At 32.9% G+C, this 57,671-nt stretch carries 49 protein-coding genes, 1 tRNA gene and 2 pseudogenes (1 of these 52 running past the window's edge); 35 read left to right on the top strand and 17 right to left on the bottom strand.

The genetic code is table 11. The features are described from left to right. Window positions 1-125: 125 nt before the first annotated feature. Window positions 126-965 (bottom strand): AraC family transcriptional regulator, encoded by an 840-nt coding sequence (locus EAI80_RS01265; protein WP_238634333.1) that lies wholly within the window; start codon window positions 963-965, stop codon window positions 126-128. 98 nt (window positions 966-1,063) lie between these two features. Between EAI80_RS01265 and EAI80_RS01270 the strand changes: the two genes are divergently transcribed. From EAI80_RS01270 to EAI80_RS01285, 4 genes are all read left to right on the top strand, one after another. After that, on the top strand, window positions 1,064-2,329 hold the full coding sequence (locus EAI80_RS01270) for a glycoside hydrolase family 32 protein (RefSeq protein WP_129980641.1): 1,266 nt from the start codon (window positions 1,064-1,066) through the stop codon (window positions 2,327-2,329). 1 nt (window position 2,330) lies between these two features. Further along, complete coding sequence (locus EAI80_RS01275) at window positions 2,331-4,457, top strand: alpha-galactosidase (protein WP_129980642.1); 2,127 nt, start codon at window positions 2,331-2,333, stop codon at window positions 4,455-4,457. 114 nt (window positions 4,458-4,571) lie between these two features. Further along, a complete protein-coding gene (locus EAI80_RS01280) occupies window positions 4,572-6,431 on the top strand; it encodes a sucrose-specific PTS transporter subunit IIBC (RefSeq protein WP_129980643.1) in 1,860 nt (619 codons plus the stop codon). A 34-nt stretch (window positions 6,432-6,465) separates the two neighbouring features. Further along, window positions 6,466-7,209, top strand: coding sequence for a Cof-type HAD-IIB family hydrolase (locus tag EAI80_RS01285; protein WP_161220257.1), 744 nt, complete (start codon window positions 6,466-6,468; stop codon window positions 7,207-7,209). A 22-nt stretch (window positions 7,210-7,231) separates the two neighbouring features. On the opposite strand, the gene EAI80_RS01290 is transcribed toward EAI80_RS01285, so the two are convergent. Then, window positions 7,232-8,011, bottom strand: coding sequence for a Cof-type HAD-IIB family hydrolase (locus EAI80_RS01290; RefSeq protein ID WP_129980645.1), 780 nt, complete (start codon window positions 8,009-8,011; stop codon window positions 7,232-7,234). 54 nt (window positions 8,012-8,065) lie between these two features. Continuing rightward, the gene (locus EAI80_RS01295; RefSeq protein WP_129980646.1) at window positions 8,066-8,650 is read right to left on the bottom strand and encodes a histidine phosphatase family protein; all 585 of its coding nucleotides are present in this window, start codon (window positions 8,648-8,650) and stop codon (window positions 8,066-8,068) included. A gap of 81 nt (window positions 8,651-8,731) precedes the next feature. Between EAI80_RS01295 and EAI80_RS01300 the strand changes: the two genes are divergently transcribed. The 5 genes from EAI80_RS01300 to EAI80_RS01320 are packed head-to-tail and all read left to right on the top strand — an operon-like array spanning window position 8,732 to window position 12,307. After that, window positions 8,732-9,130 (top strand): MerR family transcriptional regulator, encoded by a 399-nt coding sequence (locus EAI80_RS01300; protein ID WP_129980647.1) that lies wholly within the window; start codon window positions 8,732-8,734, stop codon window positions 9,128-9,130. Window positions 9,131-9,138: 8 nt separating this feature from the next. Continuing rightward, window positions 9,139-9,402 carry a hypothetical protein gene (locus tag EAI80_RS01305; RefSeq protein WP_129980648.1) on the top strand — a complete coding sequence of 88 codons (264 nt, stop codon included), beginning with the start codon at window positions 9,139-9,141 and terminating at the stop codon, window positions 9,400-9,402. Beyond that, window positions 9,402-9,782, top strand: coding sequence for a GntR family transcriptional regulator (locus EAI80_RS01310; RefSeq protein ID WP_129980649.1), 381 nt, complete (start codon window positions 9,402-9,404; stop codon window positions 9,780-9,782). The genes EAI80_RS01305 and EAI80_RS01310 overlap by 1 nt, the downstream gene beginning before the upstream one ends. Beyond that, window positions 9,775-10,665 (top strand): ABC transporter ATP-binding protein, encoded by an 891-nt coding sequence (locus EAI80_RS01315; protein ID WP_129980650.1) that lies wholly within the window; start codon window positions 9,775-9,777, stop codon window positions 10,663-10,665. The genes EAI80_RS01310 and EAI80_RS01315 overlap by 8 nt, the downstream gene beginning before the upstream one ends. Continuing rightward, a complete protein-coding gene (locus EAI80_RS01320) occupies window positions 10,637-12,307 on the top strand; it encodes a hypothetical protein (protein WP_129980651.1) in 1,671 nt (556 codons plus the stop codon). The genes EAI80_RS01315 and EAI80_RS01320 overlap by 29 nt, the downstream gene beginning before the upstream one ends. 31 nt (window positions 12,308-12,338) lie before the next feature. Here the strand turns inward: EAI80_RS01320 and glgB are convergent, their stop codons facing one another. The 3 genes from glgB to EAI80_RS01335 form a co-directional block, all read right to left on the bottom strand. After that, a complete protein-coding gene (glgB, locus tag EAI80_RS01325; protein ID WP_129980652.1) occupies window positions 12,339-14,114 on the bottom strand; it encodes a 1,4-alpha-glucan branching protein GlgB in 1,776 nt (591 codons plus the stop codon). 128 nt (window positions 14,115-14,242) lie between these two features. Then, a complete protein-coding gene (locus EAI80_RS01330; RefSeq protein WP_129980653.1) occupies window positions 14,243-15,268 on the bottom strand; it encodes a dihydrodipicolinate reductase in 1,026 nt (341 codons plus the stop codon). 34 nt (window positions 15,269-15,302) lie between these two features. Further along, entirely contained in the window at window positions 15,303-16,160 is an 858-nt protein-coding gene (locus EAI80_RS01335; RefSeq protein ID WP_129980654.1) for a helix-turn-helix domain-containing protein, read from the bottom strand. Between the two features lie 87 nt (window positions 16,161-16,247). On the opposite strand from EAI80_RS01335, the gene EAI80_RS01340 reads away from it, so the two are divergent. Beyond that, window positions 16,248-17,114, top strand: a complete 867-nt coding sequence (locus tag EAI80_RS01340) for an alpha/beta hydrolase (RefSeq protein WP_129980655.1) — start codon at window positions 16,248-16,250, stop codon at window positions 17,112-17,114. A gap of 36 nt (window positions 17,115-17,150) precedes the next feature. Here the strand turns inward: EAI80_RS01340 and EAI80_RS01345 are convergent, their stop codons facing one another. The 6 genes from EAI80_RS01345 to EAI80_RS01365 form a co-directional block, all read right to left on the bottom strand. Continuing rightward, window positions 17,151-17,882 (bottom strand): SWIM zinc finger family protein, encoded by a 732-nt coding sequence (locus tag EAI80_RS01345; protein ID WP_129980656.1) that lies wholly within the window; start codon window positions 17,880-17,882, stop codon window positions 17,151-17,153. Between the two features lie 3 nt (window positions 17,883-17,885). Further along, the gene (locus EAI80_RS01350) at window positions 17,886-20,456 is read right to left on the bottom strand and encodes a DEAD/DEAH box helicase (RefSeq protein WP_129980657.1); all 2,571 of its coding nucleotides are present in this window, start codon (window positions 20,454-20,456) and stop codon (window positions 17,886-17,888) included. Between the two features lie 72 nt (window positions 20,457-20,528). Beyond that, window positions 20,529-22,007 (bottom strand): glutamate synthase subunit beta, encoded by a 1,479-nt coding sequence (locus EAI80_RS01355; protein WP_129980658.1) that lies wholly within the window; start codon window positions 22,005-22,007, stop codon window positions 20,529-20,531. Window positions 22,008-22,009: 2 nt separating this feature from the next. Beyond that, complete coding sequence (gene gltB, locus EAI80_RS01360) at window positions 22,010-26,521, bottom strand: glutamate synthase large subunit (protein ID WP_129980659.1); 4,512 nt, start codon at window positions 26,519-26,521, stop codon at window positions 22,010-22,012. Window positions 26,522-26,683: 162 nt separating this feature from the next. Further along, complete coding sequence (locus EAI80_RS13925) at window positions 26,684-26,818, bottom strand: hypothetical protein (protein WP_255452541.1); 135 nt, start codon at window positions 26,816-26,818, stop codon at window positions 26,684-26,686. A 292-nt stretch (window positions 26,819-27,110) separates the two neighbouring features. Next, window positions 27,111-27,806, bottom strand: coding sequence for a GntR family transcriptional regulator (locus tag EAI80_RS01365; protein WP_129980660.1), 696 nt, complete (start codon window positions 27,804-27,806; stop codon window positions 27,111-27,113). Window positions 27,807-27,914: 108 nt separating this feature from the next. Between EAI80_RS01365 and EAI80_RS01375 the strand changes: the two are divergent. Beyond that, a pseudogene (locus EAI80_RS01375) lies at window positions 27,915-28,712 on the top strand (HAD family hydrolase). Window positions 28,713-28,727: 15 nt separating this feature from the next. Further along, window positions 28,728-29,594 carry an NAD(P)-dependent oxidoreductase gene (locus EAI80_RS01380; RefSeq protein ID WP_129980663.1) on the top strand — a complete coding sequence of 289 codons (867 nt, stop codon included), beginning with the start codon at window positions 28,728-28,730 and terminating at the stop codon, window positions 29,592-29,594. On the opposite strand, the gene EAI80_RS01385 is transcribed toward EAI80_RS01380, so the two are convergent. Beyond that, entirely contained in the window at window positions 29,591-30,688 is a 1,098-nt protein-coding gene (locus tag EAI80_RS01385) for an alanyl-tRNA editing protein (RefSeq protein ID WP_129980664.1), read from the bottom strand. The genes EAI80_RS01380 and EAI80_RS01385 overlap by 4 nt on opposite strands. 142 nt (window positions 30,689-30,830) lie before the next feature. Here EAI80_RS01385 and EAI80_RS01390 point away from each other — a divergent pair, with 142 nt between their 5' ends. From EAI80_RS01390 to mscL, 15 genes and pseudogenes are all read left to right on the top strand, one after another. Continuing rightward, window positions 30,831-32,177 (top strand): MATE family efflux transporter, encoded by a 1,347-nt coding sequence (locus EAI80_RS01390; protein ID WP_238634335.1) that lies wholly within the window; start codon window positions 30,831-30,833, stop codon window positions 32,175-32,177. Between the two features lie 109 nt (window positions 32,178-32,286). Continuing rightward, window positions 32,287-32,565, top strand: a complete 279-nt coding sequence (locus tag EAI80_RS01395; RefSeq protein WP_006506773.1) for an autorepressor SdpR family transcription factor — start codon at window positions 32,287-32,289, stop codon at window positions 32,563-32,565. Further along, entirely contained in the window at window positions 32,552-33,178 is a 627-nt protein-coding gene (locus EAI80_RS01400; protein WP_238634337.1) for an SdpI family protein, read from the top strand. Before EAI80_RS01395 ends, EAI80_RS01400 begins: the two co-directional genes overlap by 14 nt. 349 nt (window positions 33,179-33,527) lie before the next feature. Next, entirely contained in the window at window positions 33,528-36,260 is a 2,733-nt protein-coding gene (locus tag EAI80_RS01405; RefSeq protein ID WP_129980666.1) for a type I restriction-modification system subunit M, read from the top strand. Between the two features lies 1 nt (window position 36,261). Next, window positions 36,262-37,455, top strand: coding sequence for a restriction endonuclease subunit S (locus EAI80_RS01410; protein WP_129980667.1), 1,194 nt, complete (start codon window positions 36,262-36,264; stop codon window positions 37,453-37,455). A 184-nt stretch (window positions 37,456-37,639) separates the two neighbouring features. After that, window positions 37,640-38,308: a restriction endonuclease subunit S gene (locus tag EAI80_RS01415; protein WP_129980668.1), complete on the top strand. Its 669-nt coding sequence runs from the start codon at window positions 37,640-37,642 to the stop codon at window positions 38,306-38,308. Then, on the top strand, window positions 38,298-41,444 hold the full coding sequence (locus EAI80_RS01420; RefSeq protein ID WP_129980669.1) for an HsdR family type I site-specific deoxyribonuclease: 3,147 nt from the start codon (window positions 38,298-38,300) through the stop codon (window positions 41,442-41,444). Before EAI80_RS01415 ends, EAI80_RS01420 begins: the two co-directional genes overlap by 11 nt. Before the next feature lie 53 nt (window positions 41,445-41,497). Then, window positions 41,498-42,004, top strand: a pseudogene (locus tag EAI80_RS01425) (restriction endonuclease subunit S); the annotation flags it as partial. 251 nt (window positions 42,005-42,255) lie between these two features. Beyond that, window positions 42,256-43,734, top strand: a complete 1,479-nt coding sequence (locus EAI80_RS13710; protein ID WP_275055328.1) for a tyrosine-type recombinase/integrase — start codon at window positions 42,256-42,258, stop codon at window positions 43,732-43,734. 424 nt (window positions 43,735-44,158) lie between these two features. After that, window positions 44,159-44,731, top strand: a complete 573-nt coding sequence (locus tag EAI80_RS13250) for a hypothetical protein (RefSeq protein WP_153188258.1) — start codon at window positions 44,159-44,161, stop codon at window positions 44,729-44,731. A gap of 161 nt (window positions 44,732-44,892) precedes the next feature. Continuing rightward, a complete protein-coding gene (locus EAI80_RS01440; protein WP_129980673.1) occupies window positions 44,893-45,546 on the top strand; it encodes an HAD family phosphatase in 654 nt (217 codons plus the stop codon). 64 nt (window positions 45,547-45,610) lie between these two features. Next, entirely contained in the window at window positions 45,611-46,573 is a 963-nt protein-coding gene (locus EAI80_RS01445) for an SseB family protein (RefSeq protein ID WP_129980674.1), read from the top strand. 13 nt (window positions 46,574-46,586) lie between these two features. Further along, window positions 46,587-47,552: an SseB family protein gene (locus tag EAI80_RS01450; protein WP_161220259.1), complete on the top strand. Its 966-nt coding sequence runs from the start codon at window positions 46,587-46,589 to the stop codon at window positions 47,550-47,552. A gap of 4 nt (window positions 47,553-47,556) precedes the next feature. After that, the gene (locus tag EAI80_RS01455; protein ID WP_129980676.1) at window positions 47,557-48,537 is read left to right on the top strand and encodes an SseB family protein; all 981 of its coding nucleotides are present in this window, start codon (window positions 47,557-47,559) and stop codon (window positions 48,535-48,537) included. Window positions 48,538-48,560: 23 nt separating this feature from the next. Beyond that, a complete protein-coding gene (gene mscL, locus EAI80_RS01460; protein ID WP_022424543.1) occupies window positions 48,561-48,956 on the top strand; it encodes a large conductance mechanosensitive channel protein MscL in 396 nt (131 codons plus the stop codon). A 12-nt stretch (window positions 48,957-48,968) separates the two neighbouring features. On the opposite strand, the gene EAI80_RS01465 is transcribed toward mscL, so the two are convergent. After that, window positions 48,969-49,166, bottom strand: a complete 198-nt coding sequence (locus EAI80_RS01465; RefSeq protein WP_129980677.1) for a hypothetical protein — start codon at window positions 49,164-49,166, stop codon at window positions 48,969-48,971. 94 nt (window positions 49,167-49,260) lie between these two features. Here EAI80_RS01465 and EAI80_RS01470 point away from each other — a divergent pair, with 94 nt between their 5' ends. The 3 genes from EAI80_RS01470 (at window position 49,261) to EAI80_RS01480 (ending at window position 51,311) form a co-directional block, all read left to right on the top strand. Next, a complete protein-coding gene (locus EAI80_RS01470) occupies window positions 49,261-49,875 on the top strand; it encodes a hypothetical protein (RefSeq protein WP_129980678.1) in 615 nt (204 codons plus the stop codon). A gap of 316 nt (window positions 49,876-50,191) precedes the next feature. Then, a tRNA-Thr gene (locus tag EAI80_RS01475) sits at window positions 50,192-50,267 on the top strand. 291 nt (window positions 50,268-50,558) lie between these two features. After that, the gene (locus EAI80_RS01480) at window positions 50,559-51,311 is read left to right on the top strand and encodes a ChbG/HpnK family deacetylase (RefSeq protein WP_129980679.1); all 753 of its coding nucleotides are present in this window, start codon (window positions 50,559-50,561) and stop codon (window positions 51,309-51,311) included. Between the two features lie 23 nt (window positions 51,312-51,334). Here EAI80_RS01480 and EAI80_RS01485 read toward each other — a convergent pair whose 3' ends face one another. Further along, window positions 51,335-52,591: an L-serine ammonia-lyase, iron-sulfur-dependent, subunit alpha gene (locus EAI80_RS01485; protein ID WP_129980680.1), complete on the bottom strand. Its 1,257-nt coding sequence runs from the start codon at window positions 52,589-52,591 to the stop codon at window positions 51,335-51,337. 38 nt (window positions 52,592-52,629) lie between these two features. Continuing rightward, window positions 52,630-53,826, bottom strand: a complete 1,197-nt coding sequence (locus EAI80_RS01490) for an O-antigen ligase family protein (RefSeq protein WP_129980681.1) — start codon at window positions 53,824-53,826, stop codon at window positions 52,630-52,632. A gap of 101 nt (window positions 53,827-53,927) precedes the next feature. Between EAI80_RS01490 and EAI80_RS01495 the strand changes: the two genes are divergently transcribed. Continuing rightward, on the top strand, window positions 53,928-54,344 hold the full coding sequence (locus tag EAI80_RS01495) for a hypothetical protein (RefSeq protein WP_022424551.1): 417 nt from the start codon (window positions 53,928-53,930) through the stop codon (window positions 54,342-54,344). A gap of 20 nt (window positions 54,345-54,364) precedes the next feature. Here the strand turns inward: EAI80_RS01495 and EAI80_RS01500 are convergent, their stop codons facing one another. Next, on the bottom strand, window positions 54,365-55,231 hold the full coding sequence (locus EAI80_RS01500) for a LysR family transcriptional regulator (RefSeq protein ID WP_161220260.1): 867 nt from the start codon (window positions 55,229-55,231) through the stop codon (window positions 54,365-54,367). A gap of 102 nt (window positions 55,232-55,333) precedes the next feature. Between EAI80_RS01500 and EAI80_RS01505 the strand changes: the two genes are divergently transcribed. The 4 genes from EAI80_RS01505 to EAI80_RS01525 all read left to right on the top strand — a co-directional run. Then, the gene (locus tag EAI80_RS01505) at window positions 55,334-56,023 is read left to right on the top strand and encodes a carboxymuconolactone decarboxylase family protein (protein WP_238634340.1); all 690 of its coding nucleotides are present in this window, start codon (window positions 55,334-55,336) and stop codon (window positions 56,021-56,023) included. A gap of 2 nt (window positions 56,024-56,025) precedes the next feature. Next, window positions 56,026-56,442 carry a cupin domain-containing protein gene (locus tag EAI80_RS01510; RefSeq protein WP_129980684.1) on the top strand — a complete coding sequence of 139 codons (417 nt, stop codon included), beginning with the start codon at window positions 56,026-56,028 and terminating at the stop codon, window positions 56,440-56,442. Between the two features lie 213 nt (window positions 56,443-56,655). Then, entirely contained in the window at window positions 56,656-56,907 is a 252-nt protein-coding gene (locus EAI80_RS01515; protein ID WP_202976584.1) for a hypothetical protein, read from the top strand. 349 nt (window positions 56,908-57,256) lie between these two features. Beyond that, window positions 57,257-57,671, top strand: partial view of a flavodoxin gene (locus EAI80_RS01525; RefSeq protein WP_129980685.1) — the 5' portion only. The gene runs 233 nt beyond the window's last position; 415 of the gene's 648 nt are visible here — the first part of the coding sequence; the start codon lies at window positions 57,257-57,259; its stop codon lies off the right edge, out of view.

Consider the following 57,671-nt stretch of genomic DNA (forward strand, 5'->3'; position numbering starts at 1 on the left):
GTAGCGCATATGTCTGATATGCCGTATAATCTTGTTGGTGTATCATTGCAAACTAAATATACCACAAAAGACGGACCTCGGTCCGTCTTTTGCTTTTTATGAAACTATAATGAGTTATTTACCCGTTACAGCCTCTTTTCATTTGTTTGTTTACGATATTGTGTGGGTGAACAATGATAAGTCTTACTAAACTTTTTAGAAAAGGCCAGAGCATCAATAAAGCCCACACTGGCTGCAATTGTAGATACAGGGAGATTTGTACTCTGTAACAAGCCTGCAGCCTTTTTTAATTTAATTGAAAGCAGATATTGTTTAGGTGAAATATCAAATTTCTGATGAAATAATCGTGTCATATAATTTGCATGAATACCAAACTTATCCGCAATCTCACTCATTTTAAGGTTATATTGATAATTCAAATCCAAATAAAGACGAATTTCTTCGGCAAGTGAATACTTCACATTATTATTGAAATGGATATTTAACTCTTCATACAACATTGCGAAAATATGAAGAAGTATACTATTTGACTCAAAATATTCAGCATCTGTATTAAAGGATAAATCTAATAGACGTTCAATCTGTTTATAATATTGATTCACATCAACATTATGAATAATATATTGATCATGTGTATCTTTTGTAAGGGAGTAAAAATATTGTTCCGAATTAATACCTAAGAAATTAACCCATCCATATTTCCATGGATGGTTTTTATCTGCTTGATAGGTAGCCACCTTATTGGCAGGAATGAGGAAAATATCTCCTGCCTTGACATCAACGGAATGTTCATTAATAGTCAGTTGTCCTTTTCCAGAGAAGACAAAATGCATCACATAATAAGATCTTACAATAGGTCCATAGGTATATTCACTTTTACATTGTTCTATTCCAGCACTGTATAAAGACAAATCCGTATTGGCTTTATAGGTTTTGCTGTGAATACGTTCTTTATATTCTTTCATATGATCCCCTAAGTTAGTTTTTTCCATATATTCGTTATGTATTTCTATTCTTATTATATTCTTGACGTTGTTTAATGTAAATAAAGTGAGGATTATGTATGAAAAATAGAAAACAAGCATATCATATAGAAACAGAAAAAGGGTTAATCAATGACCCAAATGGGCTTTCCTATTTTAAAGGAAAGTATTATGTCTTTTTCCAATGGAATTCTAATGCGACAGACCACTCATATAAAGTATGGGGAAAAACAACCTCTCAAGACCTTATACATTGGAGTGAGCCAGTAATCGCATTACAAGCTTCTGAATCTTATGACAAGGATGGGACGTATTCAGGAAGTGCAGTCAGTGATGGTGAGACACTATCTCTTTATTATACGGGAAATGTGAAAGTAAATGGTGTCAGATATCCTGAACAATGTCTTGCACAGTCTGAGGATGGTATACATTTTAAGAAATATGGTTCTGTACTCTCTCTTCCTGATGATTATACAGGTCATTTTAGAGATCCTAAAGTGACTAAGGAGGATGTCTGGAAAATGATTATTGGAGGACAGAATAAGAAGACTGGAAGAGGAGATATTATTCAATATACATCAATAGATGGAACCTCTTTTAAGTTTAATAAGATCATTGGAATATCTAAACAATATGAAATGATAGAATGTCCTGACTTATTTACACTTGATGCTCATGAAGTATTAATTTATGGTCTGCAGTCAAGAAATAATGATACAGATGAATGTCTTGATGCGCATGCTGTGTATTTAATAGATACATTGAGTGATTTAGATAAAGGACTGCATATGGATGAAGGGTATGATTTTTATGCACCACAAACATTTGTGGATGACCAAGGAAGACGTATTATGCTTGCCTGGATGTCACGTTTTAGTGATGCGCAGGAAGTAGAATTCGCTAAGGATGGACATATTCATTGTTTAACAATGCCTCGTGAATTATTTGTAAAAAAAGGAAAACTGATACAGTCACCTGTAAGGGAGATGTATGAATTATGCCATGAAATTCCTTATACGAATCATATGAAAATACAAAGACAGGCGATGATAGAAATCAGTCCTTTGAAACATATGTCTTTTTCAATCAATAAGGAATTAAGCATTCACTTTGATGAAGGAATACGTATTGAACGCTATGATTGGGCAGAACAGAAATATCAAAAGAAATCATGGCCTATAAAAATCAATCATATGGAAATATGGCTGGATACATCAAGTGTAGAAATATTTGCGAATAACGGAGAGTTTGTTTATTCTGCACGTCTTGACCCACAGGCTGAAGACTTGCTTCTTGCAAGTAGTAAAGAATCACAAAACATCAACGTATACAGATTGGAGATTTAAAATGATTACAATAAATAATAGTATAATTCATCTTAGAAATACACATATTAGTTATATATTAGAAGTATTAGATCAAAAGTACATTTTACAAAGATATATAGGTAAACCACTTCGTCATTATCATAAAAGTCCAATGACTTACTACAAACGTAGCTATAATACTGAACATGATGTCAGTATTGAAAATGCATCTTTTGATGATCTTCCTTTTCTCTATCCACAATTAGGTCATGGAGATTATCGCATACCTGCCATTGAAGTAGAAGCACACCATCAACGTTATTGTGAATTATTGTTGAAGGAAGTGCATGTGCTAGATGAAAAGAAGACTCTTCCAGGTTTACCTTCACTTAAAAGTCATGGTAGAAGTGAGACACTAGAAGTAGTCTATGAAGATAAGCCTATCGGCTTAGAAGTGAGTCAATATATCACTATTTATGAGGATTTAGGCGTTCTTTCATTTTCAGCTTCTTTTAGAAGCTGTAAAGAAGATCTTATTCTTTATAATACACAATCTGTTTCTTTAGAACTTCCATCACAGGATTACCAAGTGATGACAATGTATGGCTTACATGCAAAAGAAGGCAATATTCAGCTATCTGCACTTAATACAGGTATATTTCAAATAGAAAGTACAAGAGGCAGCAGTAGTCCACAAATGCATCCATTTGCGGCATTATTATCAGGTTCTGATATATATGCAATGCATTTAATTTATAGTGGAAATTTTTGTTGCAAGATACAAAAGGATTCATTTGGAAAAGTTCGTATGCAGATGGGTTTACATCCTTCTATGAATAATTGGCACTTACATAAAGGAGAAGAATTCTATACACCTGAAGTTGTCGTGAATTATAGTAGTACAGGTTTAGAAGGGATGAGAATGAATTTCCATGAGCTCTATCGTCATCACTTATTACCACAATCACAGGAATTACCTCCTGTATTATTAAATACCTGGGAAGCAATGTATTATGATGTGTCTTTAGAAAAGATTGAAGAACAAGCCAAACGTGCGAGTGAACTAGGTATTGAATTACTTGTGTTAGATGATGGCTGGTTTAGAAAAGAAAATAATAGTCATAATTCTATGGGAGACTGGAAATGTAATACAAGTAAACTTCCAGGTGGTATACAAAAAGCGGCTGAACTTGTTAAATCATATGGTTTGAAGTTTGGCTTATGGTTTGAACCAGAAGCAATTAGTAAAAACAGTGATTTATATATACATCATCCAGATTATGCATTATCAGTAGATGGATATGAACCTACTTTAGGTCGTCATGAATATCTTCTTGATCTATCCAGAGAGGATGTCCAGAATTATTTAATTCACATGCTTGATTCTTATCTTTCTACAGGATTAATTGATTATATCAAATGGGATATGAATAGACCGATGAGTGATGTATGTTCTCACATCTCTCAGTATAGTACAGAAGTGGCTCATAGATATATGCTTGGTCTTTATCATGTGCTTGATGTGATTACATCTCGTTATCCTGATGTTCTTTTTGAAGGATGTTCAAGTGGAGGTGCACGTTTTGATCCAGGTATCTTATGTTATATGCAGCAGAACTGGGCCAGTGATAACACGGATGCACTTGATCGTAGTGTGATTCAAGATAGTTTTAGTCTGCTTTATCCACAATCAGTGATAGGTGCACATATAAGTGCTGTTCCTAATCACCAGACAGGACGTATTACATCCTTAGAGACACGTTATGATATCGCAAAATTATTTAACTTAGGTTATGAACTTGATCTTACAAAGTGTACAGATGATGAATTAGATGATATTAAGAAGCAGATTCAGGAATATAAAACGGTAAGAAAAGAAACACTTAACGGTGAATTACATGCCCTTGAATGTGATGAAAATCATTTAGGCTGGGAAGTAGTCAGTCTTGATAGAAAGACTGTTTATGTTGTCATAATGACTCGTTTTTATAATCCTCTGACTGCCCAGAAGTACTTTAAGTTAACATACTTAGATGAAGATTCTGATTATTTAGAATGTCATACACAAGAAATCTATGGTGGAGATGAACTGCAGCATATGGGCTTATGTGTACCTTTAGAACATGGTGATTTTAAAACTTACACATTTATATTAAAAAAAGTATAAATGGTTAGAAAAAACCATATTTATATTATGTTATTCCATTCAATTAATGCGCTTTACGAGGTATAAATATAATCAGTAAAGCGCTTAACAAATTAAAAATGAAAGGTTAGAAAAATGAACGATAAAGAACTTGCATTAAAGATTATTGAATTAACTGGTTCAAAAGAAAACATTAGTTCAGTAAGACATTGCGCAACAAGATTGCGTTTAGTAGTAAAAAACAAAGATAAAATCAATGTAAAAGCAATTGAATCTTTAGATAAGGTAAAAGGATCATTCTTCAATTCAGGACAGTATCAGATTATTTTAGGGACAGGTTTAGTAAATCGTGTCTATGATGAAGTAATCAAGGTCACTGGAGAAGAAGGTAACAACGATGAAAAAATAGTATATGGAAATAAATTCCAAAGAGCTATTAGAACATTCTCTGATGTCTTTGTGCCAATTATTCCTGTACTTGTCGCAACAGGTTTATTCATGGGTCTAAGAGGCTTATTGACTCAAGAAGCTATCTTGCATCTTTTTGGTTTAACAACTAAGAGTGTTCCTACAAACTTACTTACATTTACACAGGTATTAACGGATACCGCATTCGCATTCCTTCCTGCACTTGTATGCTGGTCAACATTTAAGAACTTTGGTGGCAGTCCTGTAATTGGAATTGTATTAGGTTTAATGCTTGTAAGTCCTAGTCTTCCAAGTGCATATGATGTTGGTTCTGGTGCTGCAAAACCATTGATGTTCTTCAATTTCTTAAAGGTATCTGGTTATCAGGGTTCTGTATTACCTGCCTTTGTGACAGGTATTCTTGGTGCTAATATGGAGAAATGGTTAAGAAAACGTATTCCAGATGCATTAGATCTTATTCTTACTCCATTCCTTACATTACTTATTGGTATGACAGTTGCATTATTTGCGATTGGTCCAGCTCTTCATTCAGTTGAAACAGGTGTATTATTTGTAGTTGAAAAATTATTGCAGTTACCTTTAGGTATTGGTGGTTTATTATACGGGAGTTTTGGACAGTTACTTGGTATCTTTGGTATTCATCATATCTTAAACTTCTTAGAAATCAGTATGTTAGCCAATGATGGCTGGAACTATTTAAATCCAATTGGTACTTGTGGAAACATTGCACAGGCAGGTGCTGTATTAGCTATCGCAATTAAAGTCCATGATCAGAAAATGAAACAGGTTGCTTATCCATCTGCTTTATCTGCTGCATTAGGTATTACTGAACCTGCAGTATTTGGTGTCAACCTTCGTTTAGTAAAAACATTTATCGCTGCAATGATTGGTGGAGGTGTTGGTGGATTCCTTGCTTCTATCTTCCATCTTAAAGCAACAGGTATGGGTATTACAGGTATTCCAGGTACATTACTTTACTTAAATGAACAGTTACCATTCTATATTCTTGTTAACTTAGTCGCATTTGCGGTTGCTTTCTCTATTACATGGTTATTCTGTGTTCCTAAGGCAGAAAAAGTTGTAGAACCAAAAGAAGAAAAAGAAGTTTCTAGCGAATCTTTATTTGCGATTGCATCAGGAGATGCGATTGAAATGAGTGAAATTAAAGATCCTATGTTTGCAGAAGGTATTATGGGACCATGTGCAGCTATTGAACCAGCTGATGGTAAGATTTATGCTCCTGCAGATGGTACAATCAGCTTTATCAGTGAATCAGAACATGCAATTGGAATCATCACAAATGTAGGTGCAGAAATTCTTCTACATTTAGGTATTGATACAGTTAAAATTACCGATGAAAAAGTATTTGATACAAAAATCACAATGGGACAGAAAGTCAAAAAGGGTGATCTTCTCACTGTAATGGACTTAGATGGAGTAGAAAGACATCAGTGCCAGAAAACAGTTATTACGATTGTTACTAACTATAACAGCTATACTGATATTGCTCAGGTGAAAACAGGTTCAATTACGCCTGATGATATTATTATGGAGTTATCACTTTAGTCAGTTCTTTGAACTGACTTTTTTGGAGAATAATATGAAAACAATTGTCAGCGATCTAGATGGCACATTACTTAATAGTTATGGAGAAGTAGATTCCTTTACTAAAGAAGTATTGAATACATCACCTATTTATAGAATTATTGCGACAGGACGTAGTTACAAGACAGCTTCTCCTTTGTTGAAGGGAGTAGATATAGATTATTATGTATTATTGAATGGTGCGGAATGTCGAAATAGTCAGGGTGATATTCTTTATAAAGAAAATATCGATTTAAAGATTGTACATACTATTATGAATGGCTTATTAGAACGTCATATAGATTTTGAAATTAATACGGAAGAAGGAGATTATTCTACTGATACTGTATTTTGTGATACAACAGCACAACTCACTAAGCAACATCTTCAAGATTATAAAGAAATAAGAAAGATATTTATATTTGTGCATGATGAACAGAAAATTAATCAAATCAAACACTGGCTTGATCAAATAGAAGGAATTAATGTCACTTCATCATCCTGGTGGAATATTGAAGTTACATCAATGAATGCGAATAAAGCACTTATGGTAAAAAGAGTGATAGAAATACTTCATACTTCTGATGATGTTTATGTATTTGGTGATGGTTATAATGATATGAGTCTTTTTAAAGACTATAAGCATACACGAGCTATGAGTAATGGTGTGAATGCACTGAAACAGATAGCAGAAAAAGTGATTGATAGTAATGATAATCATGGTGTTGCGAAAGAAATAATTGATTTGGTTAAGGATTAGAAAAAGCAGGCGGTGCCTGCTTTTAAATTATTTCAAAATATTTTAATGCATTATATAAACCATCTTCATCGATATCATCTGTGACATAGTCTGCAGCTTTCTTAACATCATCTTCTGCATTACCCATGGCAACAGAAATCTTTGTATATTCAAACATATCAATATCATTCTTGCCATCACCAAAAGACATTGTTTCACTTTGATCAATAGAATAATACTTTAATACTTCATGAATACCATTCTGTTTACCACCCGTCGCAGGAATGATATCCACTGCCTGAGGGTTCCATTGTGTTTCTTTACAATGAGGCATAAGTTCCTTAATTTCTTTTAATCTTTCATCATTTGTATCATAAGGAATGACCTGATAAATAGAATGTGTATAACCTCTATGAATATCTCCTAATTCTGGTAGTGGTGTAGAAATAGCTTTCTGTACTTTTTCTACTACTTCGTTATTAAAGTTGATATACATGAGTTCATCTTCTACAAATATGCAAGGCATATGGTTTGTATCTACATAATTGATGATGTTGTTGATGTCTGTTTGTTCAATAGGAAGTCCATAAATCATTCCTTCTTTATTGAAACAATACTGTCCATTTAAAGTGACACAGGCATCAAACTCTAAATCCTGTATAGGAAGATCCCTCATCTCACTTAAATGTCTACCTGTCGCAACAAATGTAAGTATACCTTTTTCTTTTAATAGTCTTAATGCTTCTTTAGTAGATTCTGGAACACTATACGTAGTATGTGAAAGTAATGTTCCATCTATATCAAAGAAAATTGCTTTTATCATAATTCATCCTCCTGTCTTATTTATCATACTAAAAAAAGTTCCAAAAAGGAACTCTTACATGAAACTACTAAAATCATGATTAATGATTTCTTTACAAGAGAAGATTCCATCTTCATACGTACATATAAAGATAGCACAGTTCTTAATACCCTTCTTATAGTGAGCTACATTATATTCTTCAAAGTTTTTAATAAAGTTGGCACAAGCAGCTCCATGAGATACAACAAGGACATTATCACCTTTTGTATTTTCCATGATTTCTGTAATTGTCTTTACAACTCTTTTCTGTACTTCATCCTGTGATTCTCCACCATAAGTTTTAAAGTAATCTAAATAAGGAAATGGTGGATTAAGACATTCATCTTTTCCTTCAAAGACACCAAAGTTCATTTCTTTTAATCCCTTTAAACGTGTATAAGGCATATTGTGATGTGTCACTATTTCAAGTGTATCACTTGCTCTTTCACTTGTGCTGCAATAAGCATCATCAATCTGAATATGATTGTCATCAAACCATTTTGCAGCCACTTCTGCCTGCTTAATTCCAATTTCTGTAAGAGGTGCATCACACCATCCCTGAATCTTATGCTGTAAATTAAATAAAGTCTGTCCATGACGCATTAAATAAAGTGTTTTCATTGTAATTCCTCCTTTATATTTGTACAATAAAATTATAAAACATGGGAGTTACTACCGTGCAAGAAAAAAGGAGTATTTTTTATGTATACAATGAAAGAAGTTTGTCAGATTGTTGGATGGAGCTATGAAACGTTAAAATATTATTGTAAAGAAGGGTTAATCCCTAACGTAAAGAGAGATAAGAATAACTATCGTGTCTTTGATGAGAATAATATTGAATGGATCAAAGGCTTACAATGTTTAAAGAAATGTGGTATGAGTTTAAAGGATATGCGCATGTATCTTGATTATTGTATGCAGGGGCCTGCTTCTATTCCTGAACGTGTAGATATGCTTAATGAAACAAAAGAAGATCTAGAAAGAAGACTATCAGAAATACAAGAATCTTTAGACTATATTGAACAGAAAAAAGAACTCTATAGAGATATGCAGGAAGGTAAGAAGCCTTATGTAAGTTATGTATATCATGTAGAGAATTAGGTGATACTATGATAGGTAGAGTAGATTTTAATATGATTATAGATTTGAATCATTTATTGAAGAAAGAAGGGTATGATTATTCTGTTCATTCTATTGGTGGATGTGCAAGTTGTGGTCTTAATTTGAGATGTGAGGGAGAAGAAAGTGATTTAGAAGATGTGATGAAGGTTATAAATGACTTTCTTAAGAAGAAGTGGTTAAAGGCTGTCCCTAGTTTAGAAGATCCCTATACTCTTGGTATCATCTCTACATTTCATAAGGAGGTCAAGTGATGTTTCAGTTAAACTATCAAAGTCATAAATCTCTCTATGAACAGATTGTAGATAATATTAAAGAACAGATTATGACAGGTGTATTAAAAGAAAATACCCAATTACCAACAGTAAGAGAACTCTCTCAACTATTAACTATTAATCCTCATATAGTTCAAAAAGCATTTCAGACATTGGACCAGGAAGGCTATATCTATACAATTGCGAATAAAGGTACTTTTGTATCATCAAGAAAACATGTAAAGATAGATGAACAGAAAGTCGATGATATGATTCAGGTGATTGTAGAAGGTTATAAAGAATTAATCCACATGGGTATGACTCAAGATGAAATACATAATAAGATTTTAGAATATATGAAAGGGAACCCTCATGATTAAAGTAAAAGATTTATATAAAGTGATTGATGGAGAGGTTGTCCTTGATCATCTCAATATGCAGGTAGAAGAAGGGTCTATCTATGGTTTGATGGGTCCTAATGGAGCAGGTAAAACAACACTCATTAGACATCTGGTGGGTGTTTTAAAACAGAATGCTGGAAAGATCTTTATAGAATCACAGCCTGTTTATGAAAATATAGAAATAAAAAGAAAGATAGGCTATATATCTGATGAGATGTATTTCATAGAAACAAGCTTAGAAAGAAATGCGAAAGTCTATAAAGACCTCTATCCATCATGGAATCAAGAAAGATTTGAAGAACTCTACAAAACATTTAAATTAAATCCTACAAAGAAGATACAGATATTCTCTAAAGGAATGAGAAAACAAGCATCATTTTGTTTAATTATGTCTACAATGCCTAAATATCTTATTTTAGATGAACCTATAGATGGATTAGATCCAATCGCAAGAAAATTAGTCTGGAAATATATTATTGATGATGTTGCCCAAAGGGATCTAACAGTTCTTATTTCTTCTCACAACTTAAAAGAATTAGAAGGGATAGTGGATCATGTAGGTATATTGTATAAAGGTAAGATTATGAAGGAATTTGATTTAGAATATATTCAAACGCATATTCATAAAATACAGGTTTCATTTGGAGATAAAGAAGTTCATTTAGATGATTTAAATATTGCGTATCAGGAGGAAAGAGGTTCAGTAAAAATATTGATTATTGAAGACTCTCTTTCTAATATTAGAAAGGTTATAGGAGATCAATCTCCTCTTATCTTTGATATACTTCCTTTAAGTCTGGAAGAACTCTTTATATATGAAGTAGGAGGAGAAGATGATGATATCCAAAAACTCATATTTTAATAAAACCTTCTTTAAAAACCTTATGAAACGTTTCTGGATCATTGGTTTAGGGATGATGGTATCCTATGTTTTATTATATCTTTATCCTATCTACCAGGGTGCAAGTTCAGAGGGGTATCAATACTATGCAGCATATCTCAAGGGATCTTATTTTATAGGTAATCTTATTATCTCTGCTATTGCGATACTTACAAGTGTGGCTTTACTCTATTTCTATCATAACCGTACAGCCTCTACAATTATTCATTCTATGCCTATTAAAAGATCAGAACTCTATTGGACATCTTTTATTGCGGGAATGATTTTAATGTTTATACCTCTTATTCTTACAACAGGGATACTTATATTCTATGGTAAAACAATTCCTTTATATTATAGAGAACTTTCAATCAACCGTTGTCTGAGCTGGTTTTTGATTCAAAGTGCAATCATATTCTTTGCATATGGCATTACACAATTCTGTGGTATTATCACGGGTAATCTCTATACGCATTGTATATTAGGAGTATTTTTTAATAGTTTACCTTGGCTTAGTTCACAGTTTTTTACTATTCTTAAATCAGCCTTTACTTATGGTGTAGAAGAGCCTTCTGTCGCTTTTGAGAACTATTCTACTGCCTTCAATTATGTATTAAATCTAGAAAAATGGCTCACATTGCGTACTCTTGCTTATTTGATTATTTATATTGCGATAGGCATCAGTTTGGTCTTTATTGCCTACTTCATTTATAAACGTGTTAAATTAGAATACATCGGTTCTTCTGTGGTTTTTGACCGTTTAAAAGATATAGTTGTCATTATAGGGACTCTTGTACTCTCTTCATTTGTGACATTCTTATTTATATCCAATGAAACATCTATTCATACAATGCGTATCACTTTTGTGATTATAGGTATCATTGATTCATTTATAGGTTACTATATTTCAAGAATGATTGCAGATATGACACTTTATGTCTTTAATAAGAAGAACTTTAAGAAGTTTATCATCTATCTTGTGGTCTTCTCACTCATGTGCGTCTTCTTTGTATTTGATATCACAGATGAAGAAAATAAGATTCCAAAAACAGGTACTGTATCTTATGTGACATTCAGTTCTGATTATTCAGGTAATCAGGATGTTAGATTGAATGATTCTGATTCTATTGATATTATTCATGATATACATAAAGATATCTTAAAAGCACCACATAATTCTAATGATTCTTCTCATTATTTCAGCATTACTTATCATCTCGTAGATGGTAAAACACTCACACGTTCCTACAACATATCACAGGACTGCTTCGATAAATATGTGAAGGATGATATGAAGTCTCTTTATACAAATGTCTCTTATATGAACCAGATCTTTAGAAATATGCATTGGGTAGAAGTATCTGTTATGAACTATACAGATGATACAATGGACGATACAGTCTATTTAAAAGAAGATGACGTTAGAGGTTTGAAATATGCTTTAAGAAAGGACTATGAAACTCTTTCGATGGATACTATTTCAGACGCAATTAATAACTATAAATATAGTATTGAAGTCATTAATGATGCAGATTATGTACTTACTTTCTATATTAATAAGGATTTTGAGAATACAGTGACATACTTTAAAAAGAGAGGTTATTATAGAAAGATATTTAAGTGAAAAGACGTATCACCAAATAGGTGATACGCTTTTACTTTACAATATAGAATTGTGCACTATAGGCAGGTAATGTCATTTCTATTTCATTTTTTATATGAATTTCTTTATCTAGATTATGTGATTTACCACTATATAATTCATTATCTGAATTTAATAGAAGATTCAATGTTTCAGGTTGATCTACTTTATAAGTATATGTCTTATCTACATTATGGAAGTTAAAGAAAGCGACTATTGTTTCTTGATCACTCATACGTTTAAAGACATAAATACAATCCTGTTCCTGATGACAATCTACCCATTTAAATCCTTTTTCACTAAAGTCATACTGTGATAAAGAAGGATGTGTCAAATAGATGTTATTTAATTCTCTCATGAAATGAAGGAAAGAATCATGTATAGGATACTTCAATAAGAACCAGTCTGGTTCCTTTGTTTCATCCCATTCTCTAAACATCGCAATCTCATTACCCATGAAGTTAAGTTTCTTACCAGGATGCGCAAACATATACATATAAAGTGCTTTGACCTGTGCAAACTTCTCTTCATACTCACCATACATCTTATCAATAATAGTCTTCTTACCATGTACCACTTCATCATGTGAGAATGGAAGAATAAAATGTTCATTATAGAAATACATCATAGAGAATGTAAGCTTATGATAGAAAGAAGGTCTTTCTTCTGGAGTCTTCATAAAGTAATCTAATGTATCATTCATCCAACCTAAATCCCATTTATAATCAAAACCTAAACCACCTTGGTCAACAGGACGTGTTACACCTTGATAAGAAGATGAATCTTCGGCGAAAAGAAGAGTATGAGGCACTCTCTGTTTAAGTCCTTTATTAAAGTTCTGAACAAAGCGAATCGCTTCTCTATTCTCTCCACGACCACTATTACCCTGCCAGTAAATAAGATTACCAACTGCATCTAGTCTTAAGCCATCAATATGATATTCCTTTAACCAGTAATAAGCAGAAGAATTCAAGAATGAACATACATCACCACGAGAATGCTGGAAATTACATGTACCCCATTCACTCTTACCTACTGCATCATTAGGATAATTATAAAGAGGTGTACCATCATAGTTATTCAAACCAAATCCATCAATCGCAAAATGAACAGGTACAAAATCAAGAATAACCGCAATATTATTTTCATGACACTTCTCTACAAAATATCTTAAATCATCAGGCGTACCATAACGAGATGTAGGCGCAAAATAACCAGTAGGCTGATAACCCCAGCTTAAATCATTAGGATATTCATTTAAAGGCATGATTTCTAAGAAGTTATAATGATTCTCTTTTAAATAAGGAATAATTAAATCAGCCATTTCACGATATGTATACCAGTCATCTGCTTTTTCACCTGGTTTCTTCCAAGAACCAAAATGCATTTCATACACATTAATAGGCATATCTTCACTAAATCTTTGATTCATCCAAGCATCATCATGGAATGTATACTGATTCATATCAAAAATAATAGATGCATTATTAGGACGTACTTCACTTGTATACATATAAGGATCACAGTGATCTACAAAAGACCCATTATTATAAATACGATACTTATACATCTGTCCCGCTTTCGCATTTGATATAGTCGCTTCAAAGAACTGCCAATTTCCACAACGGTTCATAGGTGTTTCCTGCCAGTCATTAAATTCGCCAATAACTGCCACATGAGATGCTGCTGGCGCATATGTTCTAAAAGTTACGCCATTCATATGAACAAAAGCACCTAGATACTTATAAGTCTCAAATTCCTGCCCATTATAAAAATTATTAAAATCCATATGTTACCCTCCAATTTCTCTACTTTAATCATAAGATAATTAGAAGAAAATTTCATCTGACATTTTAAACGATTTGTTTGGAATTACACATGTAAAAACCCTCCACTTAAGGGAGGGTTTGGTGATGATTATAAGTGATAATCCATAGGATATGTTAAGTATTCTAATGTATCTAACTGATCAACAGTGACAACACCAGCTGGTGCTCTAAGTAAACTAGGAATTCTATTTACTATAGTAGCACATGTATGTTCTACTGTAGCTGGTTTAACTACATGGAATTCAGTATCTGGTTCGCCAGTAATCTTCCAATCACACATATCACCATCATCAGGACCATAGACCTTACCAATGCACTGTGTTTCAATAATAGGCCCCTGGAATGTTTCTGTAGTAACGACTGCAGCCATACCAATACAATTTCCTTTTGGAATTGTTTCACCCATTGTTTCAGAATACAAATCAGTATCATGGAAATAAGGCACACATTTTTGTGTCTGTGACTTAATAGTCCATCCCATACGAGATGCGAGAGCTTCATTTGAGTTCCATACATAAGATGGTTCAATTTCTTCAGGATGGGCAATTGTTGCTTCAAACTCTTCAGGTGTTAAACCTACACCATGTGCTTTCGCAAGGGCTAAACCATATTCTTCTACATTATAGCTAACTGCCCCTTCAATCTTAGTAATAGTATGACAAGAACCAGCTACTAAACCAACCATGTTCACCCAGAATGTATCTTCCATACCACTACCTACAAATGTACATCCTGTTTCTTTCGCAAGAACATCTAACTTATTCATTCTTACTGGATCAGTTGTCCATGCATCTGTTGCTTCTTCACATGTAGTGATGACATTAATACCTCTACTTAAGCATTTTTCAAAATGATCAAAACAATCACTCACAAGTGAGAATAATGTCACAACTGCAACATCAGCATCACAATTATCCAATACTTCATCGGCATCACTACTGATCTTTACACCAGTCTTAATACCTAGTTCTGCATAATCACCTACATCCATGCCCACAATTGCAGGATTATTATCAATGGCTCCGACAATCTGCGCACCTTTCTCATACAAATAACGTAAGATGTATTTACTCATCTTACCACAACCATACTGTACAACTTTAATCTTTTCCATATGAAATACCTCCTAACTAAAGGATAAACCCTCATCAATGATGAGGGTCAACCTTTTTATAGGCAATTGGGACTTGTAATCTTAGATACATAGAACGTTCATTATCTTTAAAGAATGTGAGTTCTATTAATACTTCACATATATAATCACCAATCACTTCATAATTATTTTCCATACAATACTTTAGTAATCTTCCTGCATACTCTTTCTCATTATTAAAATCATCCATATAGATACAAGCATACATACCACTTTCTAATGTCTGTACAGATTCCTTTTTTGGAAAGTGTTCATCTACAAAAATAAATATATCATGAGTAATAAACTCTTGTTTCAGGAATCTCTTTCTTTTAAGAAAAGTTCCCACATTACAATAATAGACTTGGGGAAGATGTTCTTCTAATAATTGATCTTTGAATTCTTTAAGTATTACCTCATACCCATCCTGATCATAATCATAGAAGTTCTTATTCACTCGTTTGGCATAGATGTGACGTTCATCAATATACTCAGTTGTCAAAGTGCCAGGTGTAGGGGATTTACGGTATCTTTCAAGAGAATAGATTGTACGTTTGATTGCATCTCTTTTGCGTAAAATATCATCCATCTCTTTCTCTATAGAACGCTGTTTCTTAATCAGTATTGCTTCTATAAGAGTAGGATCTTCTTTATCCAACAATTCCTTGATTTCCTTCAAGTTCATTCCTAACTCTTTCATATACCCTATTAGATCAAGTCTTGCATTCTGCTTCATATCATAATAACGATAGCCTGTATCTTCATCAATATAGATAGGTGTCAATAATCCCCATTTATCATATAAACGGAGCGTATTAATACTCACATGATTAATTTTAGCCATCTTCCCAATAGAAATTAAACCTTCATGCATACAATCACCTCCTTCTATAATTCTACCATTTTTAGAAGACTAACTTGTAAGAAAAATGTTAGAATGGGGAAAAGAGGGGGTTAAGGTATGTCTATACTTACTGATACAATTAGAAAACAGTTCAAAGAAGGGGATGATATCAGAGATGAAGATTTGACTACGCCTGATACAGTTCAACGATTTGATAATATTCTTTATGGTGATGATCCAGAATGGAATACAATGGATCTCTATATTCCTAAAGAAGAAAAAGAAAAACTTCCTATTATTATTAGTTTCCATGGTGGAGGCTGGGTATATGGAGATAAGGAAAGATATCAATATTATTGCATGAGCCTTGCAGAAAGAGGTTTTGCGGTTATTAACTTTACTTATCGTCTCGCACCAGAATTCAAACATCCTGCACCTCTTGAAGATATGAATCAAGTTGTTCATTGGATCATGAATCATGCAAAGGATTATTTTTTAGATACAGAACATATATATGGTGTAGGAGATTCTGCAGGAGCGCATTTACTAGTCCTCTATACATCTATTCTTACAAATAAGGAATATGCTTCTACCTATGACTTTAAAGTACCAGAAGGCTTTCAATTTAATGCGCTCGCATTAAATTGTGGTGCTTATAACATCACGCTTGAAACAGAATTGACAGGAGAACTTATGAAAGAATATCTACCAAATGGAGGAACAGAAGAAGAATTTAAAGCAATCAATCCAAAACAATATATTACTTCAGACTTCCCTCCATGCTTTGTGATGACAGCAGAAGGGGACTTCTTAGTAGAAGATGCGCTCACAATGAGTCAAGTACTGACTCATCATAATGTCCCTCATATATATAAATATTATGTAGGGGACAAACCTCTCAATCATGTCTTCCATTGTAATATAAAACTCAAGGAAGCAACACAATGTAATGATGAGGAATGTCAATTCTTCAGGAAATATTAAAAGGTTATTCGTCATCCGAATAACCTTTTTGAGTGTTTACTTTAATCCAAACAATGTTTCAATACATGAATCATCCATAACTCTATCTGTCACAGGCATATCTGCATGTTTTAATAAAGAGTCTACATGGTCTTTAATTGTCACATCTACAAGTTTATTGACATCAATACCTCTGAGTTCAAAAAACAAGAACGGATTCTCATCTAATTTAGCACCTATACCATAAAGTACTGCAGCGACATGTTTACACATAATAGCCCAGTCAGGACAGCTGCAATTAAAACTAATTTCTCTTTGAGAAGGAAACAAACCATGCTTTGATAAGAATAGATCTTTTAAGTCTTCGGGAAACTCTCCATTGAGAAGCTGCTGGAGATTCTGAATCTGTGAACTGCATTGATCTATAATCTCTTCACATACATCTTCTTTAAGCGGGCTGATATTAATTTCTACCTTATAAGGTGTTCTTCGTGTACCTTGTACACGTGCTTTTACTTTACCTTTCACAATCTGTAAATCAATAACAGCACCTGTTTTCACATATCTTTTTCCACGTGCGAGACGGCTGGAATAATCGGCATATTGTTCGATATTCTGACACCAGGCAATACCCCACCAGCTCTTTGCGATTTGTCTACCTTCAATCACTATTGGGTGCATTTCTTTCCCTTTACTTTTCGCATTATTCACACTTTGTTGGGCTTTTCTCTGTAGTTCTCCCACACTGATCTGTGAATATTGCATACTTGTTTTCCAATATCTTCCCATACGCTACACATCCAATCTGAATAAATCCAATAATTCTTTTGTATCCATTTCAGTAATCCATTTTTCCTGTCCGGTCGCAAGTATAGATTCAGCAAGTTCCTGTTTTGATTCAATGATCTGATTAATCTTTTCCTCAATTGTCCCATTTGAAACAAGCTTATGCACAAAGACTTCTTTTGTCTGTCCAATACGATATGCTCTATCACTTGCCTGATTTTCTACAGCTGGATTCCACCAGCGGTCAAAATGAATCACATGATTTGCGGCAGTAAGATTAAGTCCTGTACCAGCCGCTTTAAGTGATAACACAATATAAGGGACATACTCATCTTCATTATTGAATTTTTCTACAATCTCTGTACGTTTCTTGGCAGGAATACCACCATGAATAATATATCCCTTCTTATGGAATATAGATTCTAGATAATCTGATAATGGTTCACACATTTCCTTATATTGCGTAAATACCAATACTCTTTCTCTCTTCTCATAGATTGTTTCACATAACTTCTTCAACATCGCATACTTACCACTATCTTTTGGATTGAAGTTGGTATCATGAATAAATTGATCAGGATGATTACAAATCTGTTTAAGTCTTGTAAGTAAACCTAATACAACACCTCTACGTTCCATTCCTTCTGATTCTAGTATTAAATCTTCTGCCTTTTCTACTTCCTTACGATATAAGACAATCTGTCTCTTAGAGAGATCTACATGTTCAGTAATTTCCATCTTGTCAGGTAAATCAGAAATAATAGATTTATCTGTTTTTAAACGCCTCAAAATAAAAGGGGAAACCATCATCTTTAATTTAGTTATATATTCAGGATGGGCTTGTACTTTCTTTGTATAGTTCTTAAAATCTGTAGCACTTCCTAATAATCCTTTATTTAAGAAATCAAATAAAGACCATAAATTAGATAAATCATTTTCAATTGGAGTCCCTGTCATCGCAATACGCATTTTGCTAGGAATCTTCTTAATAGCCTTTGTCTGTTTTGTAGCGGGATTCTTTATAGCCTGTGCTTCATCTAAAATCAAACAATCCCATACACGTTCCTGTAGATATTCATTGCGAAGAGCCATTCCATATGTTGTAATAGTCGCAAAACAATCTTCATCTAAAATATTCGTTTTACCATGAAGTATATGATATGTCATACGAGGCGCAAATTTATCTATTTCCTTTGACCAGTTACCAAGCAAGGATGCAGGCACAATCAATAACACATGGCTCTCTTTATTATTCTCATACATCTTCTCTAAGAAAGAAATAACCTGTATTGTCTTACCTAATCCCATATCATCTGCAAGACAGGCACCAAAACCCAAATCATTCATTTGATTCAGCCAATTATAACCATTCTTCTGATAAGGACGAAGTGTGGCCTTTAAATACTTAGGCTTAGCCTTATTTCTAATCTTTGATGGGTTCTTTAACTGTCCTAAAGTCTCTCTTAACCACTTACCATTAGATATCTGTACACCTAAATCCACATCTACATTATCTTCATCAGATATATATGTCTTTGTGAGAGCTTCTTTTAAAGTGATTGTACCATCATATTTTTCCATCTGTTCAAGAAGCTGTTGGAGTTTATTATGATTGATTTCTACCCACTGACCCTTTAACCAGCCAAGACCTTCTTCCATCTTTAATAATTCGCTGATTTCTTTTTTAGACAATGCATGTCCATTTACTATGAGTGAAGGCTGTGCTGATAAAATAGATTCAAAACCTAATAGAGAAGGCTTCTTTTCCCCGATATTCACATTGATCTTAACTGAAGAATACTTCTTCTTCCACCAGTTTGGTACTCTACACTTAATACCAGATGCTTCAATATCCGGAACACTTTTAAGTAAAGTATAAGCTTCTTGACTTGTTAATCGGATAGGATGAAACAAATCACCTGTTTCCATGAATTTCGCAATTAAACCTATTTTCTGTGCAACATCATTGAGACATGATAATAGATCTAATAATTGTTTCTGATCATTCTTGTATTCAATAAGTGCATGTTTTAAAGGCATATGTACTATTCTATTTTCTACATCTTTTGTTGCATATGTGGCAAGAAATGCGAAAGGAAACTCAGTATCTTCCTCATTCTCTACTAAATGAAAATAAATTCTTTTTGCAGCCTTTAAATCCTGAGACTTTTCTTGAAGATACATTTGTGCTGTACCTTTATAGGATGTCATATCCTTTTTAAATTGTTCATTTAAATGTTTAATATTATTTTTTATCCATCTCTCATTGATATATTCTGTACCAATCGCAAATGGAATCATAGACATAAGATAATCTAAATCATCATCAGATAATTCTATGATTGTCTCTTCTCTTGCAACTTCTAATTCAGGACTACGGCTTAATACTTCAATAAACTTCTGTGATAGTTGATATAAATAAAAAGCACTTGGAGTCAGTCCTTTCAAATTATTTTTGAAACCTAACTCATAAAGAGCTGCATACTTATTCTCTTTAAACAATTCAGCCCATGCTGAATCTTTCGCTTCATCAATATGAAAACTATTTTTAGTAAATATGAAATTGAGTTGATCCATAAAATGTACCTCCTGTATTTATTCTAACATACAAAAAGAGGTTGCAACAATTACTGTTGCAACCTCGATATTTTATAACCCTGTATATCCCATTAAATCAAAGTCTACCTGCTTAGCAACGTCACGGCCTTCTCTAATAGCCCATACGACTAAAGACTGACCTCTACGGACATCACCTGCACTATATAACTTACTAATATTAGTATGATGATCATTTTCATCACATTTTACAGTATTTCTTGCATCTAATTCTACACCAAATGCATTAATAACTGGTTTTTGTGCCCCGATAAATCCTGCTGCAATAAGCACTAGATCACAAGGTACTGTCTTTTCACTACCAGGTACCTGTTCAAATGAACGACAACCATCTTTCACTACAGTCTGTAACTTTACAATCACAGCCTGTTTTACATTACCCTTACTATCAAGAATAAATTCTTTTACTGTACTATTATAAACACGAGGATCTTCACCAAATACCGCAATGTTTTCTTCCTGTCCATAATCAGTCTTCTTGACTAAAGGCCATTCTGGCCATGGGTTAGAATCCGCTCTAACAAGTGGTGGTTCAGACATCATTTCTAGCTGTAATACAGACTTTGCACCATGTCTAATTGCTGTACCAACACAGTCGTTTCCTGTATCACCACCACCGATGACCAATACATTCTTACCTTTCGCATTAGGATACTGTCCATCCTTGAATTCACTATTTAATAATGACTTAGTCACCTGAGTTAAATAGTCTACAGCGAATAGAATATTATTACCTTCTCTACCAGGTACATTAATATCTCTAGGTTCCTTAGCACCTACTGCAAGAATAACTGCATCGTATTTATTTAATAATTCTTTTGCCTGTTTCTTAGTTGTAATGTCTTTATTCGTAAAGAACTTTACACCTTCCGCAGTCATCTTATAAATACGACGATCAATGATATTCTTCTCAATCTTCATATTAGGAATACCATACATTAATAGTCCACCTAGACGATCTTCTCTTTCATATACATCACAATTATAACCACGTTGATTAAGTGTATCTGCAGCAGCTAAACCAGCAGGACCTGAACCAATAACCGCAATCTTTTTACCTACACGCTTTATTGGTGGTTTTGGTTCTTCTAATAGATGTTCATAAGCATATTCAATAATCGCATGTTCATTCTCTTTTACTGATACAGCTTCACCATCTAAAGAACATGTACAAGCTTTTTCACATAATGCAGGACATACTCTAGAAGTGAATTCTGGGAAGTTATTAGTCTTCTTTAAACGTTTATGAGCCTGTTCATACTTACCTTTAAATACTAAATCATTCCATTCAGGAATTAAATTATTTAAAGGACAGCCAGAAAACATACCTTTAATCTTCTGGCCGTACTGACAAAACGGAATACCACAGTCCATACATCTTGCACCCTGTTTCTGCTGTTCTTTAGTAGATAAAGGGATATGGAATTCATCGAAGTTCTTAATACGTTCGGTAGGAGGAACCTCATAAGATGTCTCACGTGCATAATCTAAAAATCCAGTTTTCTTACCCATGACTATTTTCCTCCTTTCATAGCTGCATTAAATGCTTCTACCTTAGCCTGATCTTCATCTAGACCCTGTGACTGATAATAAGCAATCAGATCCATCATCTTCTTATAATCATGTGGAATGATCTTCTTAAACTTACCAATATATGTCTTGAAATCATCTAAGAACATCTTGGCTTTCTCTGAACCAGTACACTTATAATGATTTTCAATTAATTCTCTTACTGTCTTAATATCATATGGCTTGTTGACTTCAGAATATTCTACAAGTGCACCATTTAGTTTTTCATATAAATCATTATTTGGATCATAGATATACGCAATACCACCACTCATACCAGCAGCAACATTTCTACCTGTTTCACCTAAAATAACAACTAAACCACCTGTCATATATTCTAATGCATGGTCACCGACACCTTCTACAACAGCCTTAGCACCGGAGTTTCTTACACAGAAACGTTCACCAGCAACACCATTGATATAAGCTTCACCACTTGTTGCACCATATAAAGCAACGTTACCAATAATAATATTGTCTTCAGCTTTGAATGTAGCTTCATGAGGTGTCTTCACAATAATCTTACCACCAGATAAACCTTTACCTAAGTAGTCATTAGAATCACCTGTTAACTCAAGAGTTAATCCCTTAGGAATAAAGGCACCAAAGCTCTGACCACCTGCACCAAATGCATGTACTGTAATAAAGTCATCTTCTACAAAATTACCTAAAGCCTTAGTGATATGAGAACCAAGAATAGTACCAAATGAACGGTCTGTATTAGACACTTCTACAGAAACTTCTGTCTTCTTATGAGACTGAGATGCCTGTTCTAATGCCTTTAATAATACCTTTGTATCAAGTACTTCATTTAATTTGAAGTCATATACATGAGCTGGATTAAAGCAGTTATGTGCATCGTTTGCATATGTGCTATCTAAGATCTTAGATAAGTCTATATGATACTGATCTGCAATATCCTTCTTCTTTAATAAGTCAGTATGACCAACCATTTCATCGATTGTTTTAAATCCTAGCTGAGCCATGTATTCACGCATTTCTTCAGCAACAAACTTCATGAAGTTTACTACATATTCAGGTTTACCTGTAAATCTCTTACGTAAGATAGGGTTCTGAGTTGCAACACCTACAGGACATGTATCTAAGTTACATACACGCATCATAACGCATCCCATAGTAATAAGTGGTGCTGTCGCAAAACCATATTCTTCTGCACCAAGTAAACATGCAATCGCAAGATCTCTACCAGTTAATAATTTACCATCTGTTTCGATTACGACACGATCTCTTAAATCATTCATGATTAATGTCTGATGTGCTTCCGCAAGACCTAATTCCCAAGGAAGACCTGCACTATAAACTGAGTTTCTAGGTGCTGCACCAGTACCACCATCATAACCAGAAATAAGAATAACCTGAGCACCCGCTTTCGCAACACCTGAGGCAATAGTACCAACACCTGCTTCAGATACTAACTTAACACTAATACGTGCTTCTTCATTCGCATTCTTTAAGTCATAGATTAACTGAGCTAAGTCTTCAATTGAATAAATATCATGATGAGGTGGTGGTGAAATAAGTGATACACCTGGAGTACTATGACGAGTCTTCGCAATCCAAGGATAAACCTTACCTGCTGGTAAGTGTCCACCTTCACCAGGTTTTGCACCCTGAGCCATCTTGATCTGAATTTCACTAGCAGAACATAAGTATTCACTTGTGACACCAAAACGACCACTTGCTACCTGTTTAATAGCTGAACATGTTGAATCACCATTAGGGCGAGTGACAAAACGTTCTGCATCTTCTCCACCTTCACCTGAGTTACTCTTACCATGTAATCTATTCATTGCGATAGCCATTGTTTCATGCGCTTCTTTTGAAATAGAACCATAACTCATAGCACCTGTCTTAAAACGTTTCACAATGTTTTCTACAGGTTCCACCTCTTCTAGAGGAATAGGTTTTCTCTTACTGAAGTCGAAGTCTAATAAACCACGTAAGTTAATACCTTCTTCTTCCTGACCAATAGTTTCAGAGAATTCCTTAAATAACTTATAATCACCTAAACGTGTGGCCTGCTGTAATAAGTGAATTGTCTTAGGGTTATAAAGATGGTTTTCTTTATGACTTCTTTCTTTATGGAATCCTCCAGAATCAAGTGTAGGATTTACATCATATCCAAGAGGATCAAAAGCCTGATTATGTAATGCATTTATATCAGCTTCAATATCCTTTAAAGTAATACCTTCAACTCTACTTACTGTATGAGGGAAGTATGTATCAATAACTTCTTTAGAAATACCAATGGCTTCAAAGTTCTGAGAACCACGATAAGACTGTAAAGTAGAAATACCCATCTTAGAAGCAATCTTAACAATACCAGAAAGTACAGCATGATTATAATCTTCTACTGCAGCATAGTAATCCTTTTCTAATAAACCATCTTCTACAGCCTGATGAATTGTATCCTGAACAAGATAGGCATTAATAGCACTTGCACCATAACCAAGTAATGTCGCAAAATGATGTACTTCTCTTGTTTCACCAGATTCAATAATTAAAGCCATCTTCATTCTCTTCTTAGTACATACTAAATAAGAGTTAACACTTGCGACTGCAAGTAATGCTGGAATAGCACAATGGTTATCATCTACACCACGGTCTGAAAGAATAATAATGTTTGCACCACGATGATATGCTTTATCTACTTCAATAAAGAGATGATCTAAAGCTTTCTTAAGAGATGTATTCTTATAATAAAGTGTAGAAATAGTTTCACTTTCAAAATCATCTGTATGAAGATGTTTTAACTTAAGAATATCTGTGTTTGTAAGAATAGGATTATGAATATGTAATAAACGACAGTTATCAGGTGAATCATTTAAGATATTTCCTTCAGTACCAATATCTAATGAAGTAGATGTGACAATCTCTTCACGAATAGAATCGATAGGAGGGTTAGTGACCTGGGCAAATAACTGTTTAAAGTAATTAAAGAGTGGCTGATGCATAGTGCTCATTGCCGCAAGAGGGGCATCATTACCCATAGCGATAATAGGTTCATTACCATTAGTAGCCATTGGAATAATATAGTCTTTAATATCTTCATACTTATAACCAAAAGCAGTCTGTAATGTTTCTAGCTTTTCATCACTAATGACTTCTACTCTTTCATTAGGAATCTTTAAATCCTTTAAGTATGTGAGATGTGAATCAAGCCATTCACCATAAGGTTCCTTTTGTGCATAATAGTCCTTTAATTCGTCATCATTAATAAGAACGCCCTTCTTAGTATCTACAAGAAGCATCTTACCAGGACGTAAACGATCCTTAACCACAATATCTTCTGTAGGAACATCTAAAGAACCTACTTCAGAAGACAAGATTAAATAAGAGTCTTTAGTAATATAGTAGCGAGAAGGTCTTAAACCATTTCTATCAAGTACAGCACCCATTAATTCACCATCAGAGAATAAAATAGAAGCTGGACCATCCCAAGGTTCCATGACTGTAGCGTTATAAGCATAGAAATCTTTCTTCTTTTTAGACATAGAAGGATTGTTTTCCCATGGTTCTGGAATACACATCATAACAGCACGAGGAAGTTCCATACCACTCATAACTAAGAATTCTAATGTGTTATCTAACATTGCAGAATCTGAACCATTTACATCTACAACAGGGAATACCTTTTCTGTATCTAATACATCACATTTCATGTTTTCTTCACGAGAAAGCATGTTGTTCGCATTACCTCTAATTGTATTAATTTCACCATTGTGGACAATAAAGCGGTTTGGATGTGCTCTTTGCCATGATGGATTTGTATTAGTAGAGAAACGAGAATGTACTAATGCAATCGCACTCTTATAATCTTCATCCTGTAAATCACTAAAGAAACTTCTTAACTGTCCTACAAGGAACATACCTTTATATACAATAGTACGGCTAGATAATGAACATACATAAGTATTTTCATTACTCTGTTCAAAAATTCTTCTTGCTTGATAAAGAAGACGATCAAAAGGAAGACCTGCTTCACAATCATCAGGTTTCTTTACAAAGCCCTGCATAATATAAGGCATTGCATCAATCGCTTTAGTACCTAATACCTCTTTATGTGTTTCTACCTTTCTCCATCCAAGGAAAGTCATACCTTCCTTAGTAATAATCTTTTCAAACATAGTCATTGCTTGATGTCTTTCTAGTTCATTCATAGGGAAGAAGAACTGACCTACACCATAATGACCTTCCTTAGGTAACTGGAAATCCTTTACACTCTTCTTAAAGAATGTATAAGGAATCTGTGTGAGGATACCAACACCATCACCTGTTTCTCCCTTTGCATCCTTACCTGCTCTATGCTCTAACTGTTCTACAATCTTTAACGCATTTGATACTGTCATATGCGTTTTTACACCTTTGATATTAACAACTGCACCAATACCACAGTTATCATGTTCAAAAGATGAATCATATAAACCTTTGTTCATGCACACACCTCCTATATAAGTGAAACTATATTACAAAATATTTTTATCATTGTAAAGAAAAATTGTTAATAAAGTTGTAAAATATTTTTAAATTTATGAATATACGAAAAATAACATAATATACCTTCATTAAAGCGAAATAGCATAATAAAAAGAAAGCCTTTACGGCTTTCTTTTGATAATTTCTTCTTGGATATGCTTAATACGATGATACATACCTGGATGATCATAAGAGGTATATTCAATGAAGTCTGCAGGATACAAATCTATATCATGATAATGATAAAAATCAATCATTTCATATTAAAAACTTTCTTTATTCATTGCTGAAATTAAAAAATATATAAAAATCATTGGTATTAATATTGAAATGCAAGCGCATACGTACTATAATACCCATAGAATCTAGAACGCAAATAAATGACTGCTTAAAATTGCAGAAGGACAAATATTATAAAACCATTTCTCAATTAATGCCTATCAACTTATTGTCATTCCTAAATACTGCGAATATATAATCCGGATTGTTCCTCACTGCATGTTGCCTCTAGATAAGAAAAAAAAGAACCCTGCGAGGTTTTTTTTTTTCTTAGTCTACATTAGATGCATAGAAATTAGTTGTCTTATAGTTATACACAATACGTGATACATTAAATAACTGTCCATTAGAAAGATGTACATAATCTTCTACTTCTAATGCTGGACTACCTTCTTCTAATCCTAGAATAGAAGCTTCCTGTGCACTTAACTGTTTAACATGGAAATACTTATCTGCAAAACCAATACTTAACTTTAAATCATTCTTAATATAACTATAGATTGACTGACTTGCAATACGACGATCAAGTGAAGGAACAAGATCCTTATTATAGTAAGTATATTCAATAGCCATTGGAACACCATCCATCTTTCTTACTCTTTCAATATAATAGATAGGTGTAGTGAGTTCACATTGCATACGTTTTGATAGTTCTTCTCCAGCCATCATAATATGGAATCCCTTGACATCAGTAGTAATCTTATGACGTGGGGCATTCTCAGTAATACCACAAGAACCATTCATCCATAAAGAATCATCATCTCTTGTATGACGTACAAATACACCACTTCCCTGAATAGAGAATAGAGTACCTTGTTTCTTTAAAGTACGGATCGCATTTCTAATTGTATTTCTGCTTACTTGATACTGTTCAATTAACTGATCTTCTGTTGGTAGCTTATCAGTATATTCATTTTTTTCAATTTTGTGGATAATATCTTCCACTACTTCTTGATATTTAGACATTTTTTCATCACCGCCCACATATTAACATAACCTAACTTTTTGGTCTAGTGCGAAAATAGTGATATAATGCATTTTGAGGTGAAAAGTATGAATTTTACACAAATTAAGATGATTATTTGTGATATGGACGGTACTTTGTTGGATAATCAGAAGAATTTACCTCCATATTTTAATCAAATATATAAGGAATTGTATGATAGAAATATCATTTTTGCGATTTCATCCGGAAGACAGATGGGAGAAGTGAGAAAGTATTTTAAAGGAAATAAAACTATCTACCTTATGGCTGAAAATGGTGGCTATATATAACATGACGGAGATACGTTATTTGCAGACTATATGAACCAGGAAGATGTATGTAAGCTTACAAACTATGTGAATAAGCTTAAAGGCACGGCTCCTATGTTAAGTGGTAAGAAGGCTATGTATGCATTCAATAAAGATAAGGAACTTATAAGTAAGCATACAAGTCACTTTAATATTACTTATGTAGATACAATAGAAGATATTGATGATGATATATTTAAAATTACAGTCTGTGACCCTATGGATCCAGTGAAGAATTGTTTGGAAGGTCCTTTGTCTCGTATTAAAGGTTTTGAAGTGAAGCCATCAGGAGACTGTTGGATTGATATTAATAAGAAGGGACAATCTAAAGCAGATAGTGTTGTCTTCTTACAAAAGACATTAAGTATATCAGAAGAAGAAACAATGGTATTTGGGGATGCTGATAATGATCTATCGATGTTCACACATGCTTATTATAGTTTTGCGATGAAGAATGCAGATCACTTTATACAAAGTAAAGCACGTTTTGTGACTCAAGAAGATAATGATCATGATGGGGTCATGAAGACAATACAGAAGATGATTGAAAATGAAGATGGATTATTGATTAATATATAGAGGAGGAGATATAAAATGAAAAAGATTGGATTTATTGGTTTAGGTATTATGGGGTTGCCTATGGCAGGTCATTTAATGGATGCAGGTTATGAAATGCATATTTATGCAAGACATCCAGAAAAGGTGACATCTTTAGTAGAAAAGGGTGCGACACTTCATTCTACTATTCATGATTGCGTGAAAGATGTAGATGCAGTCATGACTATTGTAGGTTTTCCACAGGATGTAGAAGAAGTTTATTTTAATAACAACAACATTCTAGATTCAGTAAAGGAAGGTACATATCTTATTGATATGACAACTACATCACCTACACTTGATCAAAGAATATATGAAGAAGGTAAAAAGAGAAATCTCCATGTATTAGATGCACCAGTCACTGGTGGAGATACAGGCGCAAAGAATGCGACTCTTTCTATTCTTGTAGGAGGAGACAAAGAAGATTATGAAGCATGTCTTCCTTTATTTGAAGCTATGGGTACTAATATTAATTATCAGGGTCCTAGTGGTTCAGGACAGCATGCAAAGATGGCCAATCAGATCATGATTGCAGGGGCATTATCTGGTGTATGTGAAGCACTCACATATGCATCTAGTAAAGGTTTGGATTTAGATGTTTTATTAAAGTCTGTGTCTACCGGTGCGGCAGGAAGTCATCAGTTAGATGCTTTTGGACCTAAGATTTTAAAGGCTGATTATCAACCAGGATTCTTTATGAAACACTTTATTAAAGATATGAAACTTGCTGATGAAGAAGCCAAAGAATCAGACATTACACTTAATGTATTAGAAACAGTATTAAGAAACTATCAGGAATTAGAAAAAGAAGGCTATGGTGACTTAGGTACACAAGCTTTAATGAAGTATTATAAAAAGCCCTAAGAGAGGGCTTTAAGCAATTCAGTCTTAGAAGCAGGGGTAAATCCCTGGATCATCTCTTTTGATCCTCCACCTTTGCTTTTAAGGCTTTTTAATTGTGTTAATATATCTAATGCATTTGATGTAGAACCTATGACATAACGATAACCTTTCTCATCATTTCCTACAAATACACCACCTGTACTATAAACATGGACGAGGTGATTAGTCACTTCTCTTTGATTTATAGGTAAACAGTCTTCTACAAATAAATAAGCATGATCACATAAAGAAATCATATGTTCTTTCTCTAGTTGTGCATATTTGACTTCTAAAGCTGTTTTTTCTTCATACATCTTATTGACTTGTTTTACAAGTGTTTGATTGTTGGAAGAGAAAAGATGATAAAGTGATTCAAGATGATCAAAATCATCCTTAAAACGATGATAAGCACGTTCACCAAATAAGAATATAAAACGTGTTCCTCGAGTTGTATGAATTACTTTGATGATCTTGAATACGCCTAATTCACCTGTTCTTTTTACATGGGGTGCACAACATGCACATATATCATAATCTTTGATCTCTACAATACGTACTTTACCTTCAATCTCTTTCTTAGAACGATAAGAGATGCTCTCTAAATCATCAGGATAGAAACAATGAATCTCTTTATTCTCATAGATAGCTTGATTCACTTTCTCTTCTATTAAATCAATATCCTTGATATCACCATCATATTCTACTTGTCCTTCTTCACTATTTAGATGGAAACTCACATTATCATAACCATATAAACTATGCACAATACCAGAAAGAAGATGTTCTCCCGTATGATTCTGCATAAAAGAATAACGTCTCTTCCAGTCAATATGACCTTCTATTGTATCTCCTACCTGTAAGTGATGCTTCTTTACATAGTGGATAATCACATCATTCTTAATCTGTACATCCTTAACAGGAATATCATTAATAGTCCCTAGATCACATTCCTGACCACCTTCCTCAGGAAAGAAAAGTGTCTGGTCAAGAATGATTTCATTCTTATTTACTTCTACTACTGTTGCCTTGAAATCTGTACTATAAGGCATTTCATCATATAATTTTATTGTTTTCATATATATCACCTTTATTATTCTAACATAAACACTTGACCGAGAGGTACTACCGAGTGTTAAAGTGTTTTCATAATTTGTGAGTTATGAATTATAAATATTAATTTGTGTTAGAATAACACAGAAAAAGAAGGGAGAAATTATAGTGGATAAAAAGAAAACATCAGTCAATATGCTGGAGGGTTCAATATTTAAGAGTTTAGTTATCTTTATGATTCCAATTCTTATATCAAACATCTTCCAACAATTCTATAACACAATGGATACTGCCATTGTAGGAAATACTTTAGGAATGACATCACTTTCTGCCATTGGTTCATGTGCAGCGGTCTATGACTTATTAGTAGGTTTTGCGTTAGGTATTGGGAATGGGTTATCTATTGTCACTGCAAGAAGCTATGGTTCAGGAGATGAAGAACTCTTAAAGAAATCAGTTGCAGCTAGTTTTGTGATTGGTATTATATCTTCTATTGTGATTACTATTATTGCCTCTGTTGGAATCAAACCATTACTTATTGCAATCAATGTATCACCGGACTTACTAAATGAAGCTTACAGCTATATTATTGTGATTGTACAATTCTTAGTCGTTATGTTTGCCTATAATCTATGTGCAGGGTTATTACGTGCTATAGGGAATAGTTTAATGCCTTTAGTGTTCTTAATCATATCATCAGTATTAAATATCGGTTTAGACTTATTCTTTATCACACAGCTTCATATGGGTGTTAGAGGAGCAGCAGTTGCGACAGTTATTGCTCAGGGTGTATCAGTCGTATTCTGTTTGATTTATATCTTTAAGAATGTCCCATTACTCGTACCAGAAAAGAGACATTTTAAATTTGATGCAGCTCTTTACAAAGAACTATTAGGACAGGGATATTCTATGGCTGTTATGAGTGCGATCGTTAATGCCGGTTCAGTTATCTTGCAGTCAGGTATCAATGGTTTAGGAAGCAAACAAATCATTGCAGGTCATACGGCTGCAAGAAAACTTTATATGTTCTTTAATATGCCATTTACTGCCATGGCTCAAGCAGCAAGTACATTTGTATCTCAAAACAAAGGCGCAGAAAATGTATCACGCATTCGCAAAGGTATGAAACAGATGTATATCTATGATATTGTTGTGGCCGCAATCGCAACCGTTATTCTATTATTAAGTGCCCCTACACTTGTAACATGGATTTCTGGTACAACAGACAAGACAGTCCTATACAATGGTTCACTTTATTTACGTATCGTAGCTCCTAACTATGCAGTATTAGGTATATTAATGCAGACAAGATTTGCTTTGCAAGGTATTGGACAGAAGATGTTACCACTTGTATCTAGTATTATTGAATTAGTCGGTAAGATTATCTTCGTATTCGCACTTATTCCAGTCTTTAAATATATGGCTGTCATCTTCTGTGAACCAGTCATCTGGGTCGTTATGACAATCTATCTATTAATCGTATTCTGGAGAGATCCATTCATTAAAGAGGCTTAGGCCTCTTTTCTTGCAATACCTATTTAGAAATATTTCTAAATAGGTATTGCATTTCTTGGTATTTATTGTATAATCTATTTAGAAAGTTATCTAAATAGGTGGTGAACATATGTTTGAGAAAACATTTAAAGCACTCAGTGCACCAGTAAGAAGAGATATTCTTAACTTATTAAAGAAAGGAAGGATGTCTGCAGGAGATATCGCTGCACAATTTGATATGACACAGGCCACTGTCTCATATCATTTATCGATATTAAAATCTGCAGACTTAGTAAGAGAAGAAAAAGATAAGAATTATATTTATTACGAAATTAATGCGACTGTGTTTGAAGAAATGTTGTTGTATTTTAAGTCTTTTTTAGGAGGAAATGATGATGTTGAAGAATAAATGGTTTAAGTTTAGTTTGGTATTATTTCTGTTGCCACTTGTATGTATATTAGTGACTTATAATAAGTTACCTGCACAAGTTGCAACACACTTTGATTTTCATGGTACACCTGATGGGTATATGAATAAGTTCTTAGGTTTATATGGTGTGTGGGCGTTTATGTTATTGCTTCATATATTCTGTACCTTCATGACATTTAAGGATCCTAAAAAGAGTAATATACCAGAAGTAGGATTAAGAATCATATTAATGATCTGCCCAGTTATATGTTTGATGGTCACTCTACTTATTATTACATATAGTCTAGGCTATCGTTTTGATATGACATTTATTATGAATATATTAATAGGCTTCATCTTTATTATTTTAGGTAATTACTTACCTAAAATAATAAGAAACTATACTATAGGTATTCGTACTTCATGGGCATTAAATAGTGATGAGAACTGGTCACGTACACATAGATTTTCTGGTTATGTGTTTGTATTGAGTGGAATGTTGTATATTATTTTTAGTATGTTAGGTTATATGTTTATTGGTTTAGGTATTATACTTATATCTAGTTTATTATGTTTTGGATATAGCTATAGTTTATACAGAAAGGGGATTTAGTGGTATACCACTAAATCTCTTTTTTTAATAGCATTTTCTAAAACTGCAAATTGGTGCATAAAATACAAAAGTAGTGTATAGTAATGGATGGGTAAGGGAATAGCTCATACCAAAATCCGATTTCCTTACCATGATCACCGTAGGTGATCTTTTTTTTATGCCTTGAACTAGTAAATCAAACAAAAAAATGAAATTATTTTTAATGACGTATAAAAATAGGAGTTGTCAAGAGCTTAAAAAAGTATGTGTTTATTAATGAAGTGTATAATAAAAAATATAAAGGTGAATAAACCAGAATGTAATTGTGATATGATATTAATGTTAGATAGAAAAAGGAAGGTTGTCAGAAATGAATAAACAGGAGTTAGCAAACAAAATATGGAAAACCGCAAATGATATGCGTTCCACAATTGAGGCGAATGAGTATAAAGACTTTATTTTAGGTTTTATCTTTTATAAGTATTTGTCTCATCAGGAAGTAAAGTTCTTAAGAGATAATGACTTTACTGATGACGATATTAAAGGACTAACAGAAGAAGATACTGAAACAGTTGAATTTATTCAGAAAAACATTGGTTATTTTATTGATTATAATAACTTGTTTTCAACATGGATTGGAAAGAAGAAAGACTTTGATATTTCAAATGTAAGAGATGCTTTGAATGCATTTGATAGATTGATTTTTAAATCTCACAAGAAAGTATTTAATAACATCTTTAGAACATTGCAGGAAGGTTTAAGTAAATTAGGTAAAGATTCTAAAAGTCAGACAAGTACTGCAAGTAGCTTGATTCAAACAATTAATGAAATCCCAATGGATGAAAAACAGGACTATGATGTTTTAGGCTTTATTTATGAATATTTAATTGAGAAGTTTGCATCTAATGCTGGTAAAAAAGCAGGAGAATTCTATACTCCACATGAAGTTTCTCTATTGATGTCTGAAATTATTGCAGACTATTTAGGTGATAGAGAAGGTATTAAGATTTATGACCCTACAAGTGGTTCTGGATCATTATTAATTAATATCGGTCACAGCGTAGCAAAGAGAATGAACAACAGCGACAATATTAAGTATTATGCTCAGGAACTTAAAGAAAATACTTATAACTTAACTCGTATGAATTTAGTTATGAGAGGTATAAAACCAGATAATATTGTGACTAGAAATGCAGATACTTTAGAAGAAGATTGGCCTTATTTTGATGAAACTAATCCTGATGCAACATATGACCCTTTATATGTAGATGCTGTTGTATCTAATCCACCATACAGCCAGAACTGGAACCCTACTGATAAAGCAAATGATGCACGTTATAATCGTTATGGAGTAGCACCTAAAGGAAAAGCCGATTACGCATTCTTGCTTCATGATTTATTCCATGTAAAGCCTGATGGTATTATGAGCATTGTATTACCTCATGGTGTCTTATTCCGTGGTGGTGAAGAAGGTGAAATCAGAAAGAACCTTATTGAATATAATAATATTGATACTATCATTGGTTTACCAGCAAATATCTTTTATGGCACAGGTATTCCTACTATTGTCATGGTTCTTAAACAGAAAAAGGATAATGATGATGTACTTATTATTGATGCTTCTAAGGGATTTATGAAGGAAGGTAAGAATAATAAGTTACGTGCATGCGACATTAAAAAGATTGTAGATACAGTCAGAGAAAGAAGAAGCATTCATAAATATTCAAAAGTTGTTTCTAGAGAAGAAATTAGAAACAATGACTATAACTTAAATATTCCTAGATATGTTGATTCTTCTGAAGAAGCAGAACATTGGGATATTTATGCTTCTATGTATGGAGGAATTCCTAAAGAAGAAATAAATGCATTAAAAGAGTATTGGGATGTTTTCCCTAATCTTAAAGAAGCTTTATTCAAAGAAACTAATAGTAAGTATGTTGAACTAAAAGTAGATGATATTAAAGAATCAGTTAAACAAAATAGTGATGTAAAAGAATTTGAAGAACAATTTAAGAATGCATTTGATTCTTTTGGTGGTTTCTTAAAACAGAACTTAATTGTGGATATTAATAATGTCCAGATAACTAAGGAAGAAGAAATTATTACTGAAGATGTGTTTAATAGATTAGTTAATGTACCTCTTATTGATAAATATAAGGCTTATCAGTTAATTGATGAAGAATGGCATGAAGTATCTACAGATTTAGAAATGATTCAGACAGAAGGCGTTTCTTGTATTACAAAGGTAGATCCTAATATGGTTGTAAAAAACAAGAAAGAAGTACAGGAAGGATGGGTAGGTCATATTATTCCTTTTGACCTTGTTCAAAATACTTTGTTAAAAGAAGACAAAGATGCTTTAACTCATACTAATAATTTGATTTCTGAATATGATTCACAGTTAAGTGATTTAGTTGAAGGTATTTCAGAAGATGATAAGGAAGAAGAACTATTCAATGAAGCAGGAGATGCTTTTGTACCTAAAGAATTAGATAAAAAAGTTAAAGAGATTCAGGAACAGATTACTTCACCAGAAATTGAAGCATTACAGCATTACCTAGAACTATCTAAGAAAGCTGATAAAGAATCCTTTGTTTACAACAATCCTCAAGTAGCTTGGAATAAGATGGATGGAAACAATGGTTCTTATAGCAAGAGTGTAGTGAATAACTATATTAAGACTTTAAGAGAAGAACATACATTTGATGAAGATAGTTATGAATATATCTTATGTAAAGCAAGTAGTATTCTAGAAAAACAGAAGTCATTAAAGTCTCAGGTAAAGAAAGATGCTGAAGCATTGGAAAAGAAAACAAAGAAAACTATTGAAGGACTTTCTAAAGAACACGTAGACTACCTTCTAACAAAGAAATGGATAGATAGTCTTATTGATAATCTATTTAAGTTACCTGTTGAAATAGTTGATGAACTTATTAAGAGTGTTGAAGCATTACAGAAGAAGTATGAGACTACTTATTTTGATATAGAGAAAGAAATTAAGGAAACTGAAGCTAGTTTATGTAGTATGATCGATGATCTAGTAGGTGATGAATATGATATGAAAGGACTTAGTGAGTTAAAATCACTACTTTCAGGTGAATAGTATGGAAAAGAGTAGAAAACCTAAGATCAGATTTAAGGGATATAATGATGATTGGGAACAGCGTAAGTTGGGAGACATAATGAATATCGCTTCCGTAAAACGTATTCACCAGTCAGATTGGACAGACAGCGGGATTAGGTTCTTAAGGGCAAGAGATATTGTATCAGCGTCAAAAAACGAAGAGCCTGACGATTACCTGTATATTTCAAAAGAAAAGTATGATGAATACAGTTTGACATCAGGGAAGGTTGCTATTGGAGACTTACTTGTAACAGGTGTAGGAACAATCGGAGTGCCCTATTTAATAAGGAATTCAGAGCCTATGTACTTCAAAGATGGCAATATTATATGGTTTCAAAACGGCACTAAAATTGATGGAGATTTCTTTCTTTACTCTTTCTCTGGAAAGGCAATTCAAGACTTTATTAACGAGTCAGCGGGCATTGGAACAGTAGGAACATACACTATTGAAAGCGGTAAAAAGACACCTATTTCCTTGCCTAAAATGAAAGAGCAACAGAAAATTGGTGCTTGTTTCCACAATATTGACAACCTTATCACCCTTCATCAGCGAAAGCTTGAGAAGTTGATGAATGTTAAGAAATCTATGCTTGAAAAAATGTTTCCTAAACAAGGTAGTGTTGTTCCAGAAATTCGTTTTTGTGGATTTACAGATGCTTGGGAACAGCGTAAGGTTCAAGATGTTGCTGATCGCTTTGATAATCTGCGTATCCCTGTTGCAGCAAATCTCCGAGTTCACGGAACAACACCGTATTATGGTGCCAACGGAATTCAGGATTATGTGGACGGATTTACGCACGATGGAGAATTTGTCCTTGTTGCAGAAGATGGGGCGAATGACTTAAAAAACTACCCTGTAAAATGTGTAAATGGGCGTGTTTGGGTCAATAATCACGCTCATGTCCTTCAAGGAAAGGCGAGAATAGCTGATAATAGTTTTCTTGCCTTTGCCATAAGTCAATCAGATATTGAATCACTTTTGGTTGGTGGTGGTCGTGCAAAGTTAAACGCAGAAAACCTAATGAGCATTGAGTTTAGGCTACCTTGTTTGCAAGAACAGTATCAAATCGGCGAGTATTTGTCACAGCTCGACAATCTTATCACCCTTCATCAGCGAAAACTGGAAAAGTTGAAAAACATAAAGAAATCAATGTTAGAAAAAATGTTTATATAGAGTAAATTATTTTCATGAATATATAGTTTCTGCATAAGATGTCTATTTATATCAGCGAAACAAGTGATTAAAGTGATATTAGATAATAATGAATGTTTTTTAAGTGTAAATGTTTAATATTACTATTGTTGAATTTGTATCAAAATTTTGTTTGTGAATTTTTGAGGGATGTTGGTACGCAAATATGCTCAGTAATTATACAAAGTCAATGCAAAAAACACTTAAAAATGAGTTGTTTATACAGAAATCGGATTTAACTTGGGAACAGCGTAAGCTTGGTGATTGTATCTTTGAATTGAAAAGTGGTTTATCTAGAATGTTGTCTGAAGAAGATATTGGAATGCCTGTTGTTAGAGCAAACAATATTGAAAATGATAAGTTGGACATGAGTAATAATGTTAAATATTGGTATGTTAACGACCCACAAGGAGTAGACACCTTAAATTACACTATTTCAAAAAACGATATTTTAATCAATTTCATTAATAGTGAAAACAAAATGGGGACCGCTGCTATTGTTGAAAAAATGCCGAATAGACCAACTATTTATACTACTAACATATTAAAAATGAAATTAAATGATAAATGCTATAATTATTATTTTTTAGCTTATACACATACCAAAGATTATAAAGAGTATATTAAGGGCATAAGTAAAATCGCCGTCAATCAAGCAAGTTTTACAACTGTGGATTTTAAAAATTACTGTATAAATATTCCAAGTGTTAATGAGCAAAGTGCTATTGGAGAATGTTTTCGAAAGATAGATGAACTTATCACCCTTCATCAGCGTGTAAAATCACTAAAAATAGACATTATAACTAAGAAAGGAGTGTTAAATAATGGTATTTAATAAAGAATTAGACTTTGAAAAAGCATTAATCAAAGTCTTATGTACAAAAGGATGGGAACAGGAAATCATACAGAATCCCACAGAAGAAGATTTAATAAAGAATTGGGCAAATATTCTATTTGAAAACAATAGAAATATTAATAGATTGGGAGACTATCCTTTAACTAGAACTGAAATGAATCAGATTATTGATCAGATCATTAATTTAAGAACTCCTTTACAGTTAAACAGCTTCATTAACGGTAAAACTGTCGCAATCAAGAGAGATAATCCAGATGACAAGCAGCATTATGGTAAGGAAGTAAGCCTTAAGATTTATGATCGTGATGAAATTGCTGCTGGTCAAAGTAGATATCAGATAGTGGAACAACCTATATTAAAAACTAAGTCTAAACTAGTAAATGATAGAAGAGGCGATTTGATGCTTCTTATTAACGGCATGCCAGTTATTCATATCGAATTAAAAAAGAGTGGTATACCAATTAGTGAAGCTGAAGAACAAATACGTAAATATGCCTATGAAGGTGTCTATACAGGAATTTATTCTTTGGTGCAGATATTTGTGGCTATGAATCCAGAAGAATCAGTATATTATGCCAATCCTGGACCAGATGGAAGATTTAATGAAAATTATTATTTCCATTGGGCAGACTTTAATAATGAACCTATTAATAACTGGAAGGATGTCGCTTCTACATTATTATCTATTCCTATGGCTCATCAGTTAATTGGTTTTTATACGGTTGCAGATAGCTCGGATGGTGTTCTAAAAGTAATGAGAAGTTATCAGTATTATGCAGCTAGTGCGATTTCAGATAAAGTTTCAAAAACAAAATGGAACGAAGGAAATCAAAGAGGAGGTTTTATCTGGCATACAACAGGTTCAGGTAAAACTATGACTAGTTTTAAGTCTGCAGAATTGATTGCAAATTCTAAAGATGCAGATAAAGTTATATTCTTAACAGACAGATTAGAACTAGGTACTCAGTCTTTAAAGGAATATAAAGGATTTGCTGATTGTGAAGACTATGTACAGGCTACCGAAAATACAAGAGTACTCATTTCTAAATTAACGAGTGAAGATCCTAAAGATACTCTTATAGTTACTTCTATTCAAAAGATGAGTAACATTAAGCATGAAGAAGACGGATTGAATGAAAGAGATATTCAGAAAATAAGTTTAAAACGATTAGTATTTATTGTAGATGAAGCACATCGTTCTACTTTTGGTGAAATGTTATTTACTATTAAAACTACATTCCCTAAGGCATTGTTCTTTGGATTTACTGGAACACCTATCCAAAAAGAAAACCAAAAGAAAAACAATACTACAGCTAGGGTATTTGGTAATGAATTACATAGATATAGTATTGCAGATGGTATAAGAGATAAGAATGTGCTAGGTTTTGATCCATATATGGTTAAAACATATAAAGATGGTGATATCAGAAAAGCAGTCGCTTTAGAACAAGCAAAGGCTAAAACTGAAGAAGAGGTATTTACTGATCCAAAGAAAGAAAAAAAGTACTATGAATACATGGATTCATCAAAAATACCGATGGCAGGACATGAAGAATCAGGAAAGTATAAAAAGGGAATAGAAGACTATGTTTCTACTTCACAATATACTACAGAAGAACATCAAAGAGCAGTTGTTTCAGATGTTATAGAACATTGGAATACATACAGTCATAATTCAAAGTTTCATGCTATCTTTGCTACTTCAAGTATTACAGAAGCAATTAAATATTATCAGTTGTTTAAAGAGATGAAACCTTCATTACGTGTAACTTGTTTGTTTGATCCTAACATTGATAATAAAGGTGGTTTTGAATATAAAGAAGAAGGACTAAAAGAAATCCTTGATGATTATTATAAACTTTATGGTTCGAAATATGATATGGCTAAACATGCAGAATTTAAAAAGGATGTAGCTTTTAGACTAGCACATAAAGAATATCATAAAGGTATTGAAAGAACTCCAGAAAAACAATTAGATTTACTAATTGTAGTTGATCAGATGTTAACTGGCTTTGATTCTAAATGGGTTAATACATTGTATTTAGATAAGGTAATCGAGTACGAAAGTATTATTCAAGCTTTTTCTAGAACTAATAGACTATTTGGAAATGATAAACCTTTTGGTGTTATTAGATATTACAGAAAAACCAATACAATGGCTAGAAACATAAAAGATGCAGTTAAACTATATTCAGGCGATAAACCTCTAGAATTATTTGTAGATAAACTACCTAAGAATCTAGAAGGTATAAATACAACTTATAAAGAGATTAAAGAACTATTTAATTCAGAAGGTATTAAAGATTTTGAAAAGGTGCCTGATGACAATGCAGTGTCTGCAAAATTTGTTTCATTATTTAATGATTTTAATGAGTATCTAGATGCAGCTAAGGTTCAAGGATTTATATGGGATAAAGAAGTATATACATATGATGATCCTGCAACTGAAGAACATAAAGAGTATCATATTTATGTGACTAAACGTGAATATGAGGCATTATTACAGAGATACAAAGAGTTATCAGATGGTGATCCTGATACAACACATACAGATGATGATATTCCTTATGATCTTAAGAGCTACATTGTTGAAATAGATTCAGAAAAAATTGATTCTGATTATATGAATAGTCGATTTAGAAAGTATCTAAAGGAATTGAATAAAGGATCTTCACCTGAAGTTGTAGAAAAAGCATTATCTGAATTACATCAGTCTTTTGCGAGTTTGAGTCAGGAAGACCAAAAATATGCAAATATATTCTTACATGATGTACAGAGTGGAGAAGTCGATGTTCAAGAAGATAAAACTTTAAGGGACTATATCAATGAATACAAATATAATGCAAAGAATGATCAAACTCATAAGTTTGCAGAAACATTTGGTCTTGATGAAGATAAATTAAGAAGCATGATGGAATTAAATCTGAACGAATTGAATATTAATGAGTTTGGAAGACTAGATGATTTAAAGAAATCTGTTGATAAACAGAAGGCAAGAGCTTATTTTGAATCTGTAGAAGGTACAAAAGTATTGCCACATAAAGTTAATATTAGAATGGATAGTTTATTAAGAAAGTTCATTCTGTCTGGTGGATTTGAGTTAGGAAAATCATAAAATACTGTAATTGATTGAGTGATAGATAATGAGATTCTTGTAAAACTTGGGAACAGCGAGAGTTGGGAGATATTGCTGAGAAGTCTGTGGAAAAAAATGCAGGAATAAAATATATAGAGACGTTAACTAATTCAGCAGAATTTGGGATTATTAGTCAGAGAGATTTTTTTGATCATGATATATCAAAAATAAACAACTTAGCTGGATATTACATTGTGAAAAATGAGTATTTTGTTTATAATCCTCGAATCTCAACAAATGCACCGGTAGGGCCAATAAATTGTAATAAGCTAGGGAAAATTGGCGTAATGTCGCCATTATATACCGTTTTTTGTACGCACGATGTTGATACAACTTATTTAGAATATTTCTTTAAAAGTAAATATTGGCATTCTTATATGAATTTTAATGGAGATTCGGGAGCAAGGTCAGATAGGTTCTCTATAAAAGATACTTTGTTCTTTGAAATGCCAATACCTACGCCGTGTACAAGTGAACAAAGAAAAATTGGTAAGGTTTTAACTGAAATTGACAATCTTATCACCCTTCATCAGCGTTAAAATGCATTGTATTTAGGAATTTGACAATTGTTAGTTAAAAATACGTATATGTATGAAGCTTATGGATTGAATTGTTCAATTTGATTGGAACTTCTAGTGTTATCAATTTTATAAATTTGATTCGATAACTTGTTGCTCAGAAATTAAGAAAAAATAACTTAGCTTCTGATTACAATTGAATAGTATTTTGATGCTTATATACCAAGGATTTTAGCCATATTCTTGGTATTTTTTTGTTAATCATATAAGCAATTACTTGGGAACAGCGTGAGTTAGGGAATATAGGGCAGACATATACAGGGTTATCAGGAAAAACAAAAGATGATTTTGGACATGGGCATGCTCAATTTGTTACTTATATGAATGTTTTTTCTAATCCGATTAGTAATCCAAAAATGAATGAACCAATTGAAGTTGATTCTAAACAAAATGAAGTAGAGGTTGGAGATGTATTCTTTACTACTTCGTCTGAAACACCAAAAGAAGTAGGAATGACCTCTGTTTTAATAGAAAAACAGGGCAAAATGTATCTTAATAGCTTTTGTTTTGGATATCGTCTTTATGAGAAATACGATAGTTATTATCTAGCATATATGTTACGATCTAATTCTTTTAGAGAGAAAATCATAATGCTCGCTCAAGGTATATCTAGATATAACATTTCTAAAAATAAAGTTATGGAAATAGATGTTTTTATTCCTTCACATAAAGAACAGATGGAGATTGGTAAGTATTTTCGTGATCTCGATACTCTTATCACCCTTCATCAGTGTGAGCCAGAAAACAAGATGGAGGACAATAAAATGTTAGATAATATAAATAACCAAATCTTATTCTGTGATTACTATGAAAAATGGATAAAAGTATACAAAGAAGGCGCAATAAGAAAAGTTACATTAGAAAAATACTATATGACACATCGTTGGTTAAAGAAGTTAATACCTGAATTAAAAATATGTGAAATGACTCGTATCAACTATCAACAGTTATTGAATGACTATGCTTTATATCATGAAAGACAAACAACTATGGATTTCCATCACCAATTAAAAGGTGCAATACTAGATGCTGTAGATGAAGGATTATTGGATAGAGATCCTACACGTAAAGCAATTATCAAAGGGAAAACACCTGCAGCTAAAAAGATTAAGTATATCAACCAGTTTGAATTACATACATTACTTAATAATTTAAATCTAAAGTCAGAAATAAGTTGGGATTGGTTTATCTTAATAGTTGCTAAAACAGGATTAAGATTTTCAGAAGCACTTGCTTTAACCCCAAAAGATTTTGATTTTGGAAGACAATCTATTTCTGTAAGTAAAACATGGGATTATAAAGGTGATGGAGGTTTTTTACCAACTAAAAACAAATCATCAGTCCGTAAAGTACAAATAGATTGGCAGACAGTGATTCAGTTTTCTGAATTAATAAAAGGTTTGCCAGAAGACAAACCTATATTTGTGAATGGTAAAGTTTATAATTCTACTGTAAATGATATACTTGCTAGATATTGTAAAAAAGCGAATGTACCTGTTATATCAGTCCATGGTTTAAGACATACACATGCATCACTATTATTATTTGCTGGTGTATCTATTGCGAGTGTGGCAAGACGACTAGGTCATTCAAGTATGAATACAACTCAAAAAACATATTTACATATTATTCAGGAATTAGAAAGTCAGGATGTTGATTTAGTAATGCGTTCATTATCAGGATTAAGTTAAAATAATAAAAGGCTCGCACTGATCAAGGATGATAAGAAAAGAATATCTTTAAATCAAAATAGCGTATAATACTAGCAGGTAATATGACTAAGGGGTTTACTTATAAGGGTGTAATTTTTAAACATTATTTTTGTTATATCTGATTTAGGTATATGTGGATTGAAATTATTCAGATAAAAAATAAAGGGTGCCCCCCGCCGTACAGGCAAAGGCCACCCTTTATGTCTATATTATAACCATTATTCACGTTAATTACAATAAGATGTATCTTTTCAGTACAGCTCACAACTGTACTGTTTTTTATTGTGGTAATTATAGTACTTATACATTTAATCAGTATTCTTTACCCGTATCTATCCACTTTTTGATTTCTTGAAATCAAAAAGTCAATCAGTATAATAATTATGGAAAGGGGTAAAACAAAATGAAACTATCTGAATTCCATGCATTTAAACGTAAAATCAATGAACTTTATATTAATGTAAAAGACAGTAGTATGTACAAACAACTCTTTAGCAGTATCAAGGCGTTAGACTGCTTGGAAACCTATTGTCTAGGTATAAGTTATCAAATCGTTTCTCATAGCACTCTATCCAGAGAACATCAAATAAAATTATTAGATGAATTTTATAAAGAAGCACACATACCCTTTGATCCGTCAGAAGTATATACTATGATGGAAAACGGACCATATACAATAGATGAGAATCCTATTTGGTATGGTATAGATGCTATGACATCTAATCGTCCTGGTTCTGTTAACTTTTGTCTTTACTACTCTTTAATGACTGGAATGATATCTGAACAAGATGGCATTAATTACTACAATGAATTAACTAAGCTATTAAGTAGTTTCCTTCATTCATTCGGTCATCATACAGATGTATATGTCGATGAGTACATCAAAGAAACAGAACATTATACAACTACAATGGCTGCCCAATTTGTGGAGCACTGTCAAGAAGAATACATGCAGGCATCAAAAAAAGTAAATTAAACGCAAAAAAAAGACTCGAATGGGGGAATATTCAAGTCTTTTTTTCTGCTTTTCTTTTCGCTTATCATTATAGCATAAACTGTAATCGCTATCAATAATTATTTTACATATAACCAATCTCACTATATAATGATACAGTATTGATATGGAGGATTAATCATATGTTAGAAAACAAGAAGAACGTATTATTTGATATGGATGGCTTGCTTATTGATAGTGAAGCATTAGGAATCAAGATGTGGGAAAAGGTATTTGCTAGTCACAACGAACCCTTTAACCCAGAAGCTGCTTATAAAACAATTGGCTCTAATGGATTAGCAGCACAAGAAATGCTGGAGAAAATCACAGGCAATAGATACTACTTTACACGTTTTAGAGATGACAAGATCAAAGAAACAAGAAAATACTTAGAAACAAACCCTATGCCAGTTAAAAAAGGAGCTCATGAACTATTAACATATCTAAAAGATAATGGTTATACATTGGTCCTTACTAGTTCTACTTTTGAACCAGATGTACTATTCTCATTAAAATCTGGAGGTTTAGACAAGTACTTTGATAAGTTTGTATGTGGTGATCATGTTACTCGTGCCAAACCTAATCCAGAAATATTCAATAAAGCTATAGAACTATACAATCTTAAGAAAGAAGAAACATTTATTCTAGAAGATTCTAGAAATGGTATTATTGCGGCAGATGCTGCAGGTATAGATGTTATTGGAGTACCTGATTTAGTGGATATCAGCGATATGACGCAATCACATTTGTTGTGTATCAAAGAAAATCTTCTAAAAGTGCTCGATTTAATAAAATAATTGAAGAATACAAACCTCTTATCATCTCTAACATGGTACAATAGAGAAGGAAGGAGGTTTTTTTATGGATTACAATGGTTTAAGTATTGTATCACCACAATATTATCCTGATGATGAAGAATGGAATGATTTCTTTAACCTTTGGTTTCAGGGCTATGATCTGAATACAGATATCACAGAACATTTTCATTATTTAATATCTCATTCAGATTATCTTGTAATGGTTCAAAGACCACTGAATTCTGATGATCAAGATTATGAAATCATTTCTGTATCTAATGAACAACAACAATCCTATTTACCTGCTTTCACAAATATAAAGGAAATAACAGACTATATAGATCTTCCTGAACCACAAGAAGGCTACCAGGTAGAAGTAATGGTAGCTTCTTATAAACGCCTCTTAGAAGAGATATATATGCGTACAGAAGGGTTAAATGGTTTAGTGATTAATCCTTTCTCACAAAAGCTGATAGCTGATGAAAAACTATTAAATAGTATAGGACACAATACAACAATAGGGATCAATCATCATAAAGACTTACCAAGTCTAGTACCAGCTAATTTAAAGTTTAGAAAGAATATGAAGATCTATCATTCTAATGGTAAAGATCCTCATGTAAAAGAGTTATTAAAAGAAAGTGTAGAAGACCTTATGGAGGATGGGGTCTTTGCCTGTCCTGTACTTGTAAATAAGAAAGACTTATATATAAATAAGACAGGAGAACTTGCAATGCATACAGGTGCTGATATTTATATCAAACCACTTATGTGTTCTCATGCTGATCCTAATAAACTCTATATTAGTTTATTTACTGGATTAGAAGATGTAAAAAGAGTAGATATGACACATGATGAACCAGACATGGAAATGATTATTACATGTCAGTCATTTGAGTCATACAAAGATATACTCTTTTCTAGTGATGCATTCTGTGGTATTCTCATTAATCCTTTTACAGATCATCTAGGGTTTTCTAAAGACATGTTAGATGAAATGTTTTATAATAAAGAAACTATCAACTAAGGAGGAAAACAAGTTGAATTACAAACCTTTAAAAGATGCTCAAGCATTTACTACATCAAGATGGACTGACACTCTTGATGCATGGAAAAAAGCTCAGGATGACAAAGAAGTAGCTTACAAAGCATTCCTTAAGAACCTAACAGAATCACATTATTATGGTTATATGAATTTACCAGAAAGCGGTGAAAATTTAGAATATGATCATTCATTCTTTACTATTTCACCACAGGATGGAAGTAAGAACTTTATTTCTGTTTATACTTCATTAAAAGAATTAAAAAGCAGTCTTGCGAAACCTGAAACATCAATGCCAGGAAGAAAAGTAGAAGCAGTAGAAGTCAACTATGCTTTCCTAGCAAAAGAACTTACACTTGCTGATGGTAATCAAATTGATGGTATTGTGATTAACCCATTTAGTGATGACTATATTCTTACAAGAGAAGAATTAGTACAGATTTCTAAACGTTTATGTAATGGTTTAGACCATACAGAAGATTTAGGTAACATTACTCCTGCAAATATCTTTATTAAAGAAATTTGGAAGATTTTCCAGAATACTGAAGATGATGATAAGAAAGCAGAAATCTTTAGTCATATGGCTGAAGCATTTGATGATGCTTTATTCGCATTACCTATTATGGTAAGAAAAGAAGATTTAGTAGTAGAAGATGGTAATACATACGTTGCTAGATCAGATGCAGATTTTGCGATTAGAATGTTATCAAGTGAAGATAATGGTGATCAGGCTAATATTGTTCCACTCTTTACATCACAGGAAGATATTGAAACATTAGATGGCTGGAATGCTGAAGATGAAGAAAGAAAATCTATGCTACTGACTGCCGATCTTGTTACTCATCTAGGAGGACTTAATAATGGTGAAGCCTTTGATGCACTCGTTATTAATCCATTCACAGATAATATTGTACTTACAAAAGAAATCCTAACTACAATGGGATTAATAGAAGGGGAGGAGTAAAAGAATGAGTAAACCATTATTAAACACAACACCAGTAGAAACAACTGATAAAGAATGGAAAGAAAGCTGTGGTAAATATGGAGAAGCTTCTTTTACTGCCACTAAACTAGAAGATGATTTAATGCATACATTAAAGGCTTCTACATTCCTTACATATATTTCTGTAGACGATGATGATGAAGATTCATTCTTCTTACAGACAGTATGTGATGATGACGGAGATGAATGGTATGCAATTTATACTACTGTAGAAAATGCACAGAACTCTTCTATTCTAGAAGATTCTGATTTCCCAGACCGTCATAATGTATTAGTAGAAGTAGACTATGAATTCTTATTAAATGAATTATTTAATACAGGTGATGATGAAATCTATGGTATGGTTATTGATCCAGAAACAGATGCATTTACTCTAGGTAGAGATACATTAAGTGATATGGGTGTTGAAGAAAACAATGGTGTAGATCATCATGAAACAATTGGTCATAGAGTACCAGGTAATATGGAGTTCTCTTGGTTATATGATGAATATATGGAAGCACAAGGTGAAGAAGAAAAAGATAAATTCCAATCACTTATGGAAGATGTAGTTGAACGCTCATGTCTTGCATTAATGACGATTGTGAATAAATCAGATTTAGTTACTTTACCAGATGGTACATATGAATTAAAAAAGGATGCATCTATGATTATTCCTTCATTATCTGCAGAAGATGATGAAGGTAATGAATTAAGCTATTTCCCACTCTTTACATCTAATGAACAGATTGATAAATGGGGCATCAAAGATAATGTTGAATTAAAGGAAGGACAGGTATTAATCAGCGAATGTCGTCCATTTGATCAGCATATTGCTACATTCTTCGGTGCTGGAGAATATGATGCTTTATTAATCAACCCATTTGATCAGGCATTTGTTATCGGCAAGGAATTCATCAAGGCTATAAGCGGTCATCAGGAAGAAGACGAAACACCTGCTGCATAAACTAAATATAGGAGAGACACAACATGAAAAAGCTATGGAACGAATTCAAAGAATTCGCATTTAAAGGCAATGTCATTGACATGGCTGTCGGTGTCATTTTAGGTACTGCTATTACTGCTGTTGTCACATCTCTTGTACAGGACATTATTATGCCTGTATTATCTGCAATCATTAAAATTCCATCTGATATTACTGAATTAACTCTTAAGATTAATAATATTAATATCAAGTATGGATCATTCCTATCTAACCTCATTAACTTCTTATTAATGGCTTTCTGTATCTTTATCTGTATTAAAGCGATTAATAAGGTCGTGAGTTTCCGTAAGAAGGAAGAAGAAAAAGCAGCACCTGCACCAAAGCCAGAAGACATTGTATTATTAGAAGAAATCAGAGATCTTTTGAAAGAAAAAAAATAAGCACCTAAGTGCTTATAATGTAGGATCTTCTAGATCATCATTAAGATAAGTCGTTCTCTTAGACTTATCTTTTTTTATTTGGTCTGTACTAAAAGTGACGGTTTCTTTTGTTTGAGTAGGTGCTGTATTTACAAGATTGACACCTAATGACCATTCTTCTAGTTCTTCCTCTAGAGTATCTGCATCCTTTGCTTTTACTTTAATAGCCATACACTTCACCTCTTTCGAATTAATTATATACATAATGAACTCTTTTTAAAAGCGAATAATAATGTTAAAATATGGGAAAGGAGTGTATTTTATTATGATAATAGACTTAAACCAAATCCTATCTACTTTTAATATAGATTACGAAATCGCAAAAGGAAACAATAAACTTGGTGAAGCCTCTTTACCTAAACAGTTTAATCAAGGAGGAGAAATTCAAGGTAATTTTCTCTCACGTGAATTTTCATTAATTTATGATCCTGATAAAATTAAGCCTGAATGGGATAAGGTAGGACATAAGAAATATGGAATGTTATTTGAAGAAGAAAGTCTAGGTGTAATCTATCAGAAAACAGGCTTTACATCTCAATCAGGATACTTTGTATTAAAGTATGATGGTGTTAAATATAAGATGTATAGAGTTGGATTAGAAACAGGTTACGTATATCCTATCTATGAAGGTTCTAAACTAGTAGCCTGTATTGTGGCAGACAAATCCATTTTCAATGATTTAAACCTCTACCATATTTATGCATTAAACAAGTCATATAGTTATATTTCATCTATATTTGGCTTATATCTAGATGCCTGCATCCAGTTAAAGTATGGTCCTCTTGTAACATCTCCAAACTATATTGCTGGAAAGAGCTTAAGAAAGAAATATGATCCTGCTTTTATTGAAAAAATAAAGGATATGGAAAACAAAGCGTAACAAAAATATTGTTGTTGTAGAAAAAGTATGCTAATATGACTGTGGGAGTCGTATTACGATTAGAATAGCTCTTGGAAAGGTCTGAAATAGGGAGTCAGATCTTTTTTTGTTTTTGTTCATACTTAGTTCATATACTAAGACTATATTAATAACTGTAAAGAGGGCCACTCCCTAATAATAAAAGTGTCCTGTTTACGATTCATAAATAAAACTCCCTTCTAATTGTATTAAATTGTTTTTTAGAACCACTGGCTCTCCTCCAGTGGTTTTTACTTGTATTAAAATAGAAGAAGACTATACTATACTATAGTTAGATGCCGACTTAGCTCAGTAGGCAGAGCGATACACCCGTAATGTATAGGCCACAGGTTCGATTCCTGCAGTCGGCACCATTTATTTTATTTCACTCAAAGTGGAATTTAACTTTTCACTTTAGTCCTTGCATTAAATAATATGTTCACGTATAATTAACACGCAATAATATTCGTCTAGTCGCGGAAATATATTGCGTTTAGACCAGGTGGCAGTGCACTTGGTTTTTTATTTGTCTTAATTGACAACGCTTACACTATAAGGTAAACTATATATAGAAAGAAGTGATCCTGGCGGTATGATCTTATTATGTATTGTATATATATAATAAGTATGATAACCAGGATCATTTTTATTTAGGAGGATTTGTTATGAAGATTATGGTACGTGCTGATGATTTAGGTTACAGCCGAGGTGTGAATTATGGTATATATGATACAGTAAAAAATGGTGTGATTAAGAATATTGGTTTTATGGTGAATATGCCTGATTCTGTAGAAGGCTATGAACTTGTAAAGGATTTAGATATCTGTTTAGGACAGCATACTAATGTATGTATTGGTACTCCTATCAGTGATCCAAAACTTATTCCAAGTCTTGTAGATGAAAATGGACAATTCAAATCAAGTAGAACATATAGACAAAGTAATGAAGACTTTGTAGTACTAGAAGAAGCCATTATAGAAATAGAAGCACAATATAAAAGATTTAAAGAGATAACTCATCTTGAGCCTTCTTATTTTGAAGCTCATGCAGTAGCCAGTGATAATCTATTAAAAGGTATTGAAATTGTTGCGAAAAGACACAATTTAAAGTTCAATGACATTTCTTTTGATGGGACACCTGTTGAATTGGCAGGAGAAAAACTCTATATGCATATGGAAAGTATGAAGGAAGGGTATGATCCTTTTAAATCTTTTAAAGAAATGGTAGAGAATGCACATGATGATGGTTGTGACTTATTAGTTTGTCATCCAGGATATCTGGATGCACAAATACTACGTACTTCTTCTCTTACTCTTAATCGTACAAAAGAAGCAGAGATGTTCTGTTCAGAAGAACTCAAAGAGTATCTTAAAGAATATGATATACACTTATATACATATGACGAAATAGGACACTAAAAGCTGCCAATCGGCAGCTTTTACTATTCACACATGATTTTAATAATTTCCTGGTCAGTAGAAGCCATACCTTGACTTCCTAATACACCGATGTTATGGATTGTATTTTCTATACCCTTAGAAATAATACCATCTCCACCATAGAACTGCTGACCATTCATATACATATCATAACCTAGAATGCCAGCTTCTACACTTACCGCAATCTTGGCAGCACAGCTTGCTTTAGCACCATCACAGATAATACCAGAAGTAATAGCCAAGGCATTCACGATTGTATGATTCATCACTTCTTCACTTGCATCCTTTAAATAAGCAAGTCCTGCACCACATGCAGCACCCGCACTTACTGCTCCACAGAAAGCAGATAAACGACCAATCTCAGTCTTTAAATGAATGGCTGTTAAGTTAGAAATCACAAGAGCACGATATAACTTCTCTTTATCTAAATGTTCTCTTTCTGCATAAATAATAAGAGGTACGGATACAGTTAATCCCTGGTTACCACTACCAGAATTAATTACTACAGGTAGTTCACAACCATTCATTCTCGCATCACTACCAGCAGCTGCATAGGCCTTTAATAGACTTGGTAAATCTTTTCTAATTGCAATCACCTTACCAATATTAGCCCCATAATCACCATGCATTCCTTCTTGTGCAATGGCAGTATTACATTCAATCATCTGATCTAATAACTCTTTTACATCATTAATCTCTACTTCTTTCGCAAAAGTATAAATATTATGCATAGTAAGAGTCAAATAGTCTTCATCAATAGTCTGTTTTAATGCTTCTCCACATACAATAGTTTCATTATCTTTTGTCATTTCTATAATATGTGTATGTGTTCCCGCAATATGTACCATTGCTTCATGTTCATCATTAGATACAGTTAAACGAATATCTAAAGAATAAGGGGATTCTAAAGGCTGTACTTTAATAGAAGCACTCTTCATAAGTTCAGTCATCGCAATAATATCTTCTTCCTTCACATGACTAATAACCTCTAATTCTGCTTCTGCATCTCCACCTGTAATACCAATACAGGCAGCTGTTTCAATACCTTTGTTTCCATGAGTATGAGGCACAATAACACTCTTAACATTCTTGATGATGTTACCACTGACTTCAATTAATATCTTATTTGGCATACCACCTAATGTCTTTCTTGCGAGACTTCCTGCATACGCAATTGCGATAGGTTCTGTACATCCCATGGCAGTTACGAGTTCCTTATTTAAGATTCTTACATAAGTCTCATAAAGTTTTTTATCCATTCTTTTTCTCCTTATTAAAAAGGCAATGAATCATTGCCTTATTGATCAATTTCTTTTCTATAAATGTCAAAGCTGCTTACTATCATTGCAAATAAGAATCCAGTTGATACAAAGAAGATTGTATAATCGAGTAATCCATGAATATAAATCATCACAATATAGCCTACAATTAAAGCAACAAGAGTAGGGTTACACTTAGTTCTTAATAAGCGATATAAACGTTTAATATTTTCAATGAAGAACGGTGCGATCACCAATAATCCTATAATCCCAAAACATAAAACAGGATCAATAAAGATATTATGTGAATGCTGTGTAGGATGCCCATTATATTGTGCATAAATATGCCAATATGTCATAGGTCCTTCACCAAATAAGAAATGTGTCTTAATGTTCTGAATAGCAACTTCCCAGATATGTTTTCTTACCCCTAAGTACTTCACAATATTGCTCATACGTGGAATATATTGAGGTTTCGCAATAAAGAAACCAACACCCGCTGCACCTACAGCACAAATACCACCAAAACTCTTGTAATTACGATTAAACAACAACATAATCGCAAGACCACCAGCAAGTGCAGGCCATGCAGTACGACATCCTGTTAAATATAGACAGAATAAGTTAAGTAATGTAATTAAACCAATAATCACTATTTCTTTAATATGATTCATGAATCCATGATTATGAGTATACTTCAAGAACTTATAGAAACAAATAGCCACAAAGAACTCAATCATCATTGCATAGTAGTTCGCATTAAAGAACATCGCATTTGTACGATACTGTGGTGCATTAAATACAACCAAATACCATCCCTCAAGATCAAACTGTCTTAAGATGAATATATATTCAATAATAGCCCATACAGCTGCAAATACACTTAAACCAATCACTATATTCAACATTGTATCAAATAGTTCTTCACTTGCATGACGTCTATATACAAGTGTCATACTATATAACATCAAATAACCTAAAGATACACCAGCCCCTGGCCAGTTCTGATAAAAGACACTTGTTAAGAAAATAAGTGCTGAGAAGAAAATAATATATTTGCTTCGTTTTGTTTCTTCATAACCTTTCTTTACTTCACCCTGTTTAATCCATTTAAAGAATATAATTGCATGAATCACTACAGTAATATAGAAAGGAAGGAATATTGCGGCAATCGCAATAAGAAAATCACATTGCACAGAATCAAAACGTGACTTTAAGTTTTTAATAATATCCATGAGAACCCCCTTTAATTACATTCTATATTATACACGAAAAATCAAAAAAAATATTGTTTACTCACGAAATATTGGTAGAATACTCTATGGAGGTAGAATATATGAATATGAACACTTCATTCTTCTCTTTTAAGTCAGGATCTCCATTCATGATTATCCTATCTATTATTTTAGGAACACTACTCATGGCTTATGGAATCTATGAAATCTTCTTTAAGAAAGATAAAAGAGAAATTAAAGGAATTTACCATGGTTATAAGAAAGTCAATAACTTATATTGTCGTCCTATCTTCCAGTATTCTTATGGTACAAAGAAGTATAACCAGGCATCTATCCAGGAATTTAAAGTAGAAAAGATTGAAAAAGATTATGTAAAAGGACAGGAATATCCTATTTATTTAGGGGAACAGGCGAATACATTCTATTTAAAGAAGAAAAACACTTGGTCTAACTATTTATTAATCGTTGCAGGTATCTTATTCTATGTCAGTGCTATTCTAGGTTATCTAGGATTCTAAAAAGAAGTAGTTTTTAATAACTACTTCTTTTTCTTTTCTAATCTTTTTTCTACAGCACGATAAAGTGGTTCTAATAGTTTCTTGTTCTTTTTCTTACATACAAGATAGAAACTATTAGTCGCTTCTTTATCTATGATTGGAATAATCTTTCTATTATCTGGCTTGCCATCTCTTTCTATAGATAAATCAGAAATAAATGTAGGAAGAGTAGAATTCTGAGTCAGATCCATAAATACTTCTCTATTATCCTGAAGAATAAAATGAGTATGAGGCTGTGTTTCTAAATGCATTGGATACCATACACCGATTCTAGAAAACAAAAGCATTGTCTGACCATCTAGATTCTTAAAGAATAATGCTTTACTATCTGCAAGAGAATGATCAAGTGCTAATGAGAAATACAATGTTTCTGTATCATATAACTCATAATATAATTCTTTACTCTCAGGAATCTTATTTAATACAACAGCTGTATATAAATCATTCTCCAAACCAGATAATAAGATATCTGGCATTTTAATTTCTGAAGAAACAGCCATGTTTTCATATATCTTTCCTGCATAAGGTACTAAATCCCATAAAGGTGCAGGTGCACATGCTCCAATACTAATTGTATGAGTCATACGATTATATTCACGTACACGAGCAATCATATCATTTGCAGAAAATAATACTTTCTGTGCATAATCAACAGCCACTTTACCAGTCGCATTTAAAGTAATACGATTCTTTTCACGGTCAAAAATAGGAACCTGCAGTTCTTCTTCAAGCTTCTGCATGGCACGAGAAAGTGCTGGCTGAGAGATATGTAATGCTTCAGCTGCTTTAGATAATGTTCCATATTTAGAAACAGCTAATAATTGTTCAACTTGTCCAATTTCAATCATTGAATGTTCCTCCTCACTATGCACCCACATTATAGCATAATACAAAACTGGCATTGTACTTTTCTACTTATTATTAATAGAATAGTTGTAGAGGTGAAGACTATGAAATATACATTTATGGAAAATTTTAAAGACAAAGATCCAGAATTTTATGACTTTTATTCACATTTTATAAGTGAAGAAGTAATCAATGATACCACTTTGGATGATAAGAGTAGATACTTATCTATTACTGCAGTACTTGTAGGCACAAAAGCTCAGGATTTATTTAAGGATATGTTAGATGATTTATTGAAATATCTCACAGCTGATGAAATTCAGGAAGTCCTTTATCAAGCTGTGGCTTATCTTGGTATTGGCATGGTTTATCCATTCTTAAATATTATGAATAGACATGTGAATAAACCATTAAAGAGTGCATCTACCACAAATAGAGACAATCGTATAGAACTTGGTAATGAGAAACAATGTGAACTCTTTGGTGAACATATGAGAGGATTCCAAACAAGTGGTCCTGAAGAAAAACGTCATATCAAGAGATGGCTCGCAGGTAACTGTTTTGGTGATAACTATACAAGAATAGGACTCACTGGAGCACAAAGAGAAATGATTACATTCTGTTTTCTAGCAGCACTTGGTACTGAACCACAATTAAAATCTCATATTGGTGGAAACTTCCATGTAGGTAATGATGCACATTATCTCCTTAATGTGATTTCTAACTGCATGCCATATATTGGTTATCCACGTACTTTAAATGCAATCAGATGTATACATGAAATGGAGAAATAATCATGAATTATACTTTAGAAGATATCAAGAAACAGAGTCCTTATCCTATTGGTAAATTGAATACAGCATATGCTAAGTATTTTGTAGGTAATAGTTATCTCTATTCTATTAATAATCAAGAAGTAAATATTTCTAATGTTACTTTTGAACCAGGATGTAGAAACAACTGGCATATCCATCATGGTGCAGGACAGATCTTATTATGTACTGCAGGAAGAGGGTATTATCAGGAATGGGGAAAACCTGCTCAGGAACTTAATGTAGGTGATACAGTTTATATTGCACCAGAAATCAAACATTGGCATGGTGCAGCACCAGAAAGCTATTTTGTACATATTGCAGAAAGTGTACCAAATGAAAATGCTTCAAACGAGTGGCTTGAAGCAGTGGATGAAGAAGAATATCTAAAATTGAAATAAAACAAAACGATCAGGAAGGGAAGCCTGATCGTTGTTTATTTCAAGAGTTATTTTGAAGGGAGTTTGGGAAATTTTAGGAATCACTCTTGGTAAAAAGAAGCTTTAATTATTATCGGGAGTTGCTTTCTCTTTACAGGTACTATTATGCTTTTTATCTATGAACACATTGTGAACTCATTATTTTTTTCTAGGAAATATAATGAGTATTCGCCAATGCTTGATATTGTATGTGCAGGGAAAGATGTAGAGGGAACATATAAGGTGGTAAAACATCTTCTTGACAATATGGGTACTATGTATGATTTTAGAAAGTCCGGTTTATATAAGCATATGAAGTTCAGAGATATTGATAAAGCTATATTAGATGGTGTAAAAGAAAAATTTCTTGAAGGATTCAGAAATGAGGAAAAATTCGGCAACATGGCAGGATATGAGCCGTGGGAGAAATTAATTTTTGACAGATAAGTTTTTGAAAACTGTCGTTTGGTAAAATCTATTCCATTTGCAAAAAAGTATCCCAAATAAAAATGCTTCAAACCAGTGGCTTGAAGCAATGGACGAAGAAGAATATCTAAAATTGAAATAAAACAAAACGATCAGGAAGGGAAGCCTGATCGTTGTTTATTTCAAGAGTTATTTTGAAGGGAGTTTGGGAAATTTTAGGAATCACTCTTGGTAAAAAGAAGTTTTAATTATTATCGGGAGTTGTTTTCTCTTTACGGGTACTATTATGCTTTTTATCTATGAACACATTGTGAACTCATTATTTTTTTTCTAGGAAATATGTTATAATGATGCCCGAGGAGGATTTTTTATGAAAAAGTCAATCATTACATTCTTATGTTTGATGTTGATCACATTATCAGGATGTACTTATAATACCAAATATTCAGAAAGTGATGCCCCCTTAACTATTACAGGTGGTCTCAGTGATACATTGATTGTATATTATTCATTCAATGGAGAAGAACGTGAACTCGCAAAACAAGTACAGTCATATACAGAAGGGGATTTACTTTGTTTACAGACTTCTAAGAAGTACTCTACAGACTTTAAAGAGAGAATTAAAGAACATAGAAAAGAAAGAGAAGCTTACGCAAAAGCACTTAAAGAAAATAAACATGATTATAAGAATAAACATGTATTAGATACATTACCTACTCTTAAAAATCAAATTGATGATATTAATCAATATAAGACTGTATATCTTATTTATCCATGCTGGGAAA

The organism is Catenibacterium sp. co_0103 (genome assembly GCF_004168205.1).
GTDB classification, from domain to species: domain Bacteria; phylum Bacillota_I; class Bacilli_A; order Erysipelotrichales; family Coprobacillaceae; genus Catenibacterium; species Catenibacterium mitsuoka_A.

Coding starts and splice junctions, on each gene's coding strand:
- EAI80_RS01265 (WP_238634333.1), bottom strand. CDS start 965: ATGAAAGAATATAAAGAACGTATTCACAGCAAAACCTATAAAGCCAAT.
- EAI80_RS01270 (WP_129980641.1), top strand. CDS start 1,064: ATGAAAAATAGAAAACAAGCATATCATATAGAAACAGAAAAAGGGTTA.
- EAI80_RS01275 (WP_129980642.1), top strand. CDS start 2,331: ATGATTACAATAAATAATAGTATAATTCATCTTAGAAATACACATATT.
- EAI80_RS01280 (WP_129980643.1), top strand. CDS start 4,572: ATGAACGATAAAGAACTTGCATTAAAGATTATTGAATTAACTGGTTCA.
- EAI80_RS01285 (WP_161220257.1), top strand. CDS start 6,466: ATGAAAACAATTGTCAGCGATCTAGATGGCACATTACTTAATAGTTAT.
- EAI80_RS01290 (WP_129980645.1), bottom strand. CDS start 8,011: ATGATAAAAGCAATTTTCTTTGATATAGATGGAACATTACTTTCACAT.
- EAI80_RS01295 (WP_129980646.1), bottom strand. CDS start 8,650: ATGAAAACACTTTATTTAATGCGTCATGGACAGACTTTATTTAATTTA.
- EAI80_RS01300 (WP_129980647.1), top strand. CDS start 8,732: ATGTATACAATGAAAGAAGTTTGTCAGATTGTTGGATGGAGCTATGAA.
- EAI80_RS01305 (WP_129980648.1), top strand. CDS start 9,139: ATGATAGGTAGAGTAGATTTTAATATGATTATAGATTTGAATCATTTA.
- EAI80_RS01310 (WP_129980649.1), top strand. CDS start 9,402: ATGTTTCAGTTAAACTATCAAAGTCATAAATCTCTCTATGAACAGATT.
- EAI80_RS01315 (WP_129980650.1), top strand. CDS start 9,775: ATGATTAAAGTAAAAGATTTATATAAAGTGATTGATGGAGAGGTTGTC.
- EAI80_RS01320 (WP_129980651.1), top strand. CDS start 10,637: ATGATGATATCCAAAAACTCATATTTTAATAAAACCTTCTTTAAAAAC.
- glgB (WP_129980652.1), bottom strand. CDS start 14,114: ATGGATTTTAATAATTTTTATAATGGGCAGGAATTTGAGACTTATAAG.
- EAI80_RS01330 (WP_129980653.1), bottom strand. CDS start 15,268: ATGGAAAAGATTAAAGTTGTACAGTATGGTTGTGGTAAGATGAGTAAA.
- EAI80_RS01335 (WP_129980654.1), bottom strand. CDS start 16,160: ATGCATGAAGGTTTAATTTCTATTGGGAAGATGGCTAAAATTAATCAT.
- EAI80_RS01340 (WP_129980655.1), top strand. CDS start 16,248: ATGTCTATACTTACTGATACAATTAGAAAACAGTTCAAAGAAGGGGAT.
- EAI80_RS01345 (WP_129980656.1), bottom strand. CDS start 17,882: ATGGGAAGATATTGGAAAACAAGTATGCAATATTCACAGATCAGTGTG.
- EAI80_RS01350 (WP_129980657.1), bottom strand. CDS start 20,456: ATGGATCAACTCAATTTCATATTTACTAAAAATAGTTTTCATATTGAT.
- EAI80_RS01355 (WP_129980658.1), bottom strand. CDS start 22,007: ATGGGTAAGAAAACTGGATTTTTAGATTATGCACGTGAGACATCTTAT.
- gltB (WP_129980659.1), bottom strand. CDS start 26,521: ATGAACAAAGGTTTATATGATTCATCTTTTGAACATGATAACTGTGGT.
- EAI80_RS13925 (WP_255452541.1), bottom strand. CDS start 26,818: ATGATTGATTTTTATCATTATCATGATATAGATTTGTATCCTGCAGAC.
- EAI80_RS01365 (WP_129980660.1), bottom strand. CDS start 27,806: ATGTCTAAATATCAAGAAGTAGTGGAAGATATTATCCACAAAATTGAA.
- EAI80_RS01380 (WP_129980663.1), top strand. CDS start 28,728: ATGAAAAAGATTGGATTTATTGGTTTAGGTATTATGGGGTTGCCTATG.
- EAI80_RS01385 (WP_129980664.1), bottom strand. CDS start 30,688: ATGAAAACAATAAAATTATATGATGAAATGCCTTATAGTACAGATTTC.
- EAI80_RS01395 (WP_006506773.1), top strand. CDS start 32,287: ATGTTTGAGAAAACATTTAAAGCACTCAGTGCACCAGTAAGAAGAGAT.
- EAI80_RS01400 (WP_238634337.1), top strand. CDS start 32,552: ATGTTGAAGAATAAATGGTTTAAGTTTAGTTTGGTATTATTTCTGTTG.
- EAI80_RS01405 (WP_129980666.1), top strand. CDS start 33,528: ATGAATAAACAGGAGTTAGCAAACAAAATATGGAAAACCGCAAATGAT.
- EAI80_RS01410 (WP_129980667.1), top strand. CDS start 36,262: ATGGAAAAGAGTAGAAAACCTAAGATCAGATTTAAGGGATATAATGAT.
- EAI80_RS01415 (WP_129980668.1), top strand. CDS start 37,640: ATGCTCAGTAATTATACAAAGTCAATGCAAAAAACACTTAAAAATGAG.
- EAI80_RS01420 (WP_129980669.1), top strand. CDS start 38,298: ATGGTATTTAATAAAGAATTAGACTTTGAAAAAGCATTAATCAAAGTC.
- EAI80_RS13250 (WP_153188258.1), top strand. CDS start 44,159: ATGAAACTATCTGAATTCCATGCATTTAAACGTAAAATCAATGAACTT.
- EAI80_RS01440 (WP_129980673.1), top strand. CDS start 44,893: ATGTTAGAAAACAAGAAGAACGTATTATTTGATATGGATGGCTTGCTT.
- EAI80_RS01445 (WP_129980674.1), top strand. CDS start 45,611: ATGGATTACAATGGTTTAAGTATTGTATCACCACAATATTATCCTGAT.
- EAI80_RS01455 (WP_129980676.1), top strand. CDS start 47,557: ATGAGTAAACCATTATTAAACACAACACCAGTAGAAACAACTGATAAA.
- mscL (WP_022424543.1), top strand. CDS start 48,561: ATGAAAAAGCTATGGAACGAATTCAAAGAATTCGCATTTAAAGGCAAT.
- EAI80_RS01465 (WP_129980677.1), bottom strand. CDS start 49,166: ATGGCTATTAAAGTAAAAGCAAAGGATGCAGATACTCTAGAGGAAGAA.
- EAI80_RS01470 (WP_129980678.1), top strand. CDS start 49,261: ATGATAATAGACTTAAACCAAATCCTATCTACTTTTAATATAGATTAC.
- EAI80_RS01480 (WP_129980679.1), top strand. CDS start 50,559: ATGAAGATTATGGTACGTGCTGATGATTTAGGTTACAGCCGAGGTGTG.
- EAI80_RS01485 (WP_129980680.1), bottom strand. CDS start 52,591: ATGGATAAAAAACTTTATGAGACTTATGTAAGAATCTTAAATAAGGAA.
- EAI80_RS01490 (WP_129980681.1), bottom strand. CDS start 53,826: ATGGATATTATTAAAAACTTAAAGTCACGTTTTGATTCTGTGCAATGT.
- EAI80_RS01495 (WP_022424551.1), top strand. CDS start 53,928: ATGAATATGAACACTTCATTCTTCTCTTTTAAGTCAGGATCTCCATTC.
- EAI80_RS01500 (WP_161220260.1), bottom strand. CDS start 55,231: ATGATTGAAATTGGACAAGTTGAACAATTATTAGCTGTTTCTAAATAT.
- EAI80_RS01505 (WP_238634340.1), top strand. CDS start 55,334: ATGAAATATACATTTATGGAAAATTTTAAAGACAAAGATCCAGAATTT.
- EAI80_RS01510 (WP_129980684.1), top strand. CDS start 56,026: ATGAATTATACTTTAGAAGATATCAAGAAACAGAGTCCTTATCCTATT.
- EAI80_RS01515 (WP_202976584.1), top strand. CDS start 56,656: ATGCTTGATATTGTATGTGCAGGGAAAGATGTAGAGGGAACATATAAG.